This is a genomic window from Bacillus sp. 3G2 (assembly GCF_044324725.1).
GTDB lineage: Bacteria > Bacillota > Bacilli > Bacillales > Bacillaceae_G > Bacillus_A > Bacillus_A mobilis.
This window is the reverse complement of sequence record NZ_CP172246.1, coordinates 1,064,142-1,121,812: the sequence shown is the minus strand read 5'-3', so window position 1 is coordinate 1,121,812 and position 57,671 is coordinate 1,064,142. Positions and strand designations below refer to the sequence as shown.

Annotated in this window: 47 protein-coding genes, 2 pseudogenes and 1 riboswitch (2 of these 50 cut by a window edge); of the genes and pseudogenes, 7 read left to right on the top strand and 42 right to left on the bottom strand. The window is 35.3% G+C overall.

Features of this window, described 5'->3' with window-relative positions:
- From ACHZK0_RS05675 to ACHZK0_RS05625, 11 genes are all read right to left on the bottom strand, one after another.
- Positions 1-4,363, bottom strand: the 5' portion of a protein-coding gene (locus ACHZK0_RS05675) for a DNRLRE domain-containing protein (RefSeq protein WP_395761311.1). The gene continues 2,285 nt to the left of window position 1, outside the view; the window shows 4,363 of its 6,648 coding nt (coding positions 1-4,363); its start codon is at positions 4,361-4,363; its stop codon lies beyond the left edge, outside the window.
- Positions 4,364-4,875: 512 nt separating this feature from the next.
- On the bottom strand, positions 4,876-5,949 hold the full coding sequence (locus ACHZK0_RS05670; RefSeq protein WP_262741179.1) for a sulfate/molybdate ABC transporter ATP-binding protein: 1,074 nt from the start codon (positions 5,947-5,949) through the stop codon (positions 4,876-4,878).
- 12 nt (positions 5,950-5,961) lie between these two features.
- Positions 5,962-6,819: a sulfate ABC transporter permease subunit CysW gene (cysW, locus tag ACHZK0_RS05665; RefSeq protein WP_073517608.1), complete on the bottom strand. Its 858-nt coding sequence runs from the start codon at positions 6,817-6,819 to the stop codon at positions 5,962-5,964.
- Between the two features lie 11 nt (positions 6,820-6,830).
- A complete protein-coding gene (gene cysT, locus ACHZK0_RS05660) occupies positions 6,831-7,658 on the bottom strand; it encodes a sulfate ABC transporter permease subunit CysT (protein WP_073517609.1) in 828 nt (275 codons plus the stop codon).
- 34 nt (positions 7,659-7,692) lie between these two features.
- Entirely contained in the window at positions 7,693-8,748 is a 1,056-nt protein-coding gene (locus ACHZK0_RS05655) for a sulfate ABC transporter substrate-binding protein (RefSeq protein WP_048545285.1), read from the bottom strand.
- 222 nt (positions 8,749-8,970) lie between these two features.
- Complete coding sequence (locus ACHZK0_RS05650; RefSeq protein ID WP_262741160.1) at positions 8,971-9,996, bottom strand: S-layer homology domain-containing protein; 1,026 nt, start codon at positions 9,994-9,996, stop codon at positions 8,971-8,973.
- A gap of 84 nt (positions 9,997-10,080) precedes the next feature.
- Entirely contained in the window at positions 10,081-10,332 is a 252-nt protein-coding gene (locus tag ACHZK0_RS05645) for a hypothetical protein (RefSeq protein ID WP_000435468.1), read from the bottom strand.
- A 111-nt stretch (positions 10,333-10,443) separates the two neighbouring features.
- Positions 10,444-11,976 (bottom strand): fatty acid--CoA ligase family protein, encoded by a 1,533-nt coding sequence (locus ACHZK0_RS05640; RefSeq protein ID WP_270342051.1) that lies wholly within the window; start codon positions 11,974-11,976, stop codon positions 10,444-10,446.
- Positions 11,977-12,140: 164 nt separating this feature from the next.
- Positions 12,141-12,566: a hypothetical protein gene (locus tag ACHZK0_RS05635; protein WP_262741158.1), complete on the bottom strand. Its 426-nt coding sequence runs from the start codon at positions 12,564-12,566 to the stop codon at positions 12,141-12,143.
- A 212-nt stretch (positions 12,567-12,778) separates the two neighbouring features.
- On the bottom strand, positions 12,779-13,768 hold the full coding sequence (locus ACHZK0_RS05630; RefSeq protein ID WP_395761310.1) for a lipoate--protein ligase: 990 nt from the start codon (positions 13,766-13,768) through the stop codon (positions 12,779-12,781).
- A 9-nt stretch (positions 13,769-13,777) separates the two neighbouring features.
- Positions 13,778-14,512 (bottom strand): MBL fold metallo-hydrolase, encoded by a 735-nt coding sequence (locus ACHZK0_RS05625; protein ID WP_395761309.1) that lies wholly within the window; start codon positions 14,510-14,512, stop codon positions 13,778-13,780.
- A 180-nt stretch (positions 14,513-14,692) separates the two neighbouring features.
- Here ACHZK0_RS05625 and yhfH point away from each other — a divergent pair, with 180 nt between their 5' ends.
- Positions 14,693-14,821 carry a protein YhfH gene (gene yhfH, locus ACHZK0_RS05620; protein ID WP_000567010.1) on the top strand — a complete coding sequence of 43 codons (129 nt, stop codon included), beginning with the start codon at positions 14,693-14,695 and terminating at the stop codon, positions 14,819-14,821.
- A gap of 39 nt (positions 14,822-14,860) precedes the next feature.
- On the opposite strand, the gene ACHZK0_RS05615 is transcribed toward yhfH, so the two are convergent.
- Entirely contained in the window at positions 14,861-15,877 is a 1,017-nt protein-coding gene (locus tag ACHZK0_RS05615) for a LacI family DNA-binding transcriptional regulator (protein WP_000103724.1), read from the bottom strand.
- Positions 15,878-16,074: 197 nt separating this feature from the next.
- On the opposite strand from ACHZK0_RS05615, the gene ACHZK0_RS05610 reads away from it, so the two are divergent.
- Entirely contained in the window at positions 16,075-17,016 is a 942-nt protein-coding gene (locus ACHZK0_RS05610) for a helix-turn-helix transcriptional regulator (RefSeq protein WP_375808715.1), read from the top strand.
- A 92-nt stretch (positions 17,017-17,108) separates the two neighbouring features.
- The gene (locus ACHZK0_RS05605; protein ID WP_395761308.1) at positions 17,109-17,609 is read left to right on the top strand and encodes a DinB family protein; all 501 of its coding nucleotides are present in this window, start codon (positions 17,109-17,111) and stop codon (positions 17,607-17,609) included.
- A gap of 119 nt (positions 17,610-17,728) precedes the next feature.
- On the opposite strand, the gene ACHZK0_RS05600 is transcribed toward ACHZK0_RS05605, so the two are convergent.
- From ACHZK0_RS05600 to ACHZK0_RS05570, 7 genes are all read right to left on the bottom strand, one after another.
- Entirely contained in the window at positions 17,729-18,238 is a 510-nt protein-coding gene (locus ACHZK0_RS05600; protein WP_270607316.1) for a GNAT family N-acetyltransferase, read from the bottom strand.
- Positions 18,239-18,310: 72 nt separating this feature from the next.
- Positions 18,311-18,616: a DUF2087 domain-containing protein gene (locus tag ACHZK0_RS05595; RefSeq protein WP_270607314.1), complete on the bottom strand. Its 306-nt coding sequence runs from the start codon at positions 18,614-18,616 to the stop codon at positions 18,311-18,313.
- Between the two features lie 39 nt (positions 18,617-18,655).
- A complete protein-coding gene (locus ACHZK0_RS05590; protein ID WP_270342045.1) occupies positions 18,656-18,868 on the bottom strand; it encodes a hypothetical protein in 213 nt (70 codons plus the stop codon).
- 143 nt (positions 18,869-19,011) lie between these two features.
- Positions 19,012-22,047 carry a YhgE/Pip family protein gene (locus ACHZK0_RS05585; RefSeq protein ID WP_395761696.1) on the bottom strand — a complete coding sequence of 1,012 codons (3,036 nt, stop codon included), beginning with the start codon at positions 22,045-22,047 and terminating at the stop codon, positions 19,012-19,014.
- Between the two features lie 215 nt (positions 22,048-22,262).
- The gene (locus ACHZK0_RS05580) at positions 22,263-22,835 is read right to left on the bottom strand and encodes a TetR/AcrR family transcriptional regulator (RefSeq protein WP_000963378.1); all 573 of its coding nucleotides are present in this window, start codon (positions 22,833-22,835) and stop codon (positions 22,263-22,265) included.
- A 272-nt stretch (positions 22,836-23,107) separates the two neighbouring features.
- The gene (locus ACHZK0_RS05575; RefSeq protein ID WP_395761307.1) at positions 23,108-25,057 is read right to left on the bottom strand and encodes a M56 family metallopeptidase; all 1,950 of its coding nucleotides are present in this window, start codon (positions 25,055-25,057) and stop codon (positions 23,108-23,110) included.
- 2 nt (positions 25,058-25,059) lie between these two features.
- Positions 25,060-25,461, bottom strand: coding sequence for a BlaI/MecI/CopY family transcriptional regulator (locus ACHZK0_RS05570; RefSeq protein ID WP_044792665.1), 402 nt, complete (start codon positions 25,459-25,461; stop codon positions 25,060-25,062).
- Between the two features lie 229 nt (positions 25,462-25,690).
- On the opposite strand from ACHZK0_RS05570, the gene ACHZK0_RS05565 reads away from it, so the two are divergent.
- A complete protein-coding gene (locus ACHZK0_RS05565) occupies positions 25,691-26,545 on the top strand; it encodes a hypothetical protein (protein WP_262741149.1) in 855 nt (284 codons plus the stop codon).
- A 72-nt stretch (positions 26,546-26,617) separates the two neighbouring features.
- On the opposite strand, the gene ACHZK0_RS05560 is transcribed toward ACHZK0_RS05565, so the two are convergent.
- Together ACHZK0_RS05560 and ACHZK0_RS05555 are read right to left on the bottom strand one after the other, a co-directional pair.
- Positions 26,618-26,917: a hypothetical protein gene (locus tag ACHZK0_RS05560; protein WP_395761306.1), complete on the bottom strand. Its 300-nt coding sequence runs from the start codon at positions 26,915-26,917 to the stop codon at positions 26,618-26,620.
- A 135-nt stretch (positions 26,918-27,052) separates the two neighbouring features.
- On the bottom strand, positions 27,053-29,419 hold the full coding sequence (locus tag ACHZK0_RS05555; RefSeq protein ID WP_395761695.1) for a DUF6359 domain-containing protein: 2,367 nt from the start codon (positions 29,417-29,419) through the stop codon (positions 27,053-27,055).
- A gap of 241 nt (positions 29,420-29,660) precedes the next feature.
- On the opposite strand from ACHZK0_RS05555, the gene ACHZK0_RS05550 reads away from it, so the two are divergent.
- Positions 29,661-31,013: a DUF4026 domain-containing protein gene (locus ACHZK0_RS05550; RefSeq protein ID WP_270606689.1), complete on the top strand. Its 1,353-nt coding sequence runs from the start codon at positions 29,661-29,663 to the stop codon at positions 31,011-31,013.
- Between the two features lie 39 nt (positions 31,014-31,052).
- Here ACHZK0_RS05550 and hemY read toward each other — a convergent pair whose 3' ends face one another.
- The 4 genes from hemY to ACHZK0_RS05530 all read right to left on the bottom strand — a co-directional run bounded on the left by hemY (position 31,053) and on the right by ACHZK0_RS05530 (position 36,797).
- Positions 31,053-32,474 carry a protoporphyrinogen oxidase gene (gene hemY, locus ACHZK0_RS05545; protein ID WP_395761305.1) on the bottom strand — a complete coding sequence of 474 codons (1,422 nt, stop codon included), beginning with the start codon at positions 32,472-32,474 and terminating at the stop codon, positions 31,053-31,055.
- A gap of 19 nt (positions 32,475-32,493) precedes the next feature.
- A complete protein-coding gene (gene hemH / locus ACHZK0_RS05540) occupies positions 32,494-33,429 on the bottom strand; it encodes a ferrochelatase (protein ID WP_097863929.1) in 936 nt (311 codons plus the stop codon).
- A gap of 14 nt (positions 33,430-33,443) precedes the next feature.
- Positions 33,444-34,490 carry a uroporphyrinogen decarboxylase gene (gene hemE, locus ACHZK0_RS05535; protein WP_262741145.1) on the bottom strand — a complete coding sequence of 349 codons (1,047 nt, stop codon included), beginning with the start codon at positions 34,488-34,490 and terminating at the stop codon, positions 33,444-33,446.
- 189 nt (positions 34,491-34,679) lie between these two features.
- On the bottom strand, positions 34,680-36,797 hold the full coding sequence (locus ACHZK0_RS05530; RefSeq protein WP_270342038.1) for a transglycosylase domain-containing protein: 2,118 nt from the start codon (positions 36,795-36,797) through the stop codon (positions 34,680-34,682).
- 128 nt (positions 36,798-36,925) lie between these two features.
- Here ACHZK0_RS05530 and hmoB point away from each other — a divergent pair, with 128 nt between their 5' ends.
- Positions 36,926-37,441, top strand: coding sequence for a heme-degrading monooxygenase HmoB (hmoB, locus tag ACHZK0_RS05525; protein WP_395761304.1), 516 nt, complete (start codon positions 36,926-36,928; stop codon positions 37,439-37,441).
- A gap of 100 nt (positions 37,442-37,541) precedes the next feature.
- Here hmoB and ACHZK0_RS05520 read toward each other — a convergent pair whose 3' ends face one another.
- The 7 genes from ACHZK0_RS05520 to ACHZK0_RS05490 all read right to left on the bottom strand — a co-directional run bounded on the left by ACHZK0_RS05520 (position 37,542) and on the right by ACHZK0_RS05490 (position 45,582).
- Positions 37,542-38,960 (bottom strand): PH domain-containing protein, encoded by a 1,419-nt coding sequence (locus ACHZK0_RS05520; RefSeq protein ID WP_395761303.1) that lies wholly within the window; start codon positions 38,958-38,960, stop codon positions 37,542-37,544.
- A complete protein-coding gene (locus tag ACHZK0_RS05515; RefSeq protein ID WP_395761302.1) occupies positions 38,953-39,429 on the bottom strand; it encodes a PH domain-containing protein in 477 nt (158 codons plus the stop codon). Before ACHZK0_RS05515 ends, ACHZK0_RS05520 begins: the two co-directional genes overlap by 8 nt.
- Before the next feature lie 245 nt (positions 39,430-39,674).
- A complete protein-coding gene (locus ACHZK0_RS05510) occupies positions 39,675-40,442 on the bottom strand; it encodes a DUF6602 domain-containing protein (protein WP_395761301.1) in 768 nt (255 codons plus the stop codon).
- Positions 40,443-40,543: 101 nt separating this feature from the next.
- Entirely contained in the window at positions 40,544-43,552 is a 3,009-nt protein-coding gene (locus ACHZK0_RS05505) for an SIR2 family protein (RefSeq protein ID WP_395761300.1), read from the bottom strand.
- 251 nt (positions 43,553-43,803) lie between these two features.
- Positions 43,804-44,100 (bottom strand): protoporphyrinogen oxidase, encoded by a 297-nt coding sequence (locus tag ACHZK0_RS05500; RefSeq protein WP_395761299.1) that lies wholly within the window; start codon positions 44,098-44,100, stop codon positions 43,804-43,806.
- 336 nt (positions 44,101-44,436) lie between these two features.
- Entirely contained in the window at positions 44,437-45,318 is an 882-nt protein-coding gene (locus tag ACHZK0_RS05495; protein ID WP_144660098.1) for a hypothetical protein, read from the bottom strand.
- 132 nt (positions 45,319-45,450) lie between these two features.
- Positions 45,451-45,582 (bottom strand): JAB domain-containing protein, encoded by a 132-nt coding sequence (locus tag ACHZK0_RS05490; RefSeq protein ID WP_375867072.1) that lies wholly within the window; start codon positions 45,580-45,582, stop codon positions 45,451-45,453.
- On the opposite strand from ACHZK0_RS05490, the pseudogene ACHZK0_RS05485 reads away from it, so the two are divergent.
- Positions 45,562-45,642 (top strand): annotated as a pseudogene (locus ACHZK0_RS05485) (IS3 family transposase); the annotation flags it as partial. The gene ACHZK0_RS05490 and the pseudogene ACHZK0_RS05485 overlap by 21 nt on opposite strands.
- 69 nt (positions 45,643-45,711) lie before the next feature.
- On the opposite strand, the gene ACHZK0_RS05480 reads toward ACHZK0_RS05485, so the two are convergent.
- The 10 genes and pseudogenes from ACHZK0_RS05480 to ACHZK0_RS05435 all read right to left on the bottom strand — a co-directional run.
- On the bottom strand, positions 45,712-46,701 hold the full coding sequence (locus ACHZK0_RS05480) for a hypothetical protein (protein ID WP_395761298.1): 990 nt from the start codon (positions 46,699-46,701) through the stop codon (positions 45,712-45,714).
- Between the two features lie 829 nt (positions 46,702-47,530).
- Positions 47,531-47,875, bottom strand: a complete 345-nt coding sequence (locus tag ACHZK0_RS05475; protein WP_395761694.1) for a bacteriophage T4 gp5 trimerisation domain-containing protein — start codon at positions 47,873-47,875, stop codon at positions 47,531-47,533.
- Positions 47,876-47,984: 109 nt separating this feature from the next.
- Positions 47,985-52,883 (bottom strand): annotated as a pseudogene (locus ACHZK0_RS05470) (SpaA isopeptide-forming pilin-related protein); the annotation flags it as partial.
- A 164-nt stretch (positions 52,884-53,047) separates the two neighbouring features.
- A riboswitch (cyclic di-GMP riboswitch) is annotated at positions 53,048-53,140 on the bottom strand.
- A 171-nt stretch (positions 53,141-53,311) separates the two neighbouring features.
- On the bottom strand, positions 53,312-53,848 hold the full coding sequence (locus tag ACHZK0_RS05465; RefSeq protein ID WP_016088996.1) for a TetR/AcrR family transcriptional regulator: 537 nt from the start codon (positions 53,846-53,848) through the stop codon (positions 53,312-53,314).
- 370 nt (positions 53,849-54,218) lie between these two features.
- Positions 54,219-54,485: a CPCC family cysteine-rich protein gene (locus ACHZK0_RS05460; RefSeq protein ID WP_395761297.1), complete on the bottom strand. Its 267-nt coding sequence runs from the start codon at positions 54,483-54,485 to the stop codon at positions 54,219-54,221.
- Positions 54,485-54,919 (bottom strand): hypothetical protein, encoded by a 435-nt coding sequence (locus ACHZK0_RS05455; RefSeq protein ID WP_395761296.1) that lies wholly within the window; start codon positions 54,917-54,919, stop codon positions 54,485-54,487. Before ACHZK0_RS05455 ends, ACHZK0_RS05460 begins: the two co-directional genes overlap by 1 nt.
- Positions 54,920-55,163: 244 nt before the next feature.
- A complete protein-coding gene (locus ACHZK0_RS05450) occupies positions 55,164-56,615 on the bottom strand; it encodes a PH domain-containing protein (protein ID WP_395761295.1) in 1,452 nt (483 codons plus the stop codon).
- Positions 56,608-57,084: a PH domain-containing protein gene (locus ACHZK0_RS05445; RefSeq protein WP_016716716.1), complete on the bottom strand. Its 477-nt coding sequence runs from the start codon at positions 57,082-57,084 to the stop codon at positions 56,608-56,610. The genes ACHZK0_RS05450 and ACHZK0_RS05445 overlap by 8 nt, the downstream gene beginning before the upstream one ends.
- Positions 57,085-57,163: 79 nt before the next feature.
- Complete coding sequence (locus ACHZK0_RS05440; protein ID WP_061676567.1) at positions 57,164-57,337, bottom strand: hypothetical protein; 174 nt, start codon at positions 57,335-57,337, stop codon at positions 57,164-57,166.
- A gap of 2 nt (positions 57,338-57,339) precedes the next feature.
- Positions 57,340-57,671 carry the 3' portion of a TetR/AcrR family transcriptional regulator gene (locus ACHZK0_RS05435; RefSeq protein WP_061676568.1) on the bottom strand. Its footprint extends 250 nt past the window's final position, so 332 of the gene's 582 nt are visible here — the last part of the coding sequence; the start codon falls outside the window, past its right edge; the stop codon is at positions 57,340-57,342.

Here is a 57,671-nt window from a genome sequence, read left to right as displayed (position 1 = left end):
TCCAATCATTTGTCCCGCTTGGGAAACTTGTATAATAATTTACTACAGTTCCATCTTGATAGTAAGTTTCAGCTAAAACTGCATAATCTTTGGAAAGTTTATCTGGTGCGTCATTGACTACATTTTCAGATTTAGACATCGCAGTAAGTGTTACTGTTTCTGCCTTTTTCTGGTTTAAAATGACACGATTACGGTATCCAATATCATTTGGGCCATATTCACTTCTCTCCATTACAATAGACGAGTGGCCTGTGAAACTATCATCCGATACATCGTTACGTTCACAATGTTGAGAACAACTTCTTACCCACTGTGGTACAAATCCATCCGGCCAGTTTTCTTCAAAACTACTATTTAATACTGGGTTAAAACTTGAAGAAACTTCTCCTTTTTCCAATTGTATTTTATCAAACCATGCAGAACCGCTCGTAGCAGAACCGCCATTTTCTACTTGTAAATAGATTTTTACCTTTCTCGTTTGTTCTGTTGTTTTAAAGGTAACTTGACGATTAACCCAATCACTCGTTCCTTGAACTTTATTGTGACGAGTATCATGCCAACCACCATCTATACCAGCACCAGTTTCATTTAATGACTGTACATTAAAGAAGGCAGCACCATTGACTAAATCCGTTTTCACCATACCACTTAACGTATACGTTGTATTTGGTTCTAACGTTACTTCTTGGATTGCGGCAATATAGCCCCAATCATTATTCGTTGCTTTTGTTGTAATTTTGAGTGATGATTCCCCGCCCAGACCACCTGGTGCTGGTGTTGCATCTTTTGAGATAGATCCGCTATTATTCGTATCTACTTTCACCCATTTTTCCGTACCATTCATTTCAAAACTAGGATTTTGAATTAAGTTCCCTCCGGCGCTTAATTCTTTACTTGTTTCAATCGGATTACCGTATTGATCATGGTGAATAACAGAAGATGTATTTGCTCCTTGGTCTGTTTGAGATACTTCTGTATTTGCTCCTACATAAGCAACAGTTGTTTTACGATCTTCGTTATCTGTCGCTTTTATAATCCCATTATCTTTATTATACTCAAACTTCTCAGTTCCCATTTCATCAGTAACAGAAGTTACATTCCCATTACCGTCATAAGTCGCTGTTTCTGTTTGGTTTTTAGGAGTTGTTGTTTTCACTAAATTGTTCGCATTATATTCATACGATGTCGTTAAATTCAGACGTCCCACATCTTCAACTGTTTTCACTGGATTCCCAGCATCGTTATACGTATAAACAGTCTTACGTCCTTTAGGGTTCGTTAACGTAACTTCCTTCGAACCTATATTATATGCTAATGTTGTAGCTTTCCCTAATGGGTCCGTTACTTTTACTAATCTATCATTCTCATATGCATACGATGTTTTATATGGTTTGGCATCTGTATGTTGCGGATCATAAATAGATGTTAATACCCCATTATCATATCCGTATTTATACACTTTTCCTTCTGGCGTTGTAGAAGAAACGAGTAGATCTCCATCATAATTAAAGGTAATCGCCTTGTTATCTGGACCGATTACTCTTGCTGCTTTTTTATTATTACCATCATATTGTACGACTAACTCTTTACCAGAAGCATTCTTTACTTTTGATAAACGGGATGCACCATCATACTCATACATCGTCGTATTTCCGTATTTATCTTTTGTATACTCAATACGCCCCTGTGCATCTCCAGATTTATAGAAAGTAACTGTTTGGTCTTTATCTTTTATTTCATATCCGCCTGATACTTGCTTAATCTCTAAATATATACCAGTAGGAGCTTGGTACTTATTATCTCCTGTTCTAGTAAAGGTAATATTCGCACCGTCAGCAGAAATTAAAAGTAAGTTTCCATTTCCATCGGCCCAAACTCTTTCCTCTAATCCACTAGACCAACCCGTACCAAATAAACCTACCTTTTTACTTTGGCTATTGTACGTTCTTTCTACTGATACATCCGGTCCGCGCCCTGATAACGTAATATCTTTCTCACTCATGATAAAGTTACCATTTGTAGCATTTACTTTACCATTTAACACAGGAATTGATGCCCAGTAATCAAACATTCCTATAAATCCAGAATCTTGGGAGAATCTAGGTACAAACTCATGTGAAATTTCACTTTCAGCATGTCCAGTTTTACTATATGCCGTTACACGGAACCAATAGTTTTTCGCACCTGCATAGATTCCTCCAGAATTTTTATACACAGGTGATGGATCAACTGCTAATTCTGTACCTTTTTTATCATGATGAAGTAAATATTGACCTTTTGCTATTTCATCTTTTGTTGGCCAAATCTTCTCATTTTGCGTTGTCCAATTTGTTTTATTTCCTACATCGAACGCTTCGTAATCTTTTCCGTTATAAATCCAAACTTTATACCCTGTTGCTTCTGGTACTGCATCCCATTTCAATGTTACATAACCAGTTGTTTGATCTGTCGCATTGATATACGCTGAGCCATCTGGCTTTTTCACTTGTTCCAATGGAATATAGACAATTGCTTCATCAGAAAGCGGACTATCCTCACCAGTTGGGTATGTTGCTATGATACGAATCCAATATCCACGTGCACTACTATAATCTCCATACGGACTTTTATCTAAAAATGCATTTTTATAAATTGGACCTGGATTGACTGGTGCTTCTGCACCTTTTCCGTCATCATGCACCCAATAACGGCCTTGTGCAATCTCTTCTGGAGTTGGGAATATTTTTTTATCTTTTGTTGTCCAATTTGTTACATTCCCAACTTCGATTTCTTCATATTCATGTCCATTAAATATTGCTACTTTATAGCCGTTCGCTCCTGGAACTGCATCCCATTGTACATTGAAGTGGCCTGAACTACTGCCACTACCATTTGAATAAGTTTGTACTCTTGGTTTATTCGGTTTTGCGTAAGAATACTTTACTTCTAAGTATGGTGCATTTGCTCCATTTTCGGCTGCAATAAATTTCTTCCAATGGTTTTGACCATTTCCGTTTGCATGTAGCTTAAAGCCATTATTTTGCTTTGTGCCTTCCACCCATGCTTTTACTGTATTTGTTACGTTAAATTTTGCCCATTGTCCTCTTGTTACATCGGCATGCGCAATATTTGCAGAGTTCGGTTTATTATTCCAGTTCACTCCACCAACATTCCAGCTACCTGTCACTTCATCTAACCAAACACCATTTGGTTGATTCGCATAATAATGCCAAATGGTGTGTGCATTGAATGTTGCACTTTCAATATTTGCCCCTTTAAAATTTGAAACGTCTGGTTTAATAAATGCAAAGTTTGTCCCAGATGCGCCATCATAATATCCGACTTTTAATGTATAAGCATTTTGGCCAGCATCCCAAAGCTTTCCTCCTGAATAGTTTACAGTTGGATATGCACTTGCAGCGTAAGCATTTTCAAAGTTACCTAGTTCTACAGAAGGATCTACATATACCGGATATTTTCGTTCTGGTGCTTGTAACCACTGCGGGTCTGCAGTAACAGTTAATGTATATGTTTTTTCATCTTTCTTCTCAATATTATAGCGAACTGCATCTGACGTTACAGCCTCACCTGATTGTTGATCCACATTTGAATCGTTCATATACGGTTTCGGTAATGTAAAGACTTTTTCTTTTTTCTCATTTTGGAAGTCGATTGAACCATCTTCCTGTATATTCGGTGTTAAATCTGTTTCTAATGCAAATGTAAAAATATGATGTCCTGTATACTCGCGTAATACAAAATCTTCTTTTACATTTTCATTAAACGTCGTACTCTTTAAATCTATATTTGGAAAAATTCCTTTATACCATACTGTATTCTTTTCATGTGTTGCAGTGACTGGTGACGGCTTCACTTCACCTTTTTCACCATTTGCACTTATTATTTTATATTGAATATTGTGATTTTTCACTTTAAATTGAACGTACTTTCCATCTTGTGTTGCTTTCTCAAATTCTGGTTCTAATGTTGTATTTTCCGTTACAATTTTTTCATTTGGTGCTTCTACTAATTTCGGTGAAACCTCTTCTAACTTTCCATCTTTCTCAATATGAATCGGTTCCGTATATACCCTTTTCGTATACGTACCATCATTATTATCGAAAACTTTTTCTGTTTCCGTTCTTTCTTCTACAACCTCAGTCGGACTCGCCTGTGCTTTAGCTTTGTCCTTCTTTAATTGATCTGGATGTGGAGCTGGTAATTCCTTTTCCTCTTTCTTTTCTGTTTCTGGACTTTGTTCTGAATTTGGAGATGGTGTAAACGGTGGTGCCGTTTCTGCCAATCCATTCAGTGGTACGGAAGTAACGATTAATGCAACTACGATAAGTTGGATTAAGTACCTATACCATTTCTTCGCTTCCATAAACTCACCTCGCTGAAATATTTTTAACATATATAATGTTACATATCACAATTTAAACAAATGAAAGAGTAAAGTAAATATAGTTTTAAAGTTTTGAAGACTTTGTGCACAAAATCCGACAATTCAACAACAATTTAACGAATATTATTACAAATAACTATTTTTATTATATAATTAAAGATTAACAATAAAACGATTATTATTTGCTAGCGACATGATATAAATATCATTCAACTAACCTTTTATTTTCACTTTCAATTTTGTTCTAACATTCAATGAAGCTAATATACTGAGCTTCATATTCCTGGTGTAAATGTGCCTCCCTTAACTGTAATACCTTTATTTATAGAAGGTATTAAGAATATATTCCTTAATAACTGTTAGAAAACGACAGCCCTCTCCTTGTTATATTTCATATGAGAAAAGGCTGTCACTACAAATAAAAGAGGAAGCCTCCCAAAACATATTTTAGGAGGCTTCCTCTTTTTAATAGATTGCTGATTTTAACTCTCTTAAATAACAAAATCCTCCGGAATAAACACCTTCACTTCTTTCGGCTGTACGTATACAACATCACCTGCTTGAATGCTTAGCAGTTTGAACTGTTCTTTACTTATTTCTGCTTCTAAATATTCATCTGTTCCGTCTCGTTTTAATTCTACATATACGACAGGTCCAACTGCGTGAGAGTATGATACTTTTGCAGGGATTGCATCTAGGCTTTGTTTCGTACGAGAGAGGGATAAGTGATGCGGCCTTACGTAAGCTACTCCGTCTACATTTGAAACGTGCTTATGCTCTGGTGCTTCTAGTTCCACTGATCCTACATTTAGCTTACCTTTATGGACGCGGCCGTGAAATAAATTTACATTTCCTAAAAAGTCATACACGAACGGGCTTGCTGGGTTTTCATATACTTCTTCCGGTGTTCCCATTTGTTCAATGTGCCCTTCATTCATTACAACGATGCGGTCCGCAACGTCTAGTGCTTCTTCTTGATCATGCGTTACGAATACGCTCGTAATTTGAAATTCGTCATGTAGTTTCCGAAGCCATCTTCGTAATTCTTTTCTCACTTTTGCATCAAGTGCACCGAACGGCTCATCAAGTAATAAAATTTTCGGTTCAACTGCAAGTGCCCGTGCTAATGCAATACGCTGTCGTTGTCCGCCAGATAGCTGCGCTGGGTAACGTTTGGCGAAACCATCCATTTTTACTAGTTTCAATAGTTCTGTTACTTTTCCTTCTATCACTTCTGCTGACGGTCTTAAGCTTTTCTTTCTTACCTTTAAACCGAAAGCGACATTTTCAAATACATTCATATGTTTAAAGAGTGCATAATGCTGGAAGACGAAGCCAACTTGCCGATTTTTCACATGAACGCTCGTTAGGTTTTCCCCATCAAATGATATAGAGCCGCCATCCGCTTCTTCTAATCCTGCAATAATTCGTAATAACGTCGTTTTCCCAGAACCTGACGGGCCTAATAAGGCGACAAGTTCGCCTTTTGGAATATCCAAATGAATGTCTGTTAGCGCCTGAAATGTACCATATTGTTTTGATACATTTTGAATTTGAATACTCACCATAATCCCCCCTTATTGTCGTTTTTCCATTCTCCATTCAATCCAGTTTTTTATAACGAGCGTAAGAACAGCGATGAGTGACATTAAAGTCGCCACAGCGAACGCTGCTGAAAATTGATATTCATTGTACAAAATTTCAATGTGAAGCGGCATCGTATTCGTAACGCCGCGCACGTGACCTGATACAACAGAAACTGCTCCGAACTCACCGATAGCACGGGCATTACATAGGATCATCCCGTATAAAAGGCCCCATTTTATATTGGGAAGTGTAACGCGCCAAAACATTTTCCAGCCGCTTGCGCCAAGTGATAGCGCTGCCTCTTCTTCACTTTTCCCTTGCGCTTGCATAATTGGAATTAATTCACGTGCAACGAACGGAAACGTTACAAAAATCGTTGCGATAATAATGCCTGGGACAGAGAAAATGAGTTTGATCCCATGTTCGAGTAACCATCCACCAAGAGCAGCCCTCGGTGTGAAAAGTAAAACGAATACTAATCCCGCGATAACTGGTGACACAGCAAATGGCAATTCAATAAGAGAAAGCAATATTTGTTTTCCTTTAAACTGAAATTTGGTAATAAGCCACGCAGCCGCTATCCCGAATATCGTATTAAGCGGTACGACGATACATGCAACGAGAAGTGTTAACCTAATTGCTGAAAATGCTTCTTGATCTGTTACGGCTGCAACGTATACATCAATCCCTCGTTCAAAAGCCTTTAGAAAAATTGTGATGAGCGGCAGTAATAGAAAGAGAGATAAAAATAAAACTGTAATCGTAATGAATACAATTGGTACAAACCTAGATTCTTTTTTAGGTGATTTACTTTTTACTATTTTCTTTTCTAGTAATGTTGGTTCCATTTTCTCCCCTCCTATTCGCTTTTCAGTTCATGCCTTCTACTCCAGCTTTGAATCATATTGATAAGAAGAAGGAAAAGGAGAGAAATAATAAGCATGACAGTCGCTACAGCTGTTGCGCCCGCATAATCATATTGTTCTAGTTTTGTCATAATCATCAGTGGTGCAATTTCTGTTTTCATCGGCATATTCCCTGCGATGAAAACGACAGATCCGTATTCTCCTAATGCCCGTGCAAATGCGAGTGAAAACCCCGCCAGAAGAGCGGGAAAGATTTCTGGTAAAATGATTTTCACAAATATTTGAAAGCGTGATGCCCCTAAACTCGAGGCCGCTTCTTCAATTTCTTTATCAATATTTTGAAGCACCGGTTGCACCATCCGAACGACAAATGGTAAACCGATAAAAGTAAGCGCAACGATTATTCCAAGTTGTGTGAATGCTACTTTTATATGAAACACACTTAATATTTTTCCAATCCAGCCATTTTCCGCATATAAAGTGGTAAGTGTAATACCAGCTACAGCTGTAGGCAGGGCAAACGGTAAATCAATGAGTCCATCTAATAGTCGTTTTCCTGGAAATGTGTATCGAACGAGTACCCAAGCAATTAATAAGCCGAAAATGGCATTTACAACGGCCGCTGCAAATGAAGTTGTCAAGCTAACTTGATAGGAATGTAACACACGCTCGTTCGTTATAACCCCAGCAAACTTCTTCCAACCTAACTGTGAAGTTTGAATAAATACGATAGAAAGTGGTATAAGTACGAATAAACTCATATACAGCATTGTAAATCCAAGAGATAATCCAAACCCTGGTAAAACACGTTTCTTTCTCATCTTCTTTCACCTCATACCCCTTTAGCAGCGCTCATTATTTTTGATACATTTTATCGAATACGCCGCCGTCATTAAAGTGTTTTTCCTGTGCTTTTTTCCAGCCACCAAATAGTTCATCTACTGTAAATAATTGAATCTTCGGAAATTGAGATGCATATTTTTCTGCTACTTTTTCATTACGAGGACGATAAAAGTTTTTCGCCGCAATTTCCTGCCCTTTTTCTGAGTACAAATATTCCAGATATCCTTCTGCTACTTTTTTCGTTCCTTTTTTATCAACGACTTTATCTACAACCGCTACTGGTGGTTCCGCAAGTACACTAATAGAAGGGGTTACAATTTCAAATTTATCTTTTCCAAGTTCTTTTTGTGATAACAACGCTTCATTTTCCCACGCAATTAATACGTCGCCAATTCCTTTTTCAACAAATGTCGTCGTTGCTCCGCGTGCTCCTGAATCAAGTACTTCCACGTTTTTATAAATTTGACCAACAAACTCTTTCGCCTTATCTTCACTATTATTATATTTTTTCAGTGCGTATCCCCACGCTGCTAAATAGTTCCAACGTGCTCCGCCTGATGTTTTCGGATTAGGCGTAATGACAGACACACCTTTTTTCGTTAAATCATCCCAGTCTTTAATTCCTTTCGGGTTTCCCTTTCGCACTAGAAATACAATTGTTGATGTGTACGGAGTTGAATTATCCGCAAATCGCTTCTGCCAGTCTTCTGCTAACAGTTTCTTCTTGCTAATCGCATCAATATCATAAGCAAGCGCTAGCGTAACAACGTCTGCTTCTAGACCATCAATAACAGAACGCGCCTGGCTTCCAGATCCTCCGTGTGATTGTTTTACATTTACCGTTTGCCCATTTTTTTCTTTCCAATACTTCGCAAATTCTTTATTGAAGTCTTGATATAATTCCCTAGTTGGATCATACGAAACATTTAAAAGCTCAACTGTTTTTTTATCTCCACTTCCTTCAGAATTACTAGTGGATGTTGCCGAACCACACCCTGATAAAAGCACAACTGCTGATAATACAATACCTGTACTTTTCATAAACGCTGTCTTACCCCACTTTTTCATTGTTAAGCCCCCTTAGTTTATATAATAGAAAAAGGCACACAATATATTCACAAAAGTGAACATTGTGCGCCTTCAGTTTATCTGATTAGCTTCTCATGTATTTTATTATATCCGATTTCTTTTCATTTTAATTCCGTAATTCATATGTGTCAACTTGGATTTTGTTTTTTCTTCCTAAATAAAAATCAGTGAGGATCGTCCCTCACTGATTACAGTTTCAATTTATTTCTTTAACTTATCCGTCTTCGCAATAAATTGCGCTGCTTCCGCGCGGCTTACTGCTTTATCTGGAGCCCAGCCATTATCGGTTCCAACTGAAATGTTTTCTTGGATTAAAATATCGGCATACTTCGCACCCCAATGATTTTTTAAGTCAGCAAACTCTTTTGGTAGTTTCATATTTTCATTTCTTTCTAATTTATATGCATTTACTAGCATTGTAGCCATTGATGCACGGTTAATAATTCCGTTCGGATTAAAGTTACCGCTCTCATCACCTTTTACAATACCTGCTTTTTCAACGGCTGCGATATATGGAGTTGCCCAGTGATTTTGTGCATCAGGGAATGATGGCTTTGCATCTTTCTTAATTTCTAAACCTAACACAGTTGCTAGTATTTTCGCAGCTGAACTACGATCGATATTTTCAGCCGGAGCAAATGTACCATCTGGCTTACCGTGTACTGCTTCTTTATCTACTAAATATTGAACTGATTCTTGTGCCCAAGTCGGGACATCTGAGAATTTAGGCTTCTGTTCAATTGCACTTGCATCGATTTCAAACTGTAGTTGATATTTATGATCATATTTAATTGCTGGAATTAATATATGCATTTGCATATTATATTTTTTCGAGAACTCACCGATTTCAAATTGAACAACTTTCGTGCCATTATTCGCTTTATCTTCGGAGATTACTTTTACATCATGGAATGTCCCTATTTTATTTGGATCTTCTACTCTAAGATACTGAAAATAGCTACTATCTTGAACTGTTAACGTAACGATTTTTTTATCACCTTGAATAGTTACTTTTGGATTTTTTAAATATGTAGATGCAACTGATGTATCATTCGTTTGATCTTTATAAGTCTTTAAAATAACATCATATGTACCATCTGCTAATTTGCTAGCTGCTTTCATTTCTACTGCCGCTTCTGCTTTCGCAATCGGTGCCATAATACCACTAAATGGAACTGCTAAAGTTGCTGCTATAACGAACGCATTAACATATTTTTTCTTAATCATTATCAATATGACATCTCCCTTTATATAAATATACCCAACACAACTATCATATTGATAATGATTATCAATGTCAAATAAAAAATATCATTTCCTACACAAATATGCCTTTCGTTCATTTTTAAATAGTAAATAATGTGCCGTATGAACTTTCCGTTCTAAATAATCAATAGAATACGAGCTTGATGGATCAACTAAATCACCTATCGCACCTGAAAGATGATCGATGACTTGCTGCAGTATTTCTAAGTTTTTCTTCTCACTTTCCGCGTTCATTTCATCCATAATGTCACAAATAAGGTATTGAACTCTCCGTAAACGTAATTCCTTTTGTTCCACGTATCTCTCCTCCTTATTAGTCATATTACGGTTTAAATATATGGGATTATAGCTTAACCAATTCTAAAAAATACAAAGGCAACCATCTTCATCAAGATGGTTGCCCTATTTTTATACTTGCATCGCTTTCTCTTTTAACGCTCTTCTTAACAATTTACCCGTCGTATTCTTTGGTAATTCTGTTAAAAATTCGATACTCATTGGCACTTTATATTTTGCTAAATGTAACGTGCAATAATGCATCAGTTCTTCTTCTGTTACTTGAGCTTGTTTCAGAACGACGTAAGCTCGTACTGCTTCTCCTAAGTTTTCATCAGGAACGCCAATTACGACAACTTCCGCTACGGCTTCGTGTGTATATAATACTTCCTCTACTTCACGAGGGTATACGTTATAGCCGCCAACTAAGACGATATCCTTTTTGCGATCAACGATATAGAAGTAACCTTCTTCATCCATTTTCGCTAAGTCTCCTGTATATAACCAGCCGTCTTTCAATGTCGCTGCTGTATCTTCTGGTGCGTTATAGTAGCCTTTCATAACGTTAGGTCCGCGAACAATTAATTCACCGACTGCACCAACAGGTACTTCTTCCCCAAGCTCGTTCACAATTTTATTTTCTACATGCCAAATATTTGTACCGATCGACCCTGGTTTACGCGGACGATCTAGCGGGTTAAAACAAGTAACTGGTGATGCTTCTGATAAACCGTATCCTTCTGAAACGATAACGTCAAAACGTTTTTCAAAGTTTTGCAGAAGAGCAACAGGCATGGATGCACCACCTGAAATACAAAGGCGAAGCGTCTTCACATCTTCTGCGCTTGCTTCTTCGAATAAATATAAATAATTGTACATCGTCGGTACACCAGCAAAAATCGTTGGCTCATACGTACGACAAATACGGAATACTTCTTTCGGACTAAATTTCGGTAACATTAAAATAGTTGCTCCGTTCACAATCGGCGCATTTACCGCCACTGTTAAGCAAAATACATGGAACATCGGCAGTGCCGCAACTACGCGATCATCGGCAGTATATTGTAAATACGACGCCACATCGCTCGCATTACTATATAAATTTTTATGTGTTAACATAGCGCCTTTCGGTTTTCCAGTCGTGCCTGAAGTGTATAGAATAACCGCTACATCTTCTTCATCTAGCTCTGGGCCTTCGTAAGTTACATCTCCAGCCCCTATCATTCTCGTAAACGTTTTCATTTTTTCGGTTTCTGTATGGTTAAAATCTGATGAGGTTTCGCATATGATGATGTTTTCAAGTGAAGGAAGTCTTGTTGTAAGAGATTGTATAACAGGTAGAAGGACGTCGAGTACGATGATTGTTTTTACATCTCCATTTTGTAAAATGTAATGCATTTCGTCTGCTGTATAAATTGGATTAACTGGAATAACAGTTGCTCCAGCTTTCATTGTTCCGTATAAACCGACCAAAAAATGTGGTGAGTTTCCAACAACTAATGCGACATTGTCCCCTTTTCCAATGCCCATTGCTGCTAAATTGCTAGAAAACCTTGTGACCATTTTGTTTAATTGGTCATACGAGACCGACTGATCCATAAATATATAAGCCGGTTTATCCCCCTTCTTTTTCGCCGTTTCAGCCAAAGATTGAACGAGATTCACACAAACCCCACCTTTATAAAATTTAGAATATTTAAAAATTCTAAATTAATTATATTAAAAGAAAATTAAAGTAGCAAGTGATATTCCATTAATTGCATATACAACGATCACCTCCTATTGATTCACTTTGGAAGGATAAGGGAGTTTCATTTGTTAGCACCTTATCAAACGAAGGCTAAAATCATTTCAGGATAATATGCACTCATCTTTTCACTAAGTTTTTCTAGTTCCTCTCTATTCAAGCTCGTATGCTCCCCATATAAGTTGATTGCATCCGCTCCGTTTTCATGAAAAAACAATGTAACATATAATGTCGGTAACCCGTTATTGGCCTCATCTATCGACAAGACAAGATCTGGCGTTTTACTCACTGTACTAAACTTTTCATTTCTTTTCCATTTCTTATTTTGAAACATAGTTTGTATATCATCTATCTTTCGTTTGTTATCTGTATGTGTAAAATATATGACATGATCCTTCGCTGGCTTTCCAATAGATAAAAGTGTGCGACTTGAGGACGTTTCATCGTTACAGGCTGTCATTCCGATGACGAAGCTGAGCAGTAATACAACGTACATTACTCTTTTCATTTCGAACCGCCTCCTTTGAATATATATATTCCTTTACGAGGGGCAAATGTACTGTGATTTTATGGTGAATGAAATTATATCGACGATTTTTCGAATATATCAACCGCAACTCGAAATATATCAGCGATTTTCCAAATATATCGACTTACCGACAAAACACGACAATCTACGCAAAAAAAAGAGGCTGCTCGTTACGGCAGCCTCCCTCATTTTTAGAAGAATAAATGTAAGAAATCTTCTGTTGTAATATTACCGAAGTAACGCGCGATATCTACGCCTTCTAAAGCTACAGTGAATGCATCTTTATCAAATTGTACACCTGTTAGACGCTCTTCAATGTCATGTACATCTAGTGAACCGAAGAAGTCACCATAAATTTTACATTCTGTTACTGTTCCTTTTTTCACTTCAAGACGAACGTCAACTTGTCCAACTGGGAAGCGGTGGGAATGTTGTAAGTTGAACTTCGGAGATTTTCCGTAGTTCCAATCCCAATTTTGGTAACGTTCTTCAGAAAGTTTATGGATTTCTTTCCAATCATTTTCTGTTAATTCGTACATCGGAATGTCTGTTTCACCTTCGAAAATTGTTTCTAGAAGAAGTTGTCTAAACTCTTCTGTCGTCATTTTTTCGTTTAAGAACTCTGTAATGTTCGCAACGCGGCTACGGATTGATTTGATTCCTTTTGATTGGATCTTATCCATTTTTACTTTTAACGCTGATACGACGTGATCGATTTCAGAGTCAAATAGTAACGTACCGTGACTGAACATACGACCTTTCGTTGAGAACTGCGCGTTACCCGAAATTTTTCTACCTTCAGCTAAAATGTCGTTACGACCACTTAGTTCTGCATTTACGCCTAATTTACCAAGCGCTTTCGTTACAGGCTCTGTGAATTTTTTGAAGTTGCTGAAACTGTCTCCATCATCTTTCGTAATAAAGCTGAAGTTTAAGTTTCCTAAATCATGATATACTGCGCCTCCGCCTGATAGACGACGAACGACGTGAATACCTTGTTCTTTTACGTAATTTGCATTAATTTCTTCTACTGTGTTTTGGTTTTTACCAATGATAATAGAAGGTTCGTTAATGTAGAACAGTAAATATGTTTCGTTAATATCTAAATTCTTCACACAATATTCTTCAATTGCTAAGTTTATTCTAGGATCTGTAATCCCTTTATTATCAATAAATAACATCGTATCACCTCATGAGTTCCATACGTAGCCACTATGCGCTAGCGTAATATGGCCACTGAAAATTTGTTTTGCTTCTGTTACTAAATCAGATGTGTTGCCTGTATGCGGTAAGTGCGTTAATAAAAGTTCTTTTACATTTGCATCTTTCGCAATACTTGCTACTTCTGTACTATTCATATGCCCTGCTTTTGCCGCTTCTTGATGTGCATACATATTACACTCACAAATGAAAAGATCAGCATCTTTTGTGAATGGAATGAATTCAGGAATATAACTGGAATCTGCGCTATATACTACAGCGTCACTACCAGCTGTAATACGCATCGCGAAGCATGTAACAGGATGAACAGTTTTTAAGAATGAAATCGAGAACGGTCCAACTTGAAGTGTTTCTTCTGGGTTGTACGCGATCCCTTTCGTATGTGGTTCATGCGTTAAAGAACGGAATCCATTCTCGTCAAACGTATGACCGTATATTGGTAATTCCGGTAGTTGCCCCTTTGTCGCACTCGTAATTAATCTCGCATATTGCAATACCCCAATGTCTGCAACATGATCGTGATGATAATGCGAAAGTACAACTGCATCTATATCAGACGGTGTTATATATTTTTGAAGCTGTGCTAGTACACCACTACCACAGTCTACAAGTAAACGAAAACCATCGTGTTCAAACAAATACCCCGACGTTGCTTCTCCCGCTTCTGGAAAGCCGCCCCAAAAGCCGACAACAGTCATTTTCATATGTATCCATCCTTTCTAAAACCGAGTAGGAATGCATGTTTCACTTACATCCTACATTGTTAACTATAATCCATTTCCTAAACTTTTTCATTAATTTTCAATTTTGTTATAAAACAGTTGTTGACTTTTGTTTTTTGTACTAATACAATGATAGTAAGAAATGGAAATGGAGGGATTGACATGATCGATCAACCAATGGAGTTTTTCAGAAATTTACCGACGAAAACTTGTGCGCACTGCGGGAAAGAAATTGATGAGCAGCACGAAGCATACCATAACAAATGTGATGACTGCGTTCACGAAGAATAGTAGTTTATGAACATAAAAAAACCTAGCAGACATAGTCTACTAGGCTAATAACATCGTATCTTTCTTCATCGTTGAACCTTTCACCAAGAGCTCCAGTTCAAACTCATACAATTCTTTTTGTCGATAATTTTTCGTATGGATTTTATCCATCATCAGGTCGACAACTTTTCGGGCCATCTCATCGATTGGCTGTTCAATTGTCGTAATACCTGGCTCTGTAATCTGTGATAATATTTGATTATCAAAACCGATAACAGCGAGATCATCTGGAATGCTCCAGTCATGGCGTTTTGCCTCTGAAATAATTCCAGCTGCAACCTCGTCGCCTCCTGCCAAAATCGCGGTAGGATTTTTTTTGTCCTTTAATACTTCATGGAATATTCTCTTTCCATCATCCCAAGAGAAAGCGTTTTCAAGAAAATCGATCGCTTCTACTTGGCGACTCTTCTCTGTTATGGCACGTAAAAAGCCCATTTTTCGCTGTTGGCTAACCACTTTGGTTTCGTTTCCACGGCAAAAAATAAGATTACGATATCCTTGTTCTAACACATGCTTAGCAGCTATGTATGCTCCTTGCGCATGATCAAACTTCACTGTTGGAACATTTGCTTCCTCAATATATTCATTACATAACACGATTGGACCGTGCTGTAAGTATGGCTCTACATCTTCCCACGGATTTTCTAGTGAACATAGAATAATCCCATCTACTTGTTTCGTAGATAATAATTGTAAATACTCCATCTCTTTTTCCGGTAAATATCTTGTTTGACAAATAATCAGTTTATATTTATGTTCAGAAGCAGCAATCTCGATTGCTTCGATAAATCTACTGAAGAAAGGATTTGTAATCCTTGGAACTAGCACCGCAATTGTTTCCGTCTTTTGTTTACGAAGCCTTCTCGCCGCAGAATTAGGAACAAAGCCTAAATGCTTCATTGCTAATTGAACCCTTTTTTTCTTCTCATCTGAAACATATGGATGATTATTAATCACCCTAGAAACCGTTGTCCTTGATAACCCCGCTAATTTCGCCACGTCCTCTATAGTCGACACGAAATTCTCCCCCTTTTCATGAAAACGTTTTCTTAAATTGATTATATAGTATATTATTGGAAACTGCAATATGGGTTGTTATGATTTTACTATATTAATATTATACATAGGGAAAAGTCTGTTAATAGGAGGAGAGTTTATACTGCTTTTAGAAGTTTACAGTAGGCATATTTATAAAAGATACAGGGGGATATTTCATGAATCGGACAGATCGTTTATTAGCTATATTAATTGAATTACAAAGAAGACAAACTGTTACCGCACAAAGCTTAGCTGAAAAATTTGAGACAAGTATAAGAACGATTTATAGAGATATGGATGCACTTAGTGAATCTGGCGTCCCACTTTTCGCCATGCCTGGCCAAGGTTATTCATTAATGGATGGTTATTTCTTACCACCCATTCAGCTTACGTCTGAAGAGGCTGTTACTCTTTTATTAGGCGGTGATTATATCGAGAAAACTTTCACTTCTTCTTTCTCTGTACACGCAAAATCAGCAAAAGAGAAGCTTGAGGTTGTCCTCCCTACTGATCAACAAAAGAAAGCCCGAGAGTTACGAGGGACTTTCCGTTTCCTTTCTCCTATATTTTCACACAAGCAATCTGAACAAGAAAAACTTGAAAAACAACTTATCCTGTTGCAAGAATCTATCCAAAAAGAACAGGCTATCTCTTTTTCTTATCGTAAACCAAGAGAAACTACAAAAATAAAACGGACCGTTCATCCTTACGGCTTAGTCAATATTTCAGGAATTTGGTACGTCGTTTCCCATTGTTTACTTCGAAAACAAATACGTAATTTCCGCTTAGATCGAATGGAGGAATTACAGCGAGAACAAGAATTCTTTACAAAACCCGAAGACTTTTCTTTGCAAGAATATCAGCCTGAAAGCAACCGTACTGTGATGATTCATTTATTATTCCCAGCCCATATTGCACATAAAATTATTGAATCACGATACTTCTTTATAGATTCATACGAGCATAGAGACAATGGTTTTCACGTCTTTTTGAAATCAAGAAATATAGACGAAGTATTTCAATGGGTATTAAGCTGGGGAAGCCAAGTGCAAGTACTTGAGCCAAACGTTCTATCTGAGAAAATCCGTGATGAAGCAAGGAAAATGTTAAAACTTTAATTGTTGCATTTCACTACTGACATAATGTTGTCAGCATTACTTCTTTATAGTAGGGAGTAACAAATACATTTTCATAAAAAGGAGTTAGTGATATGAAGAATTTTGAAGAGTTAGCAACGTACTACATAGAGGAATTAGAAAAGTACTCTATAGAACAATTTAGGATGAAGCCTTCTCATGAGGAATGGTCTCTCGGTCAAATGTATAATCACTTAATTTCAGCTACACGCATGCAGTTAGATGCAATCACGAAATGCAGAACTGAATTACCTCCTGTAACTAACAAGAAAACAGATATGGGAGAAAAGGTATATAAACTTGGTGCTTTCCCAAATATACAAATCAAAGTACCAAATCATCCTGGATATACACCTGAAAACCCCTCTAATAAAGAAGAAATACAAAAGCGTATTCTGGAATTAATTGTAGTTGTTAAGGACATTGAGCCAACACTTTCTTCTATCCCTAGTGATTGTAAAGTCGAACATCCTGGGCTTGGTTACTTACATGCAGCAGAATGGTTCCAGCTTATTTCTATGCATTTTGCACATCATCTTCGTCAGAAAGAAAGATTGGAACTTAAGGTTTGCTAAGTGTTAACATTTCCACTAAAAAGAGACTGCCAATATTGGCAGTCCTATCACTAAAATATGCACCGTCTATATGATGACTCATAAAGTCTCACTTACTATCAATAGAAAACTCCTTTATTTTATTCAATATAAAGCCCCATCAATACGTCATCTCCATAAGATCCATCTTCATATTTAATTTGCTTTATTTGTCTTCCTTCTTCTACAAATCCCATACGTTTATACACCTTAATCGCCCTATCATTAATAGAAACTACGCCTAAGCAAATTTTCTCTAAACCTTCCTGCCCTTTAGCCCAGTTAATAAGAAATTCAATTAGTTTCGTACCAATGCCTTGATTACAGTACGCCTCTCTAATCCCCATTCCCATTGTGCCTGCATGTCGTAAGCGGTCTAATTCATATCGATTAAAAATTAAAAAGCCAACCACTTTTTTATCTACTTCATAAACTATGTAAAGATTACCCTTTTCATTGCCTTTCCCTATCTTTTCTTTTTCTGCATCAATATCATTGGGCAGTTTAGTTGGAGATACTATAAAAAACTTTGTAGTAGTTTCCGATAATATAATTTCTTTTCTAATATTCATAATGGATTCTGCATCAATCTCTTTTGCTAACCGTATCACTGAATCACCTCATACCTTTTTCTAAAAACTACAAAGAAGAATAGATAACGTGAGGATTCCCCTTCTAATTCATTATTTTAACTCCTCCCACTTCGTCCAAACTTCTCTCCCGTTTACATGGTACATATTATCCTCTCGATCCATAAACCCGTGTACAATAAACTCACGTCTAATCGTACAAAAATCATCGTGATATTGTTTTATAAATGTATTCATTTCTTTTTCTGTATATTGATTTCCAGCGTTTAACTTGCTAATTAAATGCTCCAACAATACTAGTTTTTTCTTCTTTTGACCTGGAATCGATTTTAGACGGTCCTCTTTATCGAAAAAGTTACGAATCGTCGTATCCCTGAATTTCATTTCACTTTCAGTCATTTTGTTGTCCTCCATCGGTTTTTATGCAATGAAACTTTATTATTTGTCCTTACTATTCTTCTTCATTCTTTCACTTACAACATCCATAAAGTAATACCCGCTAATTAGCACATAGTAAACTAAAAGTATTCCTAGTGCATCTTTCATATTTATATATTTTTCTTTATGAAACAAGATAGGTGAAAGGGCGTAAACAAGAAAGATAATTAGTGGATTTAAGATAAAATAAAAAGTAAGATTTCCTTTCATCATATCAACTCCTCTATATCTAGTTTTCTCTATAAATTGTTGTAAATCCTTTTCTTTCGTCTCTATATCTTGTAAAAAGGTTTATATAAACTACAGAAAAGACCTCCTATATTAAAATAAAAAAGCACCGAAAAGGTGCTTTTTTTCTACGCTTCAATCGATTGATTTTCCGCAATATTTCTAAACTGTCGTTTGTGCATCCAAGTTAAGGATGCAATTGTTCCAAGTGATAACACAACGATGAAAATCATGAGTATCCCTACGTTTTGCCACATGAAGTTAAAGTCTCCACTTGATACGACTGCTTTCAATCCTGATACAGAGTATGTCATCGGTAACCAAGCATTGAATGGTTGTAAAAACTTCGGAATCAATTCTAGTGGGAATGTTCCAGCACTTGTTGTAAGCTGAATAATTAATGTGATGATGGCGATGAAACGTCCTGCATCACCAAATGCTGTTACTAAACATTGAATTAATGCGATAAACGCTAAACTTGTAACGATGCTAAAGAGTATGAAATACGGAATACTTTGTACTTCTACACCTAATCCGAATAGTAATATCACATCTGCTACTATCGCTTGAATAATACCGACTGATAATAACACGCCGAACTTACTAATAAACCAACTAAATCCTGATTTTGGAACGCCAACTGTATCACGTAATGGATATACGATTGACAATAGTAATGCCCCAACAAATAAACCGAGTGATAAGAAGTACGGTGTAAATCCAGTTCCGTAGTTAGGAACTTCCGCCATTTTCTCCGTCTTCACTTTTACAGGACTTGCAAACATATCATACGTTTTATCGGTTCCTTTTACTTCACCAGTTTTTTCTGCTCCTTCGCCAAGTTTCTCAGCAAGTTCACCTGAGCCATCGTTTACTTTTACGAGGCCATCTGTTACTTTTCCAGAGCCGTCTGCTAGTTTATTTACGCCGTCGATTAGCTGGGTTGAGCCGGTTGACAATGCACTTAATCCTGTTGTCACTTGGTCAGAGCCATTTGCTAATTGTGTTATTCCGCCTGTCATTTGGCCCGCTCCTGCAGATAATGTTCCTAAGCCGCCTGTTACTTGGTTTGAGCCATCTGCTAATTTGGATACTCCCACAGATACTGTGCCTAAACCACCTGTTACTTGGCTTGAGCCATCCGCTAATTTCGTTACGCCTACAGATAATGTTCCTAAACCGCCTGTTACTTGACTTGAGCCATCTGCTAATTGATTTACTCCACCTACCATTTGGTTTGCTCCTGCAGATAATGTTCCTAAACCGCCTGTTACTTGGCTTGAGCCATCTGCTAATTGATTTACTCCACCTGCCATTTGATTTGCTCCTGCAGATAATTTGTCTAAGCCGCCTGTTACTTTACCCGAACCATCTGCTAATTGATTTATCGCATCAATTAATTGACCGGATTCGTTTTTTAATTTATTTGCGCCTTCTTTAGCAGTATTTAACTTCGCACCAAACCCTTGAAATTTTTCAACAAACCCTTTTTGTGCACTGGATAATTGATCAATACCAACAGTTAACGATTTTAATTCTGCTGGATTTGGTAATTTACTTTGCCCATCACCTGTTTTTTGATTTATTTCACCTTTTAATTGTTTTACTTCTTCATTTAATTTATTTGTTCCACCTGCTACTCCCGCAGCCTTTTGCTGAACTGTCGCTGTACTTTTTACAGCACTTGTTATGAATGGTTGTAACTGCTCTTGATATTCTTTTGGTAAACTTTCAATTTGCTTTTGTAAATTCGCTACATCTTGCGCTGCTGTTTTTGCATCTCCTGCTGTTGATTGCGTAAGCTCATGTAACTGATTCACATTCGCCCCAGCACCATCTATTTTTTCATTTACTGTATTCAATATAGAAGGGCCTTTTGACTGCATTTCATCTAAAGCTGCAGCAGAACTTTTCACTTTACTATTTAAATCTTGCAAACCTTTTTCAATTTTTTGAGAAGCTTCCTCTAATTGGCTTTGTCCCCCAGCCAGTTGTTCCATACCATTTGATAGATCAGTTGTTCCTGTTTTTAATTCACCGGATTTACTTACTAATTTGTTCAAACCACCGGTCACTTTCTCAGATCCATCATGCAATTCATCAATTCCTTTTTGCATTTCACCTGTTTTGCTATTTAACGTAATTAAACCCTCTGTTACTTTGCCAGATCCATCTACTAATTTTCCAATACCTGTTTGCATCTCACTTGTTTTACTATTCAACGTATTTAAACCGTCAGTTACTTTTCCGGAGCCGTCTACTAATTTCCCGATACCCGCATTGCTATTTAGTGCATGTAAACCCTCTGTTACTTTTCCAGATCCATCTACTAATTTTCCGATACCTGCATTGCTATTTAATACGTGTAAACCATCTGTTACTTTGCCTGACCCATCTACTAATTTCCCTACACCTATCTGCATCTCGCCTGTTTTACTATTTAACGTATTTAAACCTGCTGTTACTTTCCCAGATCCATCATATAGTTTCCCAACTCCATCCTTCATCTCTCCAGACTTTCCTTGAAGTGTATGAAGGCCATCCGTCACTTTACTTGAACCATCATGCAGCTCACTTGATCCGTCGTGTAGTTTATTTGCTCCTTCCGCCCCATCTGCTAATCCTTTTGAGACGTCTTGAATAGAATCAAACATTTTCTCTGCATATGTTTTCGTTAACGTACTTGATACTTCACCTTTAATTTTTTCAATGGCTGTTCCGCCAATTTGTGAAGATAAGAAGTTTAAGCTTTCGTTTGGAATATATTCTAAGTTTAATGGTTTTGGATCATCTTTTAATAACGTTGTAGCGTTACTTGAGAAGTTATCTGGAATGCGTACTAACATGTAATACTTTCTACCTTCCATTCCTTTTTTCGCTTCTTTTTCACTGACAAATTCCCATTTAAAACTTGTATTATCTTTTAAGTTGTCAACAAGCCCTTTTCCGACCTCAATTGGTTTCCCGTCAAATACTGCACCTTTATCTAAATTGACTACCGCCACTGGCAAATCATCTAACTGTTTATATGGATCCCAAAAGGCCCATAAAAACATACCTGCATATAAAATTGGTACGAATAAAACCGCGATAATTGGAATTAATATTTTTTTACTTTTTATAATTTCAGTAAACTCTTTACGAAGTAATTGATTCCATTTCATCATTTCTACCCCTTTTCCGAATGACCAAATTGTTCATACGGTCATTTTCTCCCAAATAAAAAGGCTATACCTATTCATACATATGCCTTATCCCCGAATTTATACTATGCAACTGTTTCTTCATATGAAGTGAATATTTCTATTATCCCTCCCTAAAATAAATGTATGACCGGATTGTTCAAGTGGTCACTTTTTATAATAATAAAAGGATTATCTTAGTTTGACAATCCTTTTAATAAATAAAGTTCAAATAATTCTGCAATTTTTTCTTTTTCTAGCGGTTCATGATTTTTTTCCCAATCAAAAATAAGCGATACGTATAAGCGAAGCATAATAAATGCTGTAATTTCTGGATCACATTTGCTAATCTCACCTTTTTCAATCGCAATCTTTAAATACGATTGAATGACAGAAACGATTTCCACATCTACTTGTTGCATCACTTCTTGTACTTCTTTCGTTCCCATATCGCGCTCTTCTTGAATTAACTTAATCATGAGCTGATGTTCTTTTCTGAATTCTAATATGCTATATAATGCTCTATGTACATTTTCAAAAAATGAAACATCTGAACGAATTGCATTTTCTGCAACTTGCTTCATTTCTGTAATTAAATTAGAAATAATTTCACCAAATAGCTCTTCTTTATTTTTGAAAAAAGTATAAATCGTTCCTTTTCCTACATTCGCTAATTTCGCTACTTGATCCATCGTTGTTGCTTTATAACCGAACGCTGAAAAAGACTTTGTTGCAGCTTCAATAATAGAACGTTTTCGATCTATCGCCACATCTTCACCTCCAAAAATGACCAATTGGATAATATAGTCAATCAGTACATCTTTGATATTACCACACGCTTACATTCTATACAAGTTCTCTTTTTTATTATTTCCAGTATAAAAAATTCCAGTCAGTGTATATCATACTGTCCATAGTGTATCAAAAAGAATGCTTATATGGAAAGCAAGAATATATTCATAATAATTGCTGGCTAGATCCCACTAGAAATTCAATAAAATAGACAGTGTTCTTAAAACAAAAGTTTTAAGAACACTGTCTTTTATTTTGACATAGAAAGTAATATTTTCTCCATCTCTTTCTTAGTTAGATCATCATCAATTATCTCTTCGTATATCTTTGTATCTCTTGTAAAAATATCATTTACTATGACAATTTGATAATCACTATTCTTACCTTGTGCTGGTACAAACATTTTGAGTCCTTTTAACTTACTCTCTCCTTGAGAATATTTATTATAGACCATTTCTTTCCCGTCTAAACTATAACTTTCTAGATTCTCGTCTCCAGGCATCATGTAGTGTAGTGGATCCTTGCCACCATTAACATTACCATCCATATACATCCTTGACTGGTAAATTGTAAAACCATATTTTCCTTTTGTATATTCTGATTTAATAACTAATTCTACATCTCTTCCAAAATATGAATCAGCCCATTCTCTCTTTAATTCATAACCTTCAGGTATATAAGTTGGCTTCTTAATTTGATACGGTACATGTTCTTTTGCTTCTTCCATAGTATATGTTAAAGACTTCTGCAATTTATCATCAAAAGGTTTTAATTTCTTCTGAATACTAGCTAGTCTTTCTTGATCAGGTTTATTCAAGCGTTTAAGATTCATTTCCTTTGTATCTCCATCATAATTCTCAGGCACATTTTTCTTAACCATTGCTTTTTTCTGAATTTCCCTAGCCTCTTTAAATAATTGGACATATTGTTCAAATTCTTTTTTTGTAAAATTCTTTTCTGCCAAATACAAAAAATCTGTATCTCTTTTATATGACTTTATCGACATACCCCATTCTCTGCTTGCATTCTCTGGTGTACCATATACTGTTTCTATCGCTTTTTCAAATGCCGCTTTAGATTGCTTGTTTTCTACAACCTTTTCCTTCTGTCTTTCATCTCCCTCGGTTATCCTTGCATTCAATAAGAATCCCCCTGCTATAACTGCTATAGCAATAACGCCAAGTAAAGACAGACGATACGATTTCTTTTGGAACTTTTTAATCATAATGATTCTCCTTTTTAGTGTTCGTTTATTTCTACTTAAATTGGCTAGGCTTGGTGCTTGATAGGAATAGTGTTCTAAAAGGGTAATGATCGTATGACCGTATGCAATTTGCTCCTCTTTATCTATAAACGTAAGCGCATATGCATCGCAGGCTAATTCTTGATCTTCTCTCATACAGAAATAGGCGTACCAAAGAATTGGATTGAACCAATTTAATAAGATTAAACTGTACATAATCCAATTTACAGCTACATCGCTTCTTTTAATATGAGCTAACTCATGGTAAAAGACATATTGTAATTGTTGTTCATTTAATGCTTTCATATGTTTTTTTGATAGTAATACTTTCGGGCGGAAGAAACTAAATACAGTTGGGCTCGCAATCTTTCCCGCTAGACGTAATGAAACTGCCTTCTTCATTTTCATAGACTGCTTACAGCGATTAAACACTGTAACGACCTGTTCATCCGTAATATCTGGTTGTTTCTTTATGTAAGAATATAAACGTCTATTTGTAATAAACGTGATGACTGCTAATACGATTACTCCAGCTAACCAAACATATAGAGCAATTTTGTATAAAGAAAGTGGAGTCTGTTGTTCCGCACTCGCGTTTACTTCAGGTTCACGATTCTTTGTCACAGTTTCAGAATTTGATTCTAATTCCACTGTCTGTTTCATCTCGTTATTCACTGTATTCTCAGGTGAAGATGTATTTTTTTGAATAACTTCTGATACACTAGAACTATAGGAAAATAATGAATAAATGCTATAAGAGCTATCTGGTGACCACGGTAAAAGTAGTCGTATCATTAGTACGATCCACAGCATATATTGCCACCGGGGCATTAACTTATTTCTAAATAGCACTTTTATACATAAAATAAATCCAACTAATATACTGGCCATAAGTGACGTTTCTATAAGCCAATCAAAAAAATGAGGAAGGTATACCTTTATAAGCATGTCTATCATCGTTATCTATCCTTCCTCTTATTCTCCTCTGTCTTTTCATCTAAAATGCGTTTCAGTTCATTAATATCATCTGAAGACAGTTTTTCCTCTTTTAAGAAATTAACAAGTAATGGCTTGAACGCTGCGCCGCAAAAACGCTTTAGCAAAGATTTCGTTTCAACTTGTAAATAATTATCTTGTGATACTAACGGATAATAAGCATACATACGCCCTTTATCTTGATGGTAAGAAACGGCTTCCTTTTGTACTAACCGATTAATTAATGTGCGAATTGTTTTCGGTTTCCAGTCCATTGCATCTTCTAGTTCTTCTATAATTTCATTCGCTGTTTGTGGAGAATTAGACCAAAGTACTTTCATAATTTCTAATTCAGCTTCAGATATTTTAGGTAATTGATTTGTCATAATATATTTCACTCCTCCGTATTACATTTGTAATCTACAATTAAGATTACAAATGTAATACTTAATTGTCAACCATATTTTAGAAAATACAATTTCTGTTAAACCTTACTTAACAACAACAAATTTCCCTTTTTTCAAATAATCAAATAAAAAAACAAGAAAATCTTTACATTTAATAGTAATATAGAAAATAGACAAGTTTATCAAAATAGTGGAGGCTTTTTCAGTCATGATGCGTGCGCTTCGTTTAAATATAAAGCAAGCTTTTTGTAGTCGTATTTCTTTAATTATGATGTTTAGTGGATTTGTTCTTATTTGCATTTATCACTATTACTATGTCATTCGTTATTTAGGAGACGCAGCGAATGGTCCTATATCAACAGATATAAAATGGATTGGATTTCGCGATAATGAAATGGATGTTTATTTATTATTAATGCCAGTTATTGCGAGTTTCCCCTTTAGTACAAGTTACAATTCGGATAAGTCAGATGGTTTTAAACCGTTTGTGAGTAAGGGAATTTCTATATTTCCTTATTCAGTAACGAAATATATCGTTACGTTTTTTTGCGGAGGATTTCTTTATACGCTTCCATTCATCTTATCATTATTATTCTGCAAATTAACCATTCCAGACGGAACACCTACGATTGGTTCAGGCATCATAAATGCTGATGGAATGTTCGCAAACCTATATTTTGATGCGCCTCTCACTTACATTACTGTATATATCGGAATTAATTTTTTATTTGCAGGTTTAATGGCTCTTTTAGGACTTGCTGCATCTGTATGGTCACAAAAAGACTATATGGCGATTCTCTTTCCATTTGCAGTTGCCTCCATTCCGTACGTCCTGCTAAATACAATACTTCCTTCAATAGGCGGAGCACCTATTCATTTATATGATCCGAAACAACCATTGCAAGGCATGTCACCGTACATTTTAACGATGCAATGTACTTTCTTCCTTCTCGTTAGCTTATTTATGTATATACAAGGAGTAAAGCGAGATAGAAAAAAATATAGAAGAAGACTGCAAAAAAGAGATCGGTGTAGAAAAGCGTTTCAAGCAATTTCAGACTAATTCATTGAACGAATAAGAGCGTAATTCTCTAAGCTATCTTAGAGAATTACGCTCTTATTATCATCCTCCCCTTTATGGCGTACCTGCCAATCCCCATAAAATAACGAACACCACAAAATAAATCGCTTTAATACCTACAACTGAACATAGTAAAATAATTGCATATTTACTTAATTCTCTCCTTGCACCTATTAAAGTAAAAATGACTGCCAAACTAAACGTTATATAGGACGATGCTGTATGTATTAAGTTATACGTAAGGTCTAAATTTTGAGTAAGTCCTGTTACATCAGCTGCAAATTGTAACATGACGATTGTACTAAAAAAAATCGCTAACTGATTCATTAGTTTCCCATTTATTTGTGCTGGCATCGTTGCCCCTCCCGAAGACTAAATATTCAATTAATTTTATCACCAGATTACAAAAAAAGGAATCACCTCTTTGTACCATTCTATGAGGCTACAAAAACAAAAAAGAACGCTTAGTTGCCTAAGCGTTCCCCTAATTTAAGAAGCTTTCTTCAAATCAATTTGAGCAAGTACCGGATCATGGTCACTTACACGTCCGTGCTCTTTCATAATGTTTGAGTTTAAGTGCACTGGGTCTACAATTGTATGCGGTGCAATGTTGTTTGTTACTAAAATATGATCTAACACTTGTGCATTTCCTTCATGAATGTACGTGTAGCGGTTCTCTTTCGGCACTGTGTTTAACATATTTTTCAAGTTTGTTCCTTCTAGTGCTTTTAATGGTTTAGCAAACTCAAAATCGTTCATATCCCCTAACACAACAACTGGTGCATTCGTGTTCTTTTTCTGAATTCCTTGTACGAATTGATTTACTTCTTGCGCTAGCTGAATTCGTTTTTCTTCACTCTTTAATACGAGCGGCTGCACTTTTCCAAATGGCGTTGCATCCCCTAGTTTTGAGTTTAAATGATTTGCAACGACAACAACGTTTTGTCCTTGGAACGTAAATTCTGCTGCTAACGGTTTACGTGTGCTTTCAAATAATGGATTTTCGTCTCCAATGCGAACAACATTTTTATCAAGTAACTTCGGTACTGCTGCTAATTTAACGCGTGATGGGTTGTAGAAGAAACCAACGCGAATATTCGCTCCTGGTGCTCCTCCGTCTAGATTATTATGCGGAGCAATTTCTACATACTCATACCTTGGTCCGCGAATCTCTAGAACTGCATCAATGATACGTTTTGCGCTTAAAGAAGCATCTGTTGTACCGTCATTAATCGTTCCGTTATTATCTTGCATTTCCTCTACACCGATAATATCTGGCATTTTTAAATTGTATTTAATAGAATACGCTAACGCTTTTACTTTTTCATCTGTTGTTTCTTTTTTATTCGCCGAGAAGTTTTCAATGTTATATGTAGCAACTGTTAACTTATCAAGACGAGGCTGAATATTCGCACCTACTTGCTTAAATCCACCGTCCACTACAGATGGTAATTCCGTTATTGGTGAAATGCGGAACGAACCGTAATCATATCCAACTACCCCTATTATATCTCCAGTGAAAGTATCTCCTACTTTTGCTACATAATCACGAGGTACTTTGACAGAAAGACGCTCTGGGTTTAATTGATTTTCATCTAACAAAGGTGTGCCGTATTTCGTTACGACTTTATTTCCGCCATTTTCTACTGTTACATATAAATTCCCGTTTTTCTGAGGGGCAATAATTTTTGGCGTTGGCATCATAACGCGCATACCTTCTATACTTTCATAAAAGTCGATTGCATCTTCATTTGGATCAAATAAACCGAATGCATCATTATCGATAATTTGATCTGGGATTTTCACACCGTTTTCTCCAAGTACAATCGGTGCTGGTAAAGGTTGATCTTTTGCAATTACAGCAACGCGGCTCGCCTTAATTTCAGTCGTCGTTAAATCTGTGTCAAACCTTTCTGCATATCCAGGACCAACATATTCTTCTACTTCTCCATCAACTTGAATAAGGTCTCCTACCGCTACATTCGCATCTTTTTTGTATACATAAATACCTTCTGAAGTAGCTGGGTCATTATCCGGCTGATTATCTTCTATATAAAAACCATTTTTATCAAGCGCTGTTACAACGCCTTCCACATTGTATACTTTCTTCCCGTTGTAAGGAGAGACATGTGATTTTCCTTGAATATCATGAATACGTACTGGTTCATTATTTACGATAATAAATGAAAATGTTGAAATCGCTGAAGAAGTAAGCCCTTCTTTCTCTGCGATTGCTTTAATTACACTATTTTCATTCACTACAATTTGTCCGTTATAACGAACACTCTTATTTGTAGGGTTAGAGCCATCTAACGTATAGTAGATTGTTGCTCCTTCTGTATTCGTTGTTAATGTTACCGCTGTTCCTTTCGCAACTTCTCCACCAACAGGTGAAGCTACTACATCGCTAACACGGTTTTGTCCTTCCCCTTGAAACTTATGAGCTGTTACCGATTTTAAACCGGGGCTACTAAAATATAATTCAAGCGTCCCTGTTAAACTAACTTTTTTCCCGATATTTTCAGGATGATCTTTCACATTTACTGCCGCTCTCACATCGCCCTTTGGCAACTGAACAGGCATGATTTTGTCTGGATTCGTTTCATTTGGCGAATCCGCAATTGCTACGTTTGTATCATCAAACTTAGCCGGATCTTTCGTGTATTTAGAAGGACTTTGCGTATATCCAACGATATATCCTTCCACTGTCCCCTTCGTTTTCCCTTGCTGCTTAAATACTTGAATTGCTTTTTCTACTGACATAGAAGTCGTTTCTTCTGCTTGTACTAAAGTTCCAGTAAATGAAAGCAATAGTATAAATGATAAAAAGACACTTAACAATTTCTTCACAGCTATTTTCCTCTCCCTATTTCATATTTTCTCAACATTTCTATCATATCAAATGATTCGTTATATAGAATGGTATTTCGACAAGTTTTACAAAAAATTTATTTAATTTACAAGCTTTCAAACTATAATACAAAATAATAATTTTACACCTTCTATGAATGCACTCTATAATGTTAGAGAGAGAAAACAGAAAATATCGAAATTTTATAGGCATGTAAAATGGATTCATTTGAATAGGAGTGATTGGATGGAAGTGCAAACAGAAACATACCGCGCAGCTATGAATGGAACATTAGAACGTCATTTTTCAGATATGATTGCCGTTATACCAACTAGAATTACAATTGAGCAGTTAAAACAGCGGTTAGAAACGATCGCTACTAAAGTTGACGAATTGAAAATTGTTTATAGTGATGAGACAAGCATTATTGTTGAGTTGCATATGGATGAAACAATCATACCGTATGAACTGCATATTGATGAGGCGAATGACCCAGAAGAATATAAAATGTACAATAAACAAGATTCTACAATCGTAGATCGTCATTTTGAAGATGCTGCTTATGGCACTGAAATTTTCACTCGTACGCTATTTGTAGGCGATGTGCTGGACTGCTTTTTCCAGCAGTTACAGTTTTTATGGAACCTAGCTCCAGACTTGTTATTTGTAATCGATTCAAGTGCCGCAATGAAAGTGATATCTAGAAGCTATATTGAATATCACGTTGAAAATGAATTGTTACCTGACATTCCTGATTTATACGTTATTCATTCTGTTTATGAAGACGGTAAAGACGGTGAGCCTACGCAATATTGGTTTCATACACATGGCCTTTTAAGAGCAGGCGTAACAGAAATAGAATTAATTATTCCAAATCGCATTTCTTCCTACTACGGTATTGGTGACCTTTTTCAAACATTTGCTAATAATGCCGTTGAGAATGGACAAGTCCCTATGAATGAGCCTATCGTTATCGCGCATAGTCAGCAAGGTTCTATACATACAGTAGCTGTTCCATGGGAAAAGGGATTATCTTATATTGGGCATAAAACGAGCATGGATCAATTATCTTCAATTGAGGATGAAGAAGTGAAACTGCAACCAGTAGATGCACAAAATATATTTCTTGGCGGAATGGATGACCGAGATGAATACCATCAGTCTCCATCCGTGCTCTTATTCAAATTAAATACTTCAGAAGAATATATTGAAAGTTTTTTCAAAGAATATGAGGAAGCTACAGGTCTCATGTTCTATAAAACAAATAGTGAAACCGATCGTATGGCTTACAATGCGAAGAATACTTTCGGGTATTTCAGCAACATTTTTCACATTGAACAATCGAATGAAGATTTCCGTTTCCTCGCTAAGTTTGGTGTCTCCTACGAAGAAGGAAAAAGTGAGCATATGTGGTTTGAAATGCAAAACATTACAGAAGATTTCATTCAAGGAATGCTCATTAATGAACCATACTTTATAGAAGATATGAGTGAAGGAAATAGTTATCAGTTAGATTTTGATAACTTAACAGAGTGGATTATTTATGCAGGAGATGCCGTTATAAAGCCAAATAACTTATATATGTTTATTGGTGAATAAGTAACAAAACGCCTTCAATACGATTGAAGGCGTTTCACTTTATTGTGCAATTAATTCCGTATCCATTACTTTCTCCAAATGAGAGAGTACACACTTTGCAGCTTTCTCACCTTGATTAATACAGTCCGGAAGACCAGAACCAGCGTAAGAACTACCTGCCAAGTATATACCTGGCAACTCTTTCTCCATAAATGTTGTGAGTTTCTTCATTCGCTCGTTATGGCCTACTGTATATTGGGGCATTGCTTCTTTCCAGCGGCTTACGACTGTAAATTCTGGATCCTCTGTAATATCCATCGTCTTTCGTAAGTCTTCTAGTACAAGCTCCACGAGTTCCTCTTCTGTTTGTTCTACAACTGCTTCATCACCAGGGCGTCCAACGTAACACCTAAGAAGCATTTTTCCTTCTGGCGTTGTATGTGGCCATTTTTTATGTGTCCACGTACATGCTGTAATTGTATAATCACTATTTCGAGAGACAACAAATCCTGTACCATCAATATCGCGCTGAATGGCTGATTTCGGAAAAGCCATTGCAACATTCGCAACTGATGTAGACGGAATGTTGCGGAAGAAACGAAACTGCTTATACTGCGCAAACATAGATGGCAATACTTTATGTGATGTTGCCACTACGATCGCATCCGCTTCTATTTCTTTTCCGTTACTAAGAGTAATCGCATAGCCATCACCCTGTTTTGCAACTTTTTCAATGCGAGTTCCCTTTATTATCGTACCTTCATGCATCTTTAATTCGAGAGATTCTACGATAGATTCTAAACCAGTTTTCACTGTTTGGAAGATTCCCTTTTTCGGTTCAGCTTTCTCTTCTTTCGGAGCAAGTGTACGCATACCGAGTGAAATACTGCGATGTTTCTGCTCGATTTGATACATTTGTGGGAATGTTGACATTAAGCTCATTTCATCAATATCCCCTGCATAAATACCCGATAGTAATGGTTCGATTAAATTTTCAACCACTTCGTTGCCGAGGCGATGTCTGAAAAACTGCCCGAGTGATTGGTCAGATACTGGCTTTGATCTCGGCATTAATAGATCAAAACCAGCTCTTAGTTTACCAATTGGGGAGAGCAGCCTGGAAAATAGAAACGGCGTAATTTGCGTTGGAATTCCCATCATTGATCCGCTCGGCATTTTATGTAACCGATTGTTTACGAGGATAAATGATTGACCGCCCTTATTATTTACAAGTTCATCGCCAAGACCTAATTCTCTCGCTAATCTTGCTACACTTTCTTTTCGTGCTAAGAAAGAATCCGGTCCGCGTTCAATTGTAAATCCATCTTTTCGAACGGTTTGAATTTTCCCGCCAAGTTTACCCGATGCTTCTATCAGTAATGTATCGATCGGCAAGTGGTCGTCACGAATTTCTTTTTGCAAGTTATACATTGTTGTTAATCCTGTGATGCCACCGCCGATGATTACAACTTTTTTCCTCAAGCAGGCTCCCCCTTTCTTCTTACAATACAGATTCTTTTTTCTTTAATACAACATCTGTTAAGCAATCAATAAATGCGTCCGATGCATTTGGCATTTCTGGACGATAATATTTCGCGCCAATTTCATCTGTTACAACTTTACACTCAAAGTCGTTGTCATATAAAACTTCTAAATGTTCCGCAACAAATCCAACTGGTGCGTATACGAATGAAGTATAACCGTACTTTTCATTTAATTCTCTCGTTAAATCTTGTACATCTGGACCAATCCAAGGATCTGGTGTGTTTCCTGCACTTTGCCAACCTACTGCATAGTTTGCTACTTCAGCACCTCTTGCAATATAGTCAGCTGTTTCATTTAATTGATCTGGATATGGATCGCCAAGTGCGATAATTTTTTCTGGTAAGCTATGTGCAGATACGATTAATACTGCTTTTTCACGTTCTGCTTCTGCCATACCGTTATATATACCTTTCACTGCATCAACCCAATACTGGATGAATTTCGGTTCTTTATACCAACTATCAATGCCGTGAATTGTTAAGTTTCCAAGTTTCTCTGCTTCTTCTTGTGCTCGTCCTACATACGATTTCACGCTAAATGTAGAATAGTGCGGTGCAAGAACAAGTGCGATTGCATCTTGTATACCATCGTTATGCATATCTTTCACTGCATCTTCAATGAACGGTTCGATATGTTTTAAGCCAAGATACATATGATACTCTACTTCATCTTGTACTTCATTTAAACGCTTCTCTAACTTTTTAGCTTGCTCTAATGTAATAGTAGCTAAAGGAGAAATACCACCAATTGCACGGTAACGCTCTGTTAAATCTTCTAGCATTTCAGGACTTGGCTTTCTTCCTCTGCGAATATGTGTATAGTAACGTTCAATATCTTCTTCTTTATATGGCGTTCCGTATGCCATTACAAGCAAACCAATTTTCTTTTTCATACAGCAATGCTCCTTTACTTCGCTAACTGCCCTTTAGAGTATTCATGAATAAATGTAGTTAAACGTTTTAATGTATCTGGATTTACTTCTGGGAATACACCGTGTCCTAAGTTAAAGATATAACCTGGCTGTTTCATCCCTTGATCTAAAATACCTTTTACATGTTCTTCAATAACAGACCATGGCGCAAGTAAGAATGACGGGTCCATATTACCTTGTACCGCCTTATGAACGCCGCGCGCACGTGCCTCTTCGATCGGTAAGCGCCAATCTAAGCCTACTACATCAAGCGGTAAGTCGTGCCATTCATTTACTAAGTGTGCAGCTCCTACGCCGTGCATAATCATTGGAACACCCACCTTACGAACTTCTGCAAAAATACGCTCCATTGCCGGTTTAATAAATACGCGGTAATCCGCTACATTTACTGTTCCAACCCAAGAATCGAAAATTTGAACTGCTTTTGCTCCTGCGTTAATTTGTGCTTTTAAGTATGTAATAACCATATCTGCTAGCTTATCCATTAAAGCGAACCAAGCTTTCGGCTCTGCATACATAAACGCTTTCGTATTATGATAATTACGAGATGGACCGCCTTCAATCATATAGCTCGCTAATGTAAACGGAGCTCCTGAAAAACCGATTAACGGTACGTCTAACATTTCTGTCGTTAATAAACGAATCGTATCTAATATGTACGGTACGTCATCTTCTGGATTGATTTCCCCTAGTTTTTCGACGTCTTGTAAAGAACGGATTGGATTATCAATAACTGGGCCAATACCTGATTTAATTTCTACATCCACACCAATTGCAGGTAGTGGTGACATAATATCTTTATACAGAATTGCTGCGTCTACATTATATTGATCGACTGGCAACTTTGTAACGTAAGCACATAACTCTGGATTATGTGTAATTTCAAATAAAGAATACTTTTCTTTTATCTTTCTATATTCCGGCTGTGAACGACCTGCTTGACGCATATACCATGCTGGTACATAATCAGTACGTTCCCCCCTACATGCTTTTAAAAATGTCTCATTTATATTTCTTACCAAGACCCTTGCTCCCTTCCTTGCCAATGCTTTTGCTCTAAATACGTTCTATTCCGATATTTATCTTTTTTTACTATACAGCTTGTAAAAACAAAATGCATAATATTATGTACGTTGTTCATTAAATTGACACAAACATTCTTAAAAACGCTTACTATTTTCACAACATTCTTATTATAACACAGAGAAAAACTATGGTTTAGCTACTTTTGACTTTTCTCCTTCGCGATTCGTTTGTGTGTTATATGGCACAACGTAAAAACTCGGTTTTGAAAAGATGTTAACGAACTTTTCTTCATATTCCCCAGCACCATTTACAGTTGCTACATGCGTATGGACTCCGTTTTCCACTCTATAAATACGATACATAATTCTATCATCTGGAAGTGGTGTCCAGCTTAATTTCGCTTTAAATAAACCGAAAGGGCTAAACGCTAATTTTATTTTCACATCTTCAATTTTGCGCAGCCGAATTGGAGCACCGATTGTTTCCACACCTTCTGGTTTCATAAACTGCTCTTTCTGTTCTACATTTGCCTTCGTTAAAATTTTCTTAAACAATTTCGTTGCTGACGCACTTTCTCCTTGCAACTGATGCTCTTTATCCGTACGGTCATAACCAATCCAAACAGCGCCTACTAAATTTGGCGTATAGCCAACGAACCACATATCTCTCGCTCCATTATCGTCATTTGGTAAGGAAGTTGTGCCTGTTTTCCCAGCTAGCGCCCCGTTATATACACCGACTTTCGCTGTCCCTTCCTTCACAACTCCTTCTAACATTTTCGTCATATACCATGCCGTTTGTTTCGAGAAAATTTTCGTTTCTACTTTTGGTGATTCTCCAATAACTGCGCCGTGTCTATTGAACACTTTATCAATCACGTGCGGCTCAATAATAGCGCCATTTGCTAAAAACGCACGATACATTTTCACAAGTTCAAATGTTGAAACACCGTTTTTCAATCCGCCAAGCGCTGTACTTAACCCAGCATCGGCAATATGAACATTGCCTTTCTCTAAATATTGCTTTCCTTCTTCTACCCCTAATTCATTTAATAAAGAAACTGCCGGTACATTTGCTGATTCTAAAATCGCATCGTACATCGTCATTTCTTTCGAATACGCATGATTGTAATTTCGAGGTTCATAGCCTTCAAACGAATTTCTTTCATTTGTTAATAAAGAATACGGATTATACTTTTTCGTTTCGAGTGCTGGCGCATAGACGATAAGTGGTTTTAGCACAGAACCTGGCTGTCTTTTTGCGAAAACACGATTAAAACCTCTCGGGACGTACTTTCTTCCGCCAATCGCCGCTTTAATTCCGCCCGTACGATTATCCATTAATAAAAAAGCACCTTGCGCCCCCTCTTCTTTACCAGGGAAATTCCTCGCATCTTGAAACTGGTTATACGCTACCTTTTGAATCTTTTCATCCATCGGAACGACAAACGTATATCCTCCTCGGAGTACTTCTTGATGAGACAATCCATATAAACGAGCTGCTTCATCTATAACCATATCAATATACGGCATATATGCGAGCTCATTCTCATCTAAGTTTTTATATAGCGCAATCGTCTTTCCTTGATAACGTACACTTTCTTCGGCAGTCAAATAGCCTTGTTTATGCATAAGTGACAATACGAGATCGCGGCGCTCCTTACTTTTCTCTGGAGAGAAATACGGTGAATATCCGTTTGGCGACTTCGGAAGACCTGCAAGCATTGCGCCTTCTTCTACTGTTAAATCTTCTACATTTTTATTAAAATACAACTTTGCTGCCGCTTGAATACCGTAAGCCCCATGGCCAAAATAAATATGATTCATATACATTTCAAGAATTTGTTGCTTCGTATATTTTTGCTCTAATTGAAGGGAAATTGCGACTTCCTTCAATTTACGCGTAACTGTTTTTTCACGAGTTAAAAAAACGTTTTTAGCGAGTTGCTGCGTAATCGTACTACCGCCCTCTATCTTTTCTCCAGCTAACGTATCTTTATAAAGAGCCCGGAATATAGAAGGATAATCAATTCCTTGATGCTCATAAAAACGAGAATCTTCCACCGCAATAAACGCCTGCTGCACGTATTTCGGAATTTGCTCGACTGGTACGAGATCTCTATTTTCTACGTATAATTTCGTAATTTCTTTCCCTTTCTGGTCAACGATACGTGATGAAGAGTGGAAAACGAGCTGCTTTTCATCCATCATATAGCCACCAGCTAACACAATAAGTTTATAAAGTACAATCGCTAATACGAGCGTTGCTAATCCACCTAATAAAGTCCATTTTACTTTCTTCATACATCGGCCTTCTTTCCAAATGATGGTACATTTATTATTTGAAAAAGAGGTATCTTTATGTATATAATCTTCGAAGTTTTTTACGAGAGTTGATATAATAGAAACAAACAATTAAAGGGGGCATTAAAATGAAGGCTATTATTTCATACGAAACACCTCTAGAACAAGCACATTTCACTGCAAAAAATAATGAAAAAGATATGTTTTATAAAGAAAATACAGAAGAATCAGTAGAAGGCTCACTTAGTTATGACGTACTAGACGCTGTTGGCGAATTTAAAGGACAAGCTGGCTACATCGTTTGTAACAACATTTCTGTCACAGACGAAGGTCGCCCAGTATTTGAAAACCGTTTTAAAAACCGCGCAGGCCTTATCGAAAACGAACCAGGATTCCAAGCAATTCGCGTTCTACGCCCATTAAGTAACGATACATACGTCATCTTAACGATGTGGGAAACAGAGCAAAACTTTAAAGACTGGACAGAATCACGTTCATTCGAAAACGCTCACAAAAAACGCCCTGCACAAGCAGAAGGTCAAGGTCAAGGACAAGCTCAGGCTCAGGCGCATCCACATGCGGAACAGCAGAAAAGTATTTTCTCTCGTCCGTCATTTGTAACTACTTTTGATGTGTTAGTTTAATTTTTTGGGAGTTCGGAGACCGCGGTACATGAAATTATATCGGCGATTTCCCGAATATATCGACTTATCGACAAATCACAACACAAAAAAGGAAACACCATTACGCACCGGTGTTTCCTTTTTCTTTGTACCAATTATATATACGAAGCGCATCTTCTTTTCCCATATGCTTCACTTTATATTTATGTCCCGCTACCGATACGGCAGCTGTACATAACTCGTCTTTCTTTTGAAAATACGATTGATTGTATCCTACTGCTTGAACATGCCTTCTTCGCATGATTCCTGTATATTTTGCTAGGCCACGGTATACCATGACTAACTGATTGTCTCGTATCATATATCCACCACTTTTATACCTAGCGTATGAGAGTAACGTAAATATGATAAATAGTGGTATTAAAGTGAATAACGCCATATTTTGCTTAAAATATATACTCGCACCGGCAATTGGCACAGCGAGTATGGTACTTGTAATCCAGCCCATTATTATGTAACGGCGTAATGCAGATTTCGGTAAGTGAACAATTTTCTCTTCCATTTCATACGGTAACTGCAAATATGTAAGTAACTGCTGAACATCTTTTTTCTTCATAAAAGGATGTAACATCACTTCCTGCCCTGCTGCTTCTATACTTTGAATAACTTCCACTTCGACAGAGCAATAACCGAAAGGCTGACGGAGAATTCCTTCTTTCACAGTGATCGCTTGAATGCGGTGTAGTTTTAAAACAAACTCTTTTTTATCAAATAACCCTTGCACGATGCGAATTTCACTTCTATTTCGCTCAATTTTAAAGTTCGCATATTTTAACGCATAGCCAGCTGTTGAAATGACCCACGAAATCACCATTAAAATCGCAGCCATAACAATTAATTCATATACACCGTTATCCATCACATACGCTTCTACTTTATTGATGAGCCATTCTGGAAGAAATTGATTAAACTCTGTGTAAATAAGAAGTAACCCAGAAAACACTAATCCGAATCTACCAGATGTAATAGATGCTGCTAAAATTTCTTTCGTTGTTAACTGATATACCGTCTTACTTCCTTCTTCCGCAGGCGCTTCTTCACTCACAACGCTTCTTTCTTTATGTAATAAAACAATGAGTTCCTTCGCTTCTTCTTCTCTAATACCCGCCAACATCACTTCTGGCTCAGTACCACCGCCGGCTACTTCTATGTTTAATTTCGTCAGTCCAAGCACTTGATAAATGATGTTAGAAGACGTACTAATATTTTGCACACGTTCTTTATTTAAGTAACTTTCTTTCTTAACGAACACACCGTGCTTTATATGTACAATATTATTTTCAACCCAGTACACTTTGAAATACCATTTTATAGCTGAGAAAATTGCCATAATAAATAATATAGCCAAAAGAACGAGATGAAAGAAATACCAAGGTTTTACTTGGCCATCTGATTTAAATAGAACAAGAAAAATAAAAGGCAATAAACCCGCAATTCGAATACCTAATAAGATTGTGATCGGATGTTGCCTTTTATACATCCTCATCACTCACTTTCGCAAGTTCTCCAATTTGTCTTTTCAGCTGCTCTGCTTCTTCTTTCGTTAAACCTGGAATACTATGAGAAGTTGCTGCTGTTGAAATATGTAATTCTGCTAAATTATACTTTCTCATAATTGGTCCTTGTTCAATCGTTACGTGCTGCACGCGCATCATCGGAATAAGTACGCGTTTTACAACGAACATTCCTTTTTGAATCTCAATCTCTTCTTCATTTAATCTGTAACTATAGTAGCGCTGACGTAAATTTGGAAACACAAAATAATCAAGCGGGATAAATAGAATAGCTCCTGTTACTAACAAGCCAAACAACCAACCCCACCAATTAAAATTGATCATAAAAAAGAAATATGCAATTACGACTGCTAGTATAACTGCCGCCCCAATTAAAGCGTGAATTCGCCACACTTTCAGCATATTAGCATGAATCTCTCTTTCTAACGGCTGCATCTCATCACCCCAATTATATGAATTTACTAATTATATATTAGTTGGTATATACATATTTGTAAAATTATAGTTAAAAATTCAAGGTGCAGCCACTCAAAATCAAATAAACACCATATTCACCTTCAATTATTTTATATACGAATTACATCTATTCCAAAACGTAATTATAGTAACCTCTCCAAATATAATAATCCTCCTATATTTGAATTAAACACTATCAAATATAAAAGGATTATTACTATACATTAGTACATATCTTTATAATCTACGTATATGGAAGATTTTGAGTATTCCTGAACCATTCTATATTCTTCTGGATTACTCTTAATTACATTTAAGTTATCTACTAGATAAGAATAAAAAATTGAAAATGCATGTTGCTCCTTTGTAAATGTATATCCATGAATCGTTTCACCTGAAAATATACCTTCCACTACATTGTCTGAGTATTTACCGTTTTTCCGATTTAAAACGTATAGATGTCCATCCGCACAAAATACCATATCAATATTTTTCTCTTCCAAATCATTCAAATGATTCAAAGTATCACCTTCAGATTTATAAGCAAAAAGAACTGTTATAGGTTCCTTTGTAAATCTCGCTTTCATCTGATCTGATCTTCTGTAAAAAGACTTTAGGCTACTAAATTTTTCATTGTCTTCTTTAACCTTTTTCTTATTTAACCTCATAGTACATTCAATACATCCCCGTAAACTCAGCATATGAATTATTTTATTAACATATCCTGAATACAATGGAGCATAATTAGTATCATCATAAATCAAAATATCACATTGATTACTTACTCCTAAATCTGACTTCACAAATCCAGTTGTTACTGAATATTTTTTTGGTAAGTATCCACACAAAAAATTCTTTAATATCTCCTCGGCTTCTCTTCCTTTTTCCCCATTGTGATTCAATTTATATACTAATTGTAGTTCACTAAGTATCTTATTAAAATTATCCCTTAATAACTCTACAAATAATCTTTTATTCTCATTTCTATCCATTTATTAGCAACCTCTTCTTCCACTATGACCAACCCACAAGCTTTTATTATAAAAGTGTTGATAATATAACCATTGCATATAGCGCAAATATGTAATATCTATTAAGGCCTATCAACTTCATTTACAAAATGTTTAAAGTATAACTCAATTAAACTCTTTTTCTTTAAATTCGAGTTTAATATTTCTCCCTTTATTTTCTGTTGTATAAATCTATAAAATGGCCCCTGGATTTTAGTTATCTGTTCATCCGTTAAATGATTTAACCATTCAATTTCAAATACGTTATCCTTATAATCATAATTTTCTCTTTCCACCAAGAATACATAAAATTTATTAACCTTTTTTATAGACTTCATAATACTCTTTGGATGTTTCTTTGAAAAAATCAAAAAATTTATTATCTCCGCTTCATCTTGAGGATTAATATCTTGTAATGCCTCTGATAAAGCGCTTAAAAACCCTTTATCAATAACAATGATATTCAAATTAATAGCTTGTAAAAATAAACCAATATCAAAATTTTCTTTCAAATATTTCTTAATTCTCTTTTTAAATATTTTTTTGAACGATTCCTCAGAGATTCGATATAATCCTGCAAACATCGAATATAATTCCAATCTATAATCCTTCAAGTGACCATAATCTATTTCTTTAAATACAGAATCCAACTGCCATTTAGTATTTTTGAGACTTCTTATTGAAGTTACCTCACAAAGCAAAGCAACGGAATCAAGCTTTCTTAATACTTTCGCTTCAAATCCTCCATTTTTATTATATTGAGCATTGGCTACTTTTCTCAAAAAATTCTCTATAAATACTTTAAATATATTTGGATCTAAACTTTTAATTTTAGACTGTAATACAAGAAAGTTAAAAAATGTTCTGTATACCGAATCCCTAATAGGCCGTACTAATATCATATCGTTAAAACTGTTAAAGAATGTTTCTAAAAATTCACTAGGAAACTCAATGTATTTAAATAATGTCAACGTTGCAAGAAACTTGTTCTCAATATTTTTTGATGTAGTATTTTTCACATAACTTTTCATTAAATTATGTAGCATCATTTGTGCACATAAGGCATTAGAATCAGATAATAAAATTGAATTTATTCCATAAGACTGAATAATTGTTTCAATCTCTTTTTCAGATAGAGAATTCGTTATAATTATGAGATCTTGATAAGTAAATCGATACGGTTCAATAATGCTAGTATCTTTAGCCCTAATTTCATTTGCTTTCTCCAAATTAAGATACGTACAACAGATAGCATCAAAATAATTTTTATAAATTTCTCGAGTTTCACTATAGTAATTGGCAATTAATAAATTATAAGTAGTATACCTGTAAAATTCATGCACAGCTGTAATTAACTTTGGTAAATCTAGATCTTGGCTACCTAAAATAAACTGCGTATCCAGATTACTCCTAATCTTCTCACTTATTTGTCTGGTCTCTGTTCTTATCTCATCTATAAGCCCCCTAGAATTCAATAGCTCTTCTAAATAGCTAAAACTATCTTTTTCGCTTGAAGTCAGCTGATTAAAGCTCTCAGATATTTCCCTTCTCATCTCAGAATAACTTTTTAACTCATCCATATATTTATCTGGGATTGGTTCTGCAATATTTCCACTTAGTATCATACTAGGAGCACGTAACAGCCTAATTACAGCTAGCTTGTTGAAATTGGATAAATAATACATATTATATTTCTTTTCTTTATAAGATTTTAAAGAAATATTCTTTAGTTGTTCATTCGCACTAACAAACTGATTAAATTGAGTAAACGCAAAACTTAATGATAAGTGTTCATGATAAGTTAAGTTTTGATTACTTAATTTAATCTCAGGAATTACATTTTCTAGTTCAATATAATTATTCTCTTCAACATATTTTACAACTTTAGGTTTCCAATCTTCACTATCCATCTCCACTTCAAATTCAACTATTTCAAAATCTAAGTTATCCCTTCGTTTAATTACTGTTATTTTTTTTATGCCGGCTTTTGATAAAACCTCTTGAATATAGGAATAATTATCTATTTGAGAATTAAACACTGATTTATTAATATCTTGCTTAATCACTCCAATTTCTTTTATAAAATGCATAATAAATGAATGTTCATCAGAAAGAGGATTTAAAGTTATACGTAAATGCTGGTTTATAAATTCATAAATTATATTATTAAAATTAATTTTTTGAAACAAGTCTGTGACTCTTATTGCATTGACATCTTTAAAAGAATTCCACTTCTCAACAAAATAATTCAATGAGTTTCTATCTTCTACATTGTAATTATTAATATAATCTATCAAGTTAGAAATATTATTACCAAAAGGATTTTCTAAATTTCCCTTCATATTATATATACTAGGTATACAACTTATATCAATAATGTTTATTCCAAATTTTTTAAAATAACTTTTTTCAAAATTATTTATTTTCGGTGAAGCATTAAGTAAATATGCTGTTCTAAAATCATTACCAATTGTAGATTGCAAACGCTTTATAATTAACTTTAAATCATAATCCTGTACTGAATACCCTATAAACAATACAGTATGATTTATAAAAATAGACTCTATATAATTTTCAACTAATCTAAAATTTCTTGAATAATTTAAGTAATCATCTTCTTTTAAAACAATATTCTTCTTTTGAATATCTCCATGCATCTTTATATACAGCCTATTATTACTTGCATAAGGAAGGTCTTTATCTTCTACTACCTTATCGTAAAATAAATAATGTTTTTCTAACGACTGTTCAATTAAATCATCATAATTAGTCGTAATAATATGCTTTGGATTTAAAGAAAGGATTTGGTCATGCAGCATATTAGGAATATACTTCTCAGAAAATACATCTTCTATTAACTGATAATATTCTAAATTACCTCTCTCATTATAAAAATATTGTGGGATCCTTAAATAATCTTCTGAATTTAAAGACCTATTAATCCCTAACTTTTTCGCAAACTTATGTACTAATTCTCCCCAAGATGGTAAGCCTGAATTTGCTGATACGCCAGCACCAATAAAGACTATAAGTTGTTTTTTCTCAATTGCTTCTAAAATTGCCTCTATATCAGCATTTCTAAAGTTACTCATTTTATTCCTCCAATTGAATTTATTCACATTAAAGAAATCATTGAAAAACAGCTATCTTAACTTTAATAAAATTTAGATACAATGTAAATTTATTGTACATCATACTATTCTAAATTTCCTTTTAAACACCTACTATACTAAATAATTGACTAAATCGTAGTGACTCCATCCTAATAAACACAATAACGCTATATAAATTTACTAGGCTAAAAATTCGAACAGCAACTCCTAATAATGAACCCATTAGTTTTCTATATCGTATCAATCATTTCTTTAAAACTCCCTTCATTAATCGCATACACATGAAACTGAATATAATCTATTTCATTCGTATTAGGGCGGGCATATGGCAAAATGGTAAATTGAGAAGCTGATCTTCCTAACATATCTACAATCATTAGAGAAACGTCAATATATTCAAAGTCTACACGGAACACTACTGCTTCTCCCGTAAATTCATACTCTTTAATTGCATCATAAGATTTATTCGCACTAATTAACGTTATTTTTAATAGTTGGTTTAAATTTTCTGGTTTAAAATTAATCATATACGCAGCTCCTTTTTTCAATAAAACACTACAAAAATAGTGTAATCTTATACTTTCATAGCTTCACACATCAATTATATTAAAAATAAAGCTAGTTTTTTATAAATTTTTTGATATAATTACTTACGGGAAAAGGGAAGAATTTTGTCTTCCCTTGTGTTTTTATTTGCATCTAGTACTTTTGCTAGATGCTTTTTTTTATGCTAACAAAACTTGAAAAGATACCCTCAAAATATAACTAAATAAAAATAGCTGTTAAAATTGAAAGAACAATTTTAACAGCTATTAATTTAACATTACGCAGACTAGTCACTCCTATAATAGTTGGAGTTTTAACTAATATTGGTACGTTTCTCCAGCTGTTGTCATTAAAGTAACAGAACCATTAAATTTAACATGATAATCTACAATATGTGTTATATGAGTTTCCTTATTCTCATATATTCTACCACCGTAGCCTTGTTCTGTATTCATACCTGAATCTGGCATAATTCTTATATCTGCTTTACTTAATGGATTACCTGCTAAATATTTCTCTAATGCTTTCCTTACATAAGGTATTGCTTCCTCATCACTTTTTATATCAACTTGTTTTTGTTCTTCAACTTGCTTTTTCTCTTCAGCACGTTTTTGCTCTTCAGCCTGCTTTTTTTCTTCAGCTTCTTTTTGTTTCTTTTCACTCTCTATTTTTGTAAGTTCCATATCCACTGTCGCCATTAATTGCGTAGCTTTTTGATTATGATCTTTTAATTTCTCATTTGTTGCTGTTTCTTGCTGAACAGTACTTAATAGTTGCTTAGCCTCATCTAAAGATTTATTATTTATTAGTTCTTGCGCTTGAGATAATTTGTTATTGTACGTATCCAAGGTGTCCTTATTAGACTTTAGCTCGCCTTTCATTTTTTTAGCATCTTCTTTAAGGGAGCTTATACCACCTTTAGTTTCCACTACTTCTCCAAAAAGCTTATTCGCTTCATCCCATTTCTGCTCATCCTTTGCCTTCATTGCATCCATCCATTTTTTAGTTTGTGTATGCAAAACCTTTGCTTCGTCACTTTTTTCATCTAATGCTAAACTAAATGATGCCAACGCCTTGTCATACTCCTTATTAGCTAGTGCCAATTTCCCTTGTTCTATTGCCTTTTCAGCTGTCTTATCCCCACATGCAGCTAATAAAATAAAACATGAACATATAATTCCTAAAACTCTAAGCTTCATAACTCTCTCTCCCCTACTATTATGAATATATCTTCTAATTTAATAATCATACCATTATTTTATATCATTATATAAATTTTACAATTTTGATTACTCACTTTAAATGATACATTTATAATTTCTGCAAGCTTTTTATCGATAGAAGCTTAGATGATTATAAGCAACCATAATAAAAGCTGAATTAGATACAATTTCAAGTTTCAGCACATCTCTAGGATGAACGATGCTTCCATTTAAACTTCCTACATGACGTATTACAATCATTATAAATACCAATGGAAATAAAAAAAGATGACCTCTGTTGAATACAGAAATCATCCTCTTTATATTGATAACCTTTTCTCAAAATGTCCTTTACAAAGGGTACAGATTCATCGTGTACTTTCCATCAATTTAGTGCAGTTCAACGATTGTACCATCTTCGAATACTTTAAATACACCAGTAAATCCTGGTCCACCTGCACCTTCTATTTTATATGTCGTACGCACTCTAATTTGATAATATTTCTTTCCATTCTCTACTTGCGTATTCTCTAGTGTGTAATCATAGTCTTCTTTATATTCATTTTTAATATATGCTTTCGCTTTCTCAAAAGTAAATGTATCTTGAGTCTTTCCTGTTTCTACCTTTTTATTATTTTCTGTCGCTACTTTTTGAGTCTTGTCTGCTTCTACTTTTTTATTATTTTCTGTCGCTACTTTTTGAGTCTTGTCTGCTTCTACCTTTTTATTACTCTCTGTCGCTACCTTTTGATTTTTTTCTGCCTCAGGTTTTTGAGTCTTTTCTGTTGCTACCTTTTGATTCGTTACTACATTTGTTTTTTGTGCCTTCGCTGCTTCACTCTTTGCAGTTTTTTCTTCTTCATTCATTTTAGTAACTAACCCTACCGCTTTTTTATTATATTCTTCAAGTTTTTTGTTATCTTTTGTTTCTGCAACTAGCTTATTTAATATTTCTTTCGCTTCTGCATAATTTTTCTTACTTATTAACTCTTCACTTTTCGTCAATTGCTCACTATACTTCTTGTTTTGCTCTAAGATGGCTAGTAATGCTGTTCGTTCTTCCTTTGCTTGTTTTACAAGCGTAGTATTTCCATTCTGCATGTTCTCTACTTTTTCAAATGACTTAATTGATTCTTCTACCTTTGTTTCTTCTTTTAACTTCACTGCTTCAATCATTACTTTCGTTTGTTCTACAAGCACCTTTGCATCTGCATCATCTTTTTTCTCATCTAGCGCTTTTTCAAATGATGATAAGGCATTTTTATATTCTTTATTCGTTAACGCAGTCTTTCCTTCATCCATTGCTTTGTCAAAATTCCCATTGCTACATCCAGCTAACATTAAAAACGTAAGTCCAATTACCATTAATAACTTTTTCATTTTTTCTCCTCCTATATATCCCTAAAACAATAAATAACAGCATATGTATAAAAGTCTGTGTAGTAATTAGACTGAAAATAAAGATGTACTTTGTGTGTGGGAAAGGAAGTACATTTCATTTACTATCATTACTTAAAACTCCTAAATAGTTGGTAGTTGGTTTTCTTCTTCTTTTAAAGACAGAAAGGAATTTTAATCATGTGCGTAAAGATCTCACCAGACTCTTTACTACACACACTCTTATACACATAGAAAAACTCTTTTTTAATTTTATATATTCTCAGTTGATTGGATACGAAATCTAATTCGTAACATACCGAAAGATAAAAGAAAACAAATCGTAATATAAGTTACGATTTGTAACTCTTCTGTAACACAAATGTAACATAAGGTTTTTGAATATACAATAGTTTTTTTACATTATTTTCCCCAATCTACATTTTAAGGCGCTAATACAGTGCCAAAACGAGTTTCATCTCCACCTGCTATTGGACTATCATCCTTTGAATACTTTAGGAAATAGACCTCTTTTCTAAAGTATTCAAATTAATTACATAGATAACTCTTTTTTCACCCAAATATTACGAAGACCTTTACCCTTGTACTTTCACATTAAATATATATAGCTAACTTTTTTGATATAACCGCATTAAGAAAATAGGACGCACTTTGTCTTCCTTTTTGTTTTTATTGGTATCGAGTTCTTTTGCTAGATGCTTTTTTATGCCAAATAAAATAAAAAAGGTATCCTCCAATACTTGAAGGATACCTTTTCACTTTTATTATCTCTGCTGTTTTCTACCTAATACGAGTAATCCAAAACTCATCATTACAAGAAATGCTCCCATATATGGTTCCACAGGCATTTTCTTTCCTGTCTTCGGTAATTCTTTTTCAGGTTTTTCTGGATTTGGTGTTTCAGGCTTTTCTGGATCCGTTGTTTCCGGTTTTTCTGGATTTGGTGTTTCAGGCTTTTCTGGATTTGGTGTTCCAGGCTTCTCTGGATCCGTTGTTTCCGGTTTTTCTGGATTTGGTGTTCCAGGCTTCTCTGGATCCGTTGTTTCCGGTTTTTCTGGATTTGGTGTTCCAGGCTTCTCTGGATCCGTTGTTTCCGGTTTTTCTGGATTTGGTGTTTCAGGCTTTTCTGGATCCGTTGTTTCTGGTTTCTCTGGATTTGGTGTTTCAGGCTTTTCTGGATCCGTTGTTTCTGGTTTCTCTGGGCCTGGTGGTGCTAAAGAAGTCAATTTGTTTAATACTTCTAATTGAACTGAACTTATCATTCCCTTTGTAATTTCAAATGGAATTGGATGAGTTAATTTTTCATAACCTTTTGGTGCTTCTACTTCTACAAGTGTGTAGTGACCTACAGATAAGTCTGAGACTTTCGCTTTTCCTTCTTTATCTGTTGTTACTTTCGTTACTACTTTTCCTTTTTCGTCATGAACTTCAAACACTGCCCCTGATAATACATTCTTACTTTCAGCATCCATTTTTGTGATTTCTACTGAACCTTTATCTAACTTTTCGTTCTCTACTTTTAGTGATAAAACTTTCGTCATACCTTTTTTGATTTCGAATGATACTGGCTCTGTTAATTTTTTGTAGCCTGATAAGCTTTCTTTCTCTACTAATTTGTATTTTCCTACAGATAAATCTGCAACATTTGCTTTTCCTTCTTTGTCTGTTGTTACTGTCGTTACTACTTTTCCTTGCTCATCTTGTACTTCGAAGACTACGCCTGCTAATGCTTTTTGACTATCTTTATCTACTTTTTTAATTTCTACTGAGCCTTTGTCTAACTGTTCATTCTCTACTTTCAATGATAAGACTTTTGTCATACCTTTTTTAATTTCGAATGATACTGGCTCTGTTAATTTTTTGTAGCCTGGTAAATTCTCTACTTCTACTAGTTTGTAACTTCCTACAGATAGATCTGAAATTTTCGCTTTTCCTTCTTTATCTGTTTTTACTTTCGTTACTACTTTGCCTTTTTCATCTTGCACTTCGAATGTTACGCCTTCTAATAACGCGCCACTTTCTTTGTCTACTTTTATAATTTCTACTGAACCTTTATCTACTAATTCGTTCTCTACTTTTAGTGATAAAATTTCTGTCATACCTTTTTTAATTTCAAACGATACTGGTTTCGCTAGTTTTTTATATCCTGGTAAGCTCTCTACCTCTACTAGCTTATATTTCCCTACTGATAAATCTGAAACGTTTGCTTTTCCTTCTTTATCTGTCGTTACTTTTGTTACTACTTTATCCTTTTCATCTTGCACTTCGAATGTTACGCCCGCTAATACTACGCCACTTTCTTTATCCACTTTTATAATCTCTACTGTTCCTTTATCTAACAGTTCGTTCTCTACTTTTAGTGATAAAACTTTCGTCATACCTTTTTTGATTTCGAATGATACTGGCTCTGTTAATTTTTTGTAACCTGGTAAGCTTTCTTTTTCTACTAATTTATACTTTCCTACTGATAAATCTAAAATTGTTGCTTTTCCTTCTTTATCTGTCGTTACTTCTGTTACTACTTTTCCTTGCTCATCTTGTACTTCAAAGACTACGCCTTCTAATACTTTTTGGCTATCTTTATCTACTTTTGTTACTTCTACATTTCCCTTGTCTAACATTTCATTTTCTACTGTTAAAGCAAGAGATTTTGTCATACCTTTTTCAATTTGGAAAGTAATCGGATCTACTAATTGCTTATATCCTTTTGGTGCTTTCACTTCTACTAGCTTGTATGTGCCAACTGATAAATTAGTGACTTGTGCTTGTCCTTTTTTATCCGTCGTTATTTTAGCGACTACTTGTCCTGCTTCATCTTGAACATCAAATACTGCATCAGCTAAAGCATCTTTCGTTTCTTTGTCTACTTTTTTAATTTCTACATTTCCTGTATCTACTAATTCATTTTCGACTGTTAGCTTTAATGCTGTTACTCTGCCCTTTTCAATTTCGAATGAAATTGGCTTTTCAAGTGGTTTGTATCCTGCTGGTGTTCCTACTTCCACCAACTCATACTTTCCAATAGATAACTCTGAAACGTTTGCTTTTCCTTCTTTATCTGTTGTTACTTTTCTTACTACTTTTCCTTTTGAATCACGTACTTCAAATACAACATCTTTTAATGGTGCTTTACTATCTTTATCTATTTTTATTATCTCTACATTTCCAGTATCCATCATTTCATTTTCTACTTTTAATGATAGTATCTTGGTCATGCCCTTTGTAATTTCAAATGATACTGGTTTTTCTAGCTTTTTATAACCTGGTAAACCTTCTTTCTCTACTAATTCATACTTGCCTACAGGTAAATCTGCAACATTTGCTTTTCCTTCTTTATCTGTCGTTACTTTTTTAACTTCGTTACCTTTTTCATCTTGGACAACGAACGTTACTCCCGCTAGCGGTGCTTTATTATCTTTGTCTATCTTTGTTATCTCTACATTCCCCGTATCTACCATTTCATTTTCTATTTTTAATGATAAGATCTCGGTCATGCCTTTTGTAATTTCAAACGATACTGGCTCTGTTAATTTCTTATAGCCTGGTAAACTTTCTTTCTCTACTAATTTGTACTTCCCTACTGATAGATCAGAGATTTTTGCTTTACCATCTTTATCTGTTTTTAATTCCTTTACTACTGTTCCAGCTTCATCTTGCACTTCAAAGACTACGCCTTTTAATACTTTCTGGCTGTCTTTATCTACTTTTGTAATTTCTACTGAACCTTTATCTAACTGTTCATTCTCTACTTCCAATGAAAGGACTTTCGTCATACCTTTTGTAATTTCAAATGATACTGGTTCTTTTAGTTTTTTATAACCTGGTAAGCTTTCCGTTTCTACTAATTCGTATTTTCCTACTGATAGATCTGAAACGTTCGCTTTTCCTTCTTTATCTGTTGTTACTTTTCTTACTACTTTTCCTTTTGAATCACGTACCTCAAATACAACATCTTTTAATGGTGCTTTACTATCTTTATCTACTTTTGTAATTTCTACTGAGCCGTTTTCTAACTGCTCATTCTCTACTTTCAAGGATAGGACTTTCGTCATACCTTTTGTAATTTCAAACGATACTGGCTCTGTTAGTTTTTTGTAACCTGGTAAGCTTTTCGTCTCTACTAATTTGTACTTTCCTACAGATAGCTCTGAAACGTTTGCCTTTCCTTCTTTATCCGTCGCTACTTTTCTTACTACTTCGCCTTTCTCATTTTGGACTTCAAATTCGACACCCGCTAATACTGAACCGTTTTCTTTGTCCACCTTTGTAATTTCTACATTACCTTTGTCTGTCATTGTATTTTTTACTGTTATTGGGAATATGCCGTCCCCTATTACATTTACTTCGAACTCTGTTTCTTTTAATTGGTATCCTTCAGGCGCTTTCGTTTCTTTTAACATATATTTCCCTGGCGCTAACGGTTTAGAGATTGCCTTACCATCTTTATCTGTAACAATATGCTCAACTACTATACTGTCTTTTACTATATCAAACTCTGCATTTGCTAATGGTTTTTCACCATTTTCCGAATCAATTTTCTTTAATTCAATTTGACCCTTTTGCAAAGTATTTTTGACTTCAATGGCTTTTGTTTCACCAGCTTGAAGTGTAACCTCTACTGGAATTGTTGATTTTTGATATCCTTCTGGCGCTACTGTTTCATAAATTTTATACGTCCCAGGAGCTAAAGTTTGGGGTACTGAAAAGCCGTTTTCGTCCGTTGTCAGTTTTGCAACAACTTCATTTGCACTATTTCGAACTTCAAATTCGGCACCTTTTAACCCCTTGTTCGGATTCTCAGAATCTATTTTATGAATCGATACTGTACCGTTTTTTGGAGCTTCAGGCGGCGTAACAGTTACTTCTTTTGATGTTAATGTTTTATCATCAAAATGTAATTCCGCTTTATTAGGAATCTTCTTATCTACGTAAGAAGATAAATCTGTATTGGCTTTAATTTTCGCCTTAATATTCAAGTTAATTACCTGGTCTTCATATGACTTATAGTCAAAATTCTCACCAAACGTAAATGTTACTTCACTTCTTTGTTTATCTATATTTAACGTTCCTTTAGAAGTAATATCTTGACCATTTTGATCATACACTTTTGCCTCTAATACTTCTAAAACATCTTCTAAATCATCACTAATTACCATAGATGTGTATTTAGGAGGATCGTTTGGTATATGTATACCAACTTGGTATTGAATAGCTTGATCGATTTGTGTTAACTGCTGTTTCTCTACAAACTTACCATGCTCATCAACTATATTTTTTTCAATGCTAGGTGGATTATTGTCACCTGAACCTGTTCCTCCCCCACCACTTACGAATACTTCTCCAACTTTTTCTTCAGTTACAATATTTTTACCTTCTAATTTCACAGTATTTTTATGAGGCTTTGCAGCAGGATTAGTAATCTTTGTTTTATATCTTAAAATATAACCTTTTGAACTGTCTGGAAACTCAATTGTAAATCCAGTTTTCATTGCATTAATTTTAATTTTAGATAAATCTGCTGGCTTAATATTTGTTGCTGCATAGCCATCTTCAAACACGGCCTCTTCTAATACTAAGCTATCTGTAATTAATTCATGCCCAGGTCCCAATGTGTCTGTTAATTTAAGATCTTGCATTTCTGTTCCAGTTGCATTTACATATACCGTCCAGTCTGCAATTGAAGGATCTTCCTGATTATAAGAACCCCATTTCAATAAATTATCTGTATTTGGCTGTGGCTTCGGTCTCTCTGTCGTATTATTTACACTTACTTCTTTATTTACGATTTGACCATCAACGTTAAATTCTAATGGAATTTTTTTAATACCATCATATGCTTCTAGACCAAAATAGAATTCTACGAATAAAGAACCTTTAATGTTATTCTTTCCTTCTACATAATCACCCATAGTACATGTCAATACACCCTTTTTCATCTCACATGTACCGACTATTTTCCCTTCAGCATCTTTTAAAGGAAAACTCATATTCATAAGATCTTTTCTAAACTCTTTTGGCATATCAATTGTGAATTGATCTCCACTTTTTATTTTTTCTTTAGCTGACCACTTCACTTCTACTTTCATGCCATCCGAGGCTTGATATGGTTCAGATGTCGTGCCATCAGTACGGGAAACATTAATTTCATCCACTGGACTTTTCATCACAGCAGCTTGAATAACTGGGGCCCACACATTTAGCACTGAAAATAATACTAGAAAAACTAATGAAACCATTGAAATATGCCTTTTAGTACTTTTCATTTGCATAATTCCCTCCTATTTTTTATATTTATATAACAAAAAAAGACCGTCCGGTTGCATCAAAAATGTGCAACCAGACGATCTTAGTAACCAATATGTATTACCGTAGACTCTAAGCTTTGCGGCCTATCCTTTCGAATAGTGTGCTAAAAATATTTTTTATTCTTTTTTTGTTTCATTTTCCTCTTAAACCAAATATTACTATACCGTCTGGACGGTTATAATTCAATACTCTATAAAATTGTTCTATTTTTCTAATAAAAAAAATAATTCACCACTACATTAAATAAGTAATGGTGAATTATTTTACATTGTATAGTTTGTATATTCTATTTATATGAATTATAGATAAGAGCTTGAATTACTTTTTCTCTTAATTCGGGGCTTAATCTTCCAACCCCTAAATATTCCGAATACCATAATCCATCTGCTGCTAATCTAATAATTGTGGCACAAACTGAATCTATCTCATCATTTTCTATTTTATGTTGCAGTTGCTGAAATGATTGTTGTAACGGTTCAAGTAATTCAGGTTTTAGCATTAATGCTGCCATCATACTACTACCCAGCTCTTCTACTCTTCTCTCATTACTTAATCTTTCCTCTACAAAAGAACGTACCCACCTTCCTTTCTTCTCTAAGTCTTCCGCTACTTTATTGTGAATAGCGTCTTGATACTCCTCCGTCCCTTTGAGTATCATGCCCTCTATTAAAGCTTCTTTGTTTGAAAAGTGATACAACAATCCACCTTTACTTATCCCCGCCTCTTTTGCTACCGCTTCTAAGGTTAATTTAGCAACCCCTTTACATTGCACAATTTGAGAAGCAGCTTCTAAAATCTTTTGCCGTGTTATACTTGTACTCATTCCTTTTTAAAACCCCATTTCTACTAAATTTATATAAATACGTATCTTACTTTTAATATCGCTGAGTAATAATAAATATTTTCTTTATACAACAAAAGCTTCATTGCCTTTGAATTGTTCGTTGCTTCTTTTATTAAAAATTTCCATATCATTCAATATAATAACATTAAATACACAAAGTTGACTATACATCTATACTTTTGTGTTTATTCCTAATATATCCATTAGTGAAATTTACTGCTTTAGTCCTTCTTTTTACTTTATCATCTCTATTATTTTACCTTATAAGACGGCGTTAATCCTTTCATCGTTGCATAAAAAAATGTTATTACTCTTGTTACATTGAGTAATAACATTTTTTTAAAGCTATTTAACAAATTTGCTTCCAACTAGCATCCTTCACATCTTCACTCGTCGGCTTTCTAACTAATTTCACAGAACATTCATCACAAGCACCAAATGCAATGAAGTTTTTCTGTGCTTGTCTTAACGAAACTTCATTCGCCCCGCCTTCAAAGTCAGGATCATTAAACTGAACCTCATCATCTTCCCAATAACATATTCTACAAATTTCATATGTACCTGGTGGTTCTTCTTCTATTGTTTTATATCCGCAGCATGGACATGTGTATTTCATTATTTCACTCCATTGTTAACTTGTTTTTTCTCCCATATATTCCGGCCCATAAAGAATGTAACAGCGCAAATCATAGTTATTACCATGAAAGTAGTATTAGAATCTTCATATGTAGTTGGCATTCCAACCGTTACGGAAACAATACTACAAGCTAAAAGTAAATATAATAATAAAGATATAATATAGCTTAGTTTAAAACGTAAAATGATACCTCTAAACAATAGCTCACCAAGTAGACAGCCACCTAAAATAATAGGCACTCCGAAATACAATGTAAGGACTCCCATTTGTGCAGTAGATTGAATTACCTTTCCAATTATGTTCGGCGACGTCCCCTCATTAAAATTTTCTATCCTATCATATAAATCAAGTGCCGTTACTGAAATAAAGAAACTTAATATAGAAAATGAATACGGTATTAAAAATTTGCTCACTCTCATTCACCTCGCTTTTGCTTCCTCATATATTATTCATTATTTTCACATAAAGTGAAACTTTAATCGGTGGGGAATTTTTCATCCCCCACTGATTATCAGCCCTCACCAATCGGGCTTTTACGGGCAGTTGATCCCGCACCTAACTTCTTTGCTTTTGCTGAATTTTGAGGTGGGAATCTTACTGCCCGTTAATGCGGGATAAAAAAATAGCCCGCCTTCCGCAAAAGACGAGCCATTCTATTTAATTCTCACTTATTCTCTTCTTATACCAATCCTGCATTCTCTCCGCATCTTCTACTCTCGTATGTTCTAATTTATACTCCGATGATGCGTTAGAGAACTTATACGTACATAGATTTGCACGGCGCTGGAAATATGATTGTGTCTTTTCCATTGATTGGACGTGTCTTCTTCTAACAAGTCCTGTATATTTTCCGACGCTGCGATATACAAGCGTAATTTGCTCCCCGTTTACACTGTAACCATTTGTTTTAAATGTTGCGTATCCAAGTGTAAAGATGAGAATCGCGAGCGGAATTAATGCCCACATGATGAAGTGCTTTTCAAAGTATATACTTATTCCAATAAGCGGGATTGCTAGCATTGCGAAAAAGATGAAACTATCAATGAGATAGCGGCGTAATGCTGTTTTTGGTAATGAAATAATATTTGTATTCAGTTCGTATGGTAATTGTAAATGCGCGAGTAACTGTTGTACGCGATCTTTTCGAATGATTGGGTGCAGTGTAACCTTTTCTTTTTCGTCACCCATTCCTTTACTTTGAATAACTTCTACTTGCACAGCACAATAACCAAATGGCTGACGTAACATACTTTCTTTTATCGTAATACCTTGAATACGGTGCAATTTTAGGACGAGTTCTTTTTTCTCAAGTAATCCTTGTGAAATGCGGACTTCATCATTTCTTCGATTCACTGTGAAATCTCCATGTTTTAACGCATAACCGATTGTCGATATAATCCACGAGAGGACGATCAAAATGGCTACCATGAAAATCCAGCCATATATATCATGTTCCATTACATACGACTTGACACCATTCTCTATCCATTTCGGAATGTACTCATCTACTTGGTGGTACACGAAAAAGATTAACGAGAATAATAGTCCAAACTGACCAGATGTAACAGACGCTAATAAAATCTCTTTCCAAGTTAACTTGTATTCTGTCGATTGTTTTTCCTCTGTAACAATTTCTTTTTTTACTGTATTTTCTACTACTTCGTCTAACGTTTCTTCTGCTTTCACTTCTGGAGTTGGCTCGTTTAGCAATGCAATAAGCTCTGTTGCTTCTTCTGCTGTAATACCAGCTAAGCTAACTTCTGCATCATCGCCCCCACCAGCTGTTTCGATTTGAATTTTCTTTAAGCCAAGCATTTGATATAACACGTTAGAACTTGTATTAATCGTTTGCACACGTTCTTTATTTAAGTAGCTCTCCTTCTTCACAAAGAGCCCTTGTTTCACATGTAATACGTTATTTTCAACCCAGTATGTTGTGTAATACCATTTTTCAAACGCTGAAAAGACGGTGAGTAAACCGAATGCAGCGGGAATTAAATACCAAAACGGGAATTTTCCATTTAAGCTAAACATGAAAATAATGAGTGGTATAAAGTCTGTTATTTTTAATTCTAATAACATCGTGATTGGATGCTGCCTCTTATACATCCTCATCACTCACTTTCGCCAATTCTGCGATTTTCGTTTTCAACATTTCTGCTTCATACATTGTTAAGCCTGGAATGCTGTGAGAAGTTGCCGCTGTTGAAATGTGTAATTCTGCTAAGCCATATTTTCTCATAATCGGTCCTTGTTCAATCGTAACGTGCTGTACACGAATCATCGGTACTAATACACGCTTTACGACGAAAAGACCGTGCTGAATTTCAAGTTCTTCTTCATTTAGTTGATAGCTATAATAACGCTGACGAAGTTTCGGGAATACGAAGTACTCCAATGGCGCTAGTGCAACCGTTAATCCGATTAACACGTACAAAATCCACGCCCACCAATCAAACTTTATCATGAGGAAAAGGTAAGCTAAAATGACGAGAATACCGATCCCTTCTTCAATTACAGCACGAACTTTCCACACCTTGACCATGTCAGGGTGGATTTCATTTTTCAATGGCTCCATGTAACCACTCCAAATCTAGTAATCTAATATATGAATACTCTCAATCTATATTTTACATAACTTTACAGAAAATTAGTATTTATTCTTCTTTATCTTTCTTCTCTGGAATAAAATATCCGAACCAAAGTAGCCAAATGAAACCGATTAACTTCATCCAACTTCCATCCGCTTGAAAAGCTTCAATCATACCTGGTATTTTATAAATCCCAATGAATCCAAGAAAACCGAGCCACCAGTTTTTTTGCATTTTCACTTTTATTCCTCCTTCATTACGTTTTTCACATTTCGAATCCAAATCTCTTTATACTTTAACTGGAATCCCATGAGCATGTAATTACTCATATTATCGATCACGAGCGCTAACGTATGAGCATTCTCTTCTGTTGCATGTTGTGACACAACGTCAAGTTCCACACCTTTCTTCAATAAATCGTGGAAACCATTTAAGAAATCTTCTTGTATTTCAAATAAACGTTTCTGATACTTCTCATTTCGCGATGCAGTTACGATAAATTCATTTATAACACGTAATATTCCTTCTTGCCCTTCATACTCAGAGAGCATATGTAAACCATCGGCAATTAACT

Excerpts from the sequence above, each read along its gene's own strand:
- cysW (WP_073517608.1), bottom strand. The coding sequence starts at position 6,819 with ATGGAACCAACATTACTAGAAAAGAAAATAGTAAAAAGTAAATCACCT.
- cysT (WP_073517609.1), bottom strand. The coding sequence starts at position 7,658 with ATGAGAAAGAAACGTGTTTTACCAGGGTTTGGATTATCTCTTGGATTT.
- ACHZK0_RS05655 (WP_048545285.1), bottom strand. The coding sequence starts at position 8,748 with ATGAAAAAGTGGGGTAAGACAGCGTTTATGAAAAGTACAGGTATTGTA.
- ACHZK0_RS05650 (WP_262741160.1), bottom strand. The coding sequence starts at position 9,996 with ATGATTAAGAAAAAATATGTTAATGCGTTCGTTATAGCAGCAACTTTA.
- ACHZK0_RS05635 (WP_262741158.1), bottom strand. The coding sequence starts at position 12,566 with ATGAAAAGAGTAATGTACGTTGTATTACTGCTCAGCTTCGTCATCGGA.
- ACHZK0_RS05630 (WP_395761310.1), bottom strand. The coding sequence starts at position 13,768 with ATGTTATTTATTGATAATAAAGGGATTACAGATCCTAGAATAAACTTA.
- ACHZK0_RS05625 (WP_395761309.1), bottom strand. The coding sequence starts at position 14,512 with ATGAAAATGACTGTTGTCGGCTTTTGGGGCGGCTTTCCAGAAGCGGGA.
- yhfH (WP_000567010.1), top strand. The coding sequence starts at position 14,693 with ATGATCGATCAACCAATGGAGTTTTTCAGAAATTTACCGACGAAAACT.
- ACHZK0_RS05610 (WP_375808715.1), top strand. The coding sequence starts at position 16,075 with ATGAATCGGACAGATCGTTTATTAGCTATATTAATTGAATTACAAAGA.
- ACHZK0_RS05605 (WP_395761308.1), top strand. The coding sequence starts at position 17,109 with ATGAAGAATTTTGAAGAGTTAGCAACGTACTACATAGAGGAATTAGAA.
- ACHZK0_RS05595 (WP_270607314.1), bottom strand. The coding sequence starts at position 18,616 with ATGACTGAAAGTGAAATGAAATTCAGGGATACGACGATTCGTAACTTT.
- ACHZK0_RS05590 (WP_270342045.1), bottom strand. The coding sequence starts at position 18,868 with ATGATGAAAGGAAATCTTACTTTTTATTTTATCTTAAATCCACTAATT.
- ACHZK0_RS05585 (WP_395761696.1), bottom strand. The coding sequence starts at position 22,047 with ATGAAATGGAATCAATTACTTCGTAAAGAGTTTACTGAAATTATAAAA.
- ACHZK0_RS05575 (WP_395761307.1), bottom strand. The coding sequence starts at position 25,057 with ATGATAGACATGCTTATAAAGGTATACCTTCCTCATTTTTTTGATTGG.
- ACHZK0_RS05570 (WP_044792665.1), bottom strand. The coding sequence starts at position 25,461 with ATGACAAATCAATTACCTAAAATATCTGAAGCTGAATTAGAAATTATG.
- ACHZK0_RS05565 (WP_262741149.1), top strand. The coding sequence starts at position 25,691 with ATGATGCGTGCGCTTCGTTTAAATATAAAGCAAGCTTTTTGTAGTCGT.
- ACHZK0_RS05560 (WP_395761306.1), bottom strand. The coding sequence starts at position 26,917 with ATGCCAGCACAAATAAATGGGAAACTAATGAATCAGTTAGCGATTTTT.
- ACHZK0_RS05550 (WP_270606689.1), top strand. The coding sequence starts at position 29,661 with ATGGAAGTGCAAACAGAAACATACCGCGCAGCTATGAATGGAACATTA.
- hemH (WP_097863929.1), bottom strand. The coding sequence starts at position 33,429 with ATGAAAAAGAAAATTGGTTTGCTTGTAATGGCATACGGAACGCCATAT.
- ACHZK0_RS05530 (WP_270342038.1), bottom strand. The coding sequence starts at position 36,797 with ATGAAGAAAGTAAAATGGACTTTATTAGGTGGATTAGCAACGCTCGTA.
- hmoB (WP_395761304.1), top strand. The coding sequence starts at position 36,926 with ATGAAGGCTATTATTTCATACGAAACACCTCTAGAACAAGCACATTTC.
- ACHZK0_RS05520 (WP_395761303.1), bottom strand. The coding sequence starts at position 38,960 with ATGTATAAAAGGCAACATCCGATCACAATCTTATTAGGTATTCGAATT.
- ACHZK0_RS05515 (WP_395761302.1), bottom strand. The coding sequence starts at position 39,429 with ATGCAGCCGTTAGAAAGAGAGATTCATGCTAATATGCTGAAAGTGTGG.
- ACHZK0_RS05510 (WP_395761301.1), bottom strand. The coding sequence starts at position 40,442 with ATGGATAGAAATGAGAATAAAAGATTATTTGTAGAGTTATTAAGGGAT.
- ACHZK0_RS05505 (WP_395761300.1), bottom strand. The coding sequence starts at position 43,552 with ATGAGTAACTTTAGAAATGCTGATATAGAGGCAATTTTAGAAGCAATT.
- ACHZK0_RS05500 (WP_395761299.1), bottom strand. The coding sequence starts at position 44,100 with ATGATTAATTTTAAACCAGAAAATTTAAACCAACTATTAAAAATAACG.
- ACHZK0_RS05495 (WP_144660098.1), bottom strand. The coding sequence starts at position 45,318 with ATGAAGCTTAGAGTTTTAGGAATTATATGTTCATGTTTTATTTTATTA.
- ACHZK0_RS05490 (WP_375867072.1), bottom strand. The coding sequence starts at position 45,582 with ATGATTGTAATACGTCATGTAGGAAGTTTAAATGGAAGCATCGTTCAT.
- ACHZK0_RS05480 (WP_395761298.1), bottom strand. The coding sequence starts at position 46,701 with ATGAAAAAGTTATTAATGGTAATTGGACTTACGTTTTTAATGTTAGCT.
- ACHZK0_RS05465 (WP_016088996.1), bottom strand. The coding sequence starts at position 53,848 with ATGAGTACAAGTATAACACGGCAAAAGATTTTAGAAGCTGCTTCTCAA.
- ACHZK0_RS05460 (WP_395761297.1), bottom strand. The coding sequence starts at position 54,485 with ATGAAATACACATGTCCATGCTGCGGATATAAAACAATAGAAGAAGAA.
- ACHZK0_RS05450 (WP_395761295.1), bottom strand. The coding sequence starts at position 56,615 with ATGTATAAGAGGCAGCATCCAATCACGATGTTATTAGAATTAAAAATA.
- ACHZK0_RS05445 (WP_016716716.1), bottom strand. The coding sequence starts at position 57,084 with ATGGAGCCATTGAAAAATGAAATCCACCCTGACATGGTCAAGGTGTGG.